This is a genomic window from Leifsonia sp. 10N434 (genome assembly GCF_056394405.1).
This window is the reverse complement of the sequence record NZ_JBFTHV010000003.1, coordinates 1-56,130: the sequence shown is the minus strand read 5'-3', so window position 1 is coordinate 56,130 and position 56,130 is coordinate 1. Positions and strand designations below refer to the sequence as shown.

The following is a 56,130-nucleotide window of genomic DNA, read 5'->3' as shown; positions in this document are numbered from 1 at the left end:
CGGCTCAGCACGGCAGCGGCGAAGAAGCACGCGGCGCCGAGGAACGTTCCGGCGTTCGCCCAGAACAGACTGACGAGATCGTCGGTCGACGGCAGCACGAACGCCCCGATCGCGGAGAGGCCGAAGAGCACCGAACCGAGCATGTTCAGCCACGTGCACCGCCACGTGCGTGCCCGGGGATCCCACAGCCTGTCCCGCTCCGTGGTCGCGACGACGGCGAAGGCGCTCGAGACGAGGAAGCAGATGGACCCGAAGGCATCCGGACGCCAGCCGCTGCTCAGCCGTGTCTGGCTGTTGATGGCGGTGATCAGGGCATCCGTCGTGCTGATGTTGAAGAACAGGGTCCCCACGAACTGCACGGCCGCCGACCACCAGTCGAAGCGGTCTGGACGGTTGCCGCCGTGCCGCGGCGGGCGGCGTCCGCTCAGCGCGAGCTGGATGAACCCCGCCGCCGTGAAGAAGAGCGCGCCTACGAAGAAGGTCAGGTCGGCCACGACGGTGCCGACGGCCTCCTGGTAGAACGGGACGGCGCCGACCATGAAGAACAGCGAGCCCACCGCGAAACCCCAGGCTTCACGCCTGAGACGGATGGCTCGCTCTGCCGGCATGGTCAGAGCCTAGGGCTCAGCGCATCAGGCCGTCAGTACCCTGCCGTCGACGAGTTCCGGGAAGGCGAGCAGCACCATGTCGACCAGCCGGTCGAGCGGGCGGGTCAGCGGGTCGGTGGCGGGAAGACCGAGCTCGAGCTCGTGCTCGTCGATGGACCGGCCGATCTCGGTGTCGGTCATCCCCTCGTGGTTGATCGTGACGCCGATCACCGTCGTCTCCGCGAATGCTTCGATCAGGGTGATCTCGCTCGCCGCCGTCGGGGTCGGCATCATCGGGAAGTCCCCGAGCATGGTGCGCGCCGGCGCATGCTGCACGATGACGCCCTGCGGCCGACTCCCGCGGAGGATGGCGCCGGAGCTGAGGTAGGCGGGGTGGCTCAGGGCGCCCTGGCCCTCGACGATGATCACGTCCGGGTCCTCGTTCTCCCACGCGGAGACGACCTGCGCCTCCACCTCGCCCGAGCAGAACTGGGGGATGGTCGCGTCGAGCGCGACCGCATAACGCGCGCCCTGGATCAGCGCCGTCTGGCCGGTGCCGATCATCACGGCGCGGATGCCCTGAGCGTTCAGAGCCTGCGTGAGCAGGGTGGCCGTCGTGCGCTTGCCCACCGAACCGTCGGTGCCGAGCACCGCGATGCGCGGGCAGGTGACATCGAAGATGCGACCGGTGAACAGCTTCAGGTCCTTCATCTCCTTCGGGCGACGGACGTCGGTGATCATCACGCCGGCGAGCAGAGCAGCCGCGACGAACTCTGCGTCGTCGTTGAGGAACTCGTGCAGGCCGTTCACCAGGTTCATGCCGCGGTCGATCCCGTCGAGCAGCACCGCCCGCTGGCTCTCGGTGAGCAGGCCGTCAGCCGGCGCCATCCCGAAGATCAGCGTGTCGGGCACGCCGCCGGCGTGCGCGATCGACTCGGCGAGGCTGGCGAGCACCGGGATGCCGTTGCGCACCCCGTCCAGGATGAGTCCCGCATCCTCGCCGGCGTGCGTGCTGTCCACGACGCTCAGGATCTCGTACTTCTCGGAATGACGGACGAGACCGTTGGCGGTCTTTCCGTCCTGCTCTCCGAAGAGCCCCTCGCAGTAGACGACGGCTTTCACGGACGCGGACATGGCGCTCCTCTGATAGGCACAGAGGAGGCGACGGGATCGTGGCCGGATCGGATGATCCATTCGGTCAACGAGGCATCTTCCCTGAAGTCGGCGCACTGCCGACTCCCGAACCGTAGCAGGGGTTCCTGTGGACGGCCCCGCCGGAGTGCGGCGTCAGTGTTGCGGGAGGTCGCCGGGGACGAGCACCGTGATGCCGGTCGGCGGCTCGACCTCCATCCGTTCCAGCAGGGGTCCGCCCTGTTCGAGCGCGACGACGTCGCCCAGCAGGTCCTGCGGGCGGAGCGCTCCGTCGGCGACGAGGGCGAGCATCCCCGGATAGTCGGCCGCCGCCATGCCGTGACTGCCGAGGAGGTCGAGCTCCCAGGCGATCACGCGATCGAGGGGCAGCACGGGCAGCTGATCGTGGGCGAGCAGCCCGATCTGCACGTGCCGCCCGCGACGCCGGAGCGAGAGCACGGCATCCGCGCTGGTCGTCGCCGACCCGACGGCGTCGACGCTGACGTGCGCGCCACCGCCGGTGAGATCGTGCACCTCGGCGACGGTCGAGGGGCCCGCGACGACAGTCTGCTCAGCCCCCGCCTGCCGGGCGAGTTCGAGCGCCGCGGGATTGCGGTCCACCGCGACGACGCGTGCTCCGAGTGCCGCCGCGATCATGACCGCACTCAGGCCGACGCCGCCGGCGCCGTACACGACGACCCATTCGCCGCGCTGCACGGCCGCTCGCACCCGCACCGCACGGTAGGCCGTGGCGAACCGGCAGCCGAGGCTCGCGGCGGCCTCATCCGTCAGGGCGTCGGGAACCGCGACCAGGTTGAGATCGGCGGCCCGGATGCTCACCAGCTCGGCGTGCGATCCCCAGTGCGTGAACCCGGGCTGCGTCTGATCCGGGCACACCTGCGCCTCGCCGCGGGCGCACCATTCGCAGCGGCCGCATCCGTTGACGAAGGGGGCCGTCACGCGGTCGCCGACGCGCCAGTCGCGAACGCCGGATCCGACGGCCGCAACGGTTCCCACGAACTCGTGACCGGGCACGTGGGGGAGGTGCACGCTGTCGTCGTGCCCGGCCCAGGCGTGCCAGTCGCTACGGCAGAGCCCGGAGGCGGCAACGCGGATGACGGCGCCGCCATCGGGCGCTACAGGGTCGGGTACCTCGCGCAGGGTGATCGGGCCGCCGAACCGGTCGTAGACGAGTGCCCTCATGCCTGTGCTCCGACCATGTCGTTCATGCTAGCCGGGGCCGGCCGGGCTCAGCCCCTGGCGAGGAGGCGCTGCACCGCGGGCAGGTCGGGCGACGCCCAGTCCAGCGCCGCCAGCTCCGGGATGCGCACCCACTCCATGCGATCGTGGTCCGTGCTCGCCTCGGGCCGGGCATCCACGAGCTCGGCGTCGTAGCAGCTCAACGCGATCAGCCGTGTGCCGACGGCGGTGACGCTGCGGTCGAGCAGTGCGCCGACCCGGATGCCGACCCCCAGCTCTTCGCGGATCTCGCGCACCAGCGCGTCCTGCGGGCTCTCGCCGGTCTCGACTTTGCCGCCGGGGAACTCCCACGTGCCTGCCGCATCCTTGCCCGGAGCGCGGCGACAGGCGAGCACACGGCCGGACGACGCGATCACGGCGCCGACGACCTCGAGCGGGCGTTCGGACGGAGCCGCAGACTGCGGGGCGGCACGATCCGATCGGGGGCTCACGCGCCCATCTTGCCCTGTCAGGGCCGTTCCGGCCGTTCGCCGGCTCGGTAGGTTCGCAATCGCCCGCCCGCAGACCGGCGCACCACGCCTGAGAAGGCGGACGCCTCACCGTAGGCTCGCGATGCCGTTCGGGGGGAGGGCAGCGGTGAAGCTCAAGATCACGCTCGCGTCGCGCGCGACCGCGGACCGCGATGTTCTGGTGACGGCCGACGTGACCGCGACGATCGGCGATCTCGCCCGGCACCTGGCGGCGCCCGCCGAGGGTGCGATGACGCTCCGGGTCGAGTCGCCGGCAGCACGCCGGCCCCGGGTGCTGAACCCCGCCGCCCACCTGCACGAATCCAGCCTGCGCTCGGGATGCCGCGTGGAGGTCGTTCCCGTCGGCGAGCTCCGGGCCGGCGACGAACGGGATGACGCGCCGGTGGCGCTGGTCCGGGTGCTCACCGGGCCGGAGGCCGGCCGCTCGTTCCCGCTCGCCTCGGGCGCCCACCTCGTCGGACGGGATGCGGCCGAGGACGTCCACCTCGCTGCCGACCCCGAGGTGTCCCGTCGTCACGCGACGATCGTCGCCGGCGACACGATCACGGTCACCGATCTCAACTCCGCCAACGGGGTGCTCGTCGATGGTGCCCTGGTGCAGCGTGCGATCGTGACGCCGTCGACGCGGCTGCAGATCGGCGCCGGTGTGCTGACGGTGCTGCCGTTGACCGTGCCGCAGCCGTCGTCACACGTCGAGCCACCGTTCTTCCGGTCTCCGCGCGTCGAACCCGCCTACCGCGGCGTCTCGTTCACCCTCCCGGAGATCCCCGTTCCTCCCGACCCGCCTCGGCTGCCGTTGCTCGTGCTGCTCAGTCCGCTGCTTCTCGGGGCCGTCCTCTTCGCTCTGACACAGCAGGTCACCACCCTCGCCTTCGTCGCACTCTCACCGCTGATCATGCTCGGCACCTGGCTCGACAACCGGCGCCAGGGCCGACGGAGACGACGGGCGGGTCGCAGCGCCTTCGAGGCGGGGATGGCGGATGCGCGTGCGCGGTCGGAGGCCGAGCGCGACACGGAGGTGCGTGCACGGTGCACGGAGTCGCCCGGCACGTCAGAGGTGGCCTCGGCGATCGGCCGGCGCGACCCGCTGCTCTGGACGCGCCGGCCGGAGCACGCGACCTTCCTCGAGGTGCGGTTCGGAGTGGGGCGGCAGGCGTCGCGGTCGAGCATCCGGCTGCCGTCGACGAACGCGGGGGACGCCGCCGATTGGGCCGCAGCGCTCGCGCTGGTCGAGGAGTTTGCGGAAGTGGGTCGGGTGCCCGTCGTCGAGACCTTCGAGCGAGCCGGCGCGATCGGTGTCGCCGGCGTCGGCGCGATCGCCCGCGAAGCCGCTTGTGCCCTGGTGGTGCAGCTCGCCGGCCTGCACTCGCCGGCCGACCTGGTGATCGCGGCGTTCGCCGGCGGGGATGCCGTGAATGCGTGGTCGTGGCTGAAATGGCTTCCACATGTCGACTCACCGCACAGCCCGCTGCACGCGAACGGCCTGGTGAGCGACTACGCGGCCGGCACGGCGCTGCTCTCGGAGCTCGAGGGACTCGTCGCCGCCCGTCGCGCTGCGGGCTCTGGTCGAGCCGCGGGGGTGCGCTCCCGCCTCGATGAGGCGGCTCCGCTCGATAACGCACACGGCACCGGGGTCGACCAGCTGCCCGCCGTGCCGGCGATCGTCGTGGTCGTGAACCAGGAGGCGCCTGCCGACCGCGCGCGACTGGTGGCACTGGCGGACGAGGGGCCGGATTGCGGCGTCTTCGTGCTCTGGCTGGCGGCGGCGATCGAGGCGCTCCCCGCCGTGTGCCGCACGACCCTGGTGATCGATCCGGCGACGGCGCGGGCCGAGGTGCGTTTCGTGAGGGCCGGACGCACCATCGCGCTCCAGACCATCGAGTCGATAGACGATCTCGCCGCCGAGACCGCGGCCCGCAGTCTGGCGCCGGTCGCAGACACGGGCGCCCGCGTGCTCGACGAGTCGGATCTTCCGCGGAGCGTGTCGTTCGCCGAACTCTACGGGGGCGACGTGACGGGCGATCCGGCGGCGATCATCCAGCGCTGGGTGAAGAACGACAGCCTCACCCGCGGGTGGATCACGGGTGTCTCGCGCGAGGCCGGACCGCTGCGTGCCGTGGTCGGCCAGGGCGCCGCCGAGGCCTTCGCTCCCGATCTGCGCGCGCACGGGCCGCACGCCCTGGTCGGGGGAACGACGGGATCGGGCAAGAGCGAATTCCTGCAGAGCTGGATCATGGGGCTCGCGACCGAGTACTCGCCGGATCGCCTCACGTTCCTGCTCGTCGACTACAAGGGCGGCGCCGCATTCGCCGAATGCGTCGGTCTGCCGCACACGGTGGGTCTGGTCACCGACCTCACCCCGCACCTCGTGAGGCGGGCGCTCACGTCGCTCCGCGCCGAGCTGCGGCACCGGGAGCTGCTGCTGAACCGTGCAGGGGCCAAAGACCTGCTGACGCTGGAGAAGCGCAGCGATCCGGATGCCCCTCCCGTGCTCGTCATCGTCATCGACGAGTTCGCGGCTCTCGCCACCGACGTTCCGGAGTTCGTCGACGGCGTGATCGACGTGGCGCAGCGGGGGCGCTCGCTCGGTCTTCACCTGGTGATGGCCACGCAGCGGCCATCCGGCGTCATCAAGGACAGCCTGCGCGCCAACACCAACCTCAGGGTCGCCCTCCGGGTCGCCGACGAGGCGGACAGCGTGGATGTGCTGGGCGTCGCCGACGCCGCGGCGTTCGATTCCGCGGCGCCGGGGCGCGGCGCGGCCAAGCTGGGACCGGGCCGGATCGTGGACTTCCAGACCGCGTACCTCGGCGGTCGCAGCGCCGCGGCGGCCCCGGCGGCGGAGGTGCACGTTCAGGAGCTGCCGTTCGGCCCGGGTCGTCCCTGGGTCTCACCGGATGATCTCGTCCCAGCCGTCGCCGGGGACCGCGACATCGAACGTCTCGCCGATTCGATCGCCCGCGCGGCGGATGCTCGGCGGATCGAGGTACCGCGGCGTCCGTGGCTCGATCAACTGCCCGCGACCGTGGACCTCCGCTCGATTCGCTCCGCCGAGGACGGCCGGATCGGGGTGGGGATCGTGGATGAGCCGGAGACGCAGAGTCAGAGCCCCTTCGTGCTCGACCTCGATGTCGTCGGGACGGTGGCCGTGATCGGAGCAGGCGGCTCCGGCAAGAGCGCACTGCTGCGAACCGTGGCCGTCGCGGCTTCGACCGCCGCCGCCGCGCATCCGGTGGAGCTGTACGTCATCGACGCCGCGGGCGGCGCCCTCGGGATGCTCGAGGCCCTTCCGACCGTCGGTTCCGTCATCGACGGCGCGGATGTCGAGCGGATCACGCGGCTGCTCGCGCGCCTCGACGCTCTGGTCACGGAGCGCTCGGCGGCCCTGGCCGCGGCGCGGGCGGCCTCGCTCGCCGACTACCGGCAGACGACGGGACAGCCGGCCCCGCGCGTCATCCTGCTGCTCGACGGATTCGGCGCCTTTCGTGGCGACTACGAGTTCCGCGACGGCGGCCGGATCTTCGACCGCCTGCTCGCGCTGGCGTCGTCCGGTCGTCGGTGCGGTGTCCATCTCATCGTGACCGCTGACCGTGCCGGTGCATTCCCGACCGCGCTCGCCGCGACCATCGGGGAACGGCTGGTGCTCCGGCTGGCCGGCGAGACCGAGTACAGCGTGGCCGGGGTGCCCGGTGATGTGCTGACCGACGCGCCCGCCGGGCGTCTCATCGCCGGCACGCACGAGGTGCAGATCGCCGTTCCGGGCGGGAGTGGCGACCTGGCCGCTCAGTCGGTCGCGGTCGAGGCGATCGCTGAGCGGCTGCGGGCGCTGCCCGTTGCCGCGGTGCCGCCGATCGAGCGTCTGGGAACGCACATCCCGGCCGGCAGTCTGCCGACGACTGTCGACGGTCGGCCGACGTTCGGGGTCGCGGACGAGACGCTGGAGCCGATCGGGCTTCCGCTGGGTGGCCTCTTCGTCGTCACAGGCCCATTCGGCTCCGGACGCACCACAGCCGTGAAGGCTGCGGTGGGAGCGATCCGCGAGGCACGGCCGGGCATCCCGGCCTATCTGATCACCGCCAGGCGAAGCGCCCTCGTCGATGCGGCCGACTGGACCGAGTGGTCGGGCGACGGCGACCGCGACGGCGCTGGCGACCGCGACGCTGGCGACCGCGACGGGGCGGAGCGACTTGCCGCCCGACTGACGGAGGAGCTCGAGCGGGCCGCAGGGGAGACGGGCCCCTGGCCGCTGATCGTGATCGAGAACGTCGGGGACTTCGACGGCCACGCCGCCGAGGGACAGGTCGCCCGGCTGATCGCAGCAGCCCGCCGCGCGGGTGTGACAGTGCTGGCCGAAGCCGACACCGTCACCGCTGCTGGGGCCTGGCAGATCTACTCCGAGCTGAAGACCGCTCGCGCCGGGATCGTGCTGCAGCCGGAGGAGTCCGACGGCGTCGCGTTGTTCCGTGTTCCGTTTCCCCGGGTCTCCCGCAGCGAGTTCCCCGTGGGGCGCGGGATCCTCGTGGACGGCGGGCGACTGACCCGGGTGCAGGTGGCGTTTCCCGACGTCCATGCGGAAATGCATGCGAAGGCCGGTCATCGGCTGCGGCGCCGGAGAGCGCATCAATAGGCTGGGACTCGCGCCGGGGGGCGCGTCATTCTCACTCGGGGAGGGAATGCGGATGTCAGATCTGAATGTCGATGCGGCACGCCTGTCAGAGGTGTCAGCGGTCATCACGAGCCGGGCGGCGCGGGTGCGGCCCGACCCATCGATGACCGAGCGAGCCGACGGAGTCCTCGGTTCGCGCGAGGTGGCAGCCGCCCTGCGCGACGGGTCTGCGCAGCAGGCTGTGCGCGCCCGGGTGACGGCCGACAGCCTGGTCCGGGCCAGCGCGGCGCCGGCATCGGCGGCCCGCACGTTCCTCGCCGCTGACGCGGGTCTGGCGCGCGCCTTCTGACGAGCACCAATGCCAGGATGAGTGGGTGACCGACTCTCAGGCCCCCTCCGCTCTGCTCGTCATCGATCTGCAGCGGGGAGTGCTCGTCGACTGCTTCGACGCCGACGGCGTCGTGCGCCGCACGGCTGCTCTCGTCGACCGCGCACGCGCATCCGGTGTGCCGGTGGTGTGGGTGCAGGACGGCGTGGACTTCCCGCCCGGCACCGACGGCTGGCAGCTCGCGGCAGGGCTCGAACGGGCCGACGACGAGCCCCTGATCCACAAGAGCTACCGGGACGCCTTCGTGGAGACGGAGCTCGACGAGGTGCTCGAGGCGGCCGACATCGCCCGGCTCGTGATCGCGGGTGCTCAGTCGGACTACTGCGTGCGCACGACGGCCCAGAGCGCGGCCGTGCGGGGCTACGACGTGACCCTGGTGAGCGACGCGCACACCACGGCCGATGCCGAGTGGGACGGCGTGACGATCAGCGCAGAGCAGATCGTCGCCCACACCAACCGGTACTTCTCCGGCCTGCGGTATCCCGGCCAGCTCTTCGGCGTCGCTGCCCACGACGTCGTGCCCCTCTGAGCCGGCGCGGCGAGCCCAGCGGCTAGAGCAGCGGCTAGAGCAGGGTCTCGATCCCGATCCGCACGACATCGCCGAGGCCGACGCCCTCCGCACGGCGCACCGATCCCTTGATGGCCACGGTGTACGCACCGTCGGCCGACTCGGGGAAGATCGAGGTCGACCATCGCGAGCTCCCGAGCGTCACCATCACCTTGACGGAGCCGAACCCGGCCGGCGGGTGCGGCTGGTCCCGGATCTCCTGAGAGATGTCGAGTGGGAGACGCGCGAAGACCCAGAGGTCTCTGCGCGCCTCCCAGCGCCACAGGTCTGCTTCGAACTCGTACCGGATGCCCGCCATACGCCCACTCTGCCGCAGACCTCCGACCTCGTACAGGCTGCGTCAGCGCGTGTAGACGCCCTTCGGCGTGACGAAGAGCGAGACCGTCGCGGTGCTGTTCGCGTCACCGACCCGCGTCGTGTCGATCACGAGGTACTCGCCGTCGTCCTGCTGCCCGTTCGGGAGCACCTTCGCGTGGAGCTGCCACGGCGCGGCGGCATTGGAGACACCGTCGATGCCGAAGTCGTTGTCGTTGCTGACGACCAGCGTCTTTCCGCCGTCCGTCGTCGCCACGCCCTCGACCTTGTCGTGACCGAAGAATCCACCGGTGGGGTCGAGCTTCGTGACCAGGGCTCCCAGGTCGACGCCGGTCTTCTTGGCGACCGGAGTGATGGCGACCGACGCGAGGGCAGCCGTCGCACCCGCGGTGTCCGCATCTCCGACGAACGCGTCGATGCTCCGGCTCGACGCGCCGACGAGCAGCCCGCCCTTCGCCGCGTCGTAGTGGGCGCCGCTGACCGTGGAGGCCGGGCCGACATCCGTCGCCTTCGCGATGTCGATCGCGTACAGCTGCTTGAAGGCGTTCGGCTCGAACGTGCCGTCGCGCTCGTCGACGATGAAGCGTGTGTTCGAGAGCGCCGTGATCTCGCTGACCGCGCCGGCGTTCTTCTTCGGGTCGGTGAGCAGGTACAGGTATTCGTGGGTCCGGTGGTCCTTCAGACCGTACGTGACGATCCGCAGTGTCGTGACGGTGGCGGGCTTGGCCGTCAGATCGGGTGTCTGCAGGGCGGACTGCATCATCCCGACCAGCGTCGAGCCGTCCGGAGTGATCGTCAGGCCCTCCATGCCCTTGTTCGGCACGCGCATGGCCAGCTCCGCGGGCAGACCCTGGCCGAACGGCGACAGCCGCTCGAGCTGCCGGCCGTTGCGGTCGAAGTGCGTGATGAACGGTCCGTACTCGTCCGACACCCAGAACGTGCCGTCCTTGAGTGCGACAAGGCCTTCCGAGTCGTAGCCGTTGGGGCTCGCCGCCAGCGGTGCGCCGTCGAGCCCGACGATCGACTCGCCGGTGTTCGCCTGCGTGTTGACCCGGCCGTTGTACGGCGAGCCGTCGCCGGCGCGCAGCGGGATGGTGCGCTCCAGCCGGGCCTGGCCGTCGACGAGGCGGAACCGACCGATGGCGGGGTCGAAGGCCGGGAGCGGCTCGATCTTGGTGACGCCGTCGGGAGCGGTCACGTTCGGACCGCGGTCGGTCAGGCCGTAGAACTCGTCCGCCGAGCCGGGCACGGGAGCCAGCGACGACCCGTACGCGCCACCGGTGATGGCGACGCCGCCGATCGTGGCGAGGGAGGGGAGATGCGTCGTGTAGAGCTTCACTGCGTCATTGACGGTGTAGCTGAACGAGTCGACGCCGGTGAACCCGGCCTGCGGAACGTAGCGGAAGGTGCCGTCCGCAGTGAGAGCGAGGGAACCGTGGGCGGGGGAGGTGTGCGACACGATCGTGGCAGACGAGCCGCGGTCATTGCGCAGGATGCTCGTGCGAGCGTCGAACGTGCGTCCGGCGGTCAGCAGGTACGCGTCGTCGACGGCGGCAGCCGGGGACGATCCGTGGCCCGCTGACGCGCCGACGGCGGGGGACGCCGGGGCCGCGAAGGCGGCGCCGCCGGCGAACAGCGACAGGGCGACACCGCCCGCCACGACGGCGCCGACGGTGGAGGTGACGGAACGGTTCATCCGAGGTTCCTTTCGACTCACTGGTCCCAGCGGTCGCCGAGCCAGCGGGAGTCTGCTCGCCGGCGGTGGCCGGCGGAGGTACGCACGGTGTCCGTTACGCGCTTGTCCCCTGAACGCGGGGTGAAGTGATGGCGCGCGGCACCCAGCGCCGTGCGCACCCACGCCGCGCGGCGGACGGAACGGCCGCATCTCGGACAGAATGGTCTCAGGGCGGCGCAGTCCTCGCCGCCGCGAGAAGGAGACGGATGCGCTGGCCGAACTGGTTCCGCAAGCGGGCGGCGACGCCCCGCGTGCGCCCGTTCGACGAGGATGCGCTCACGGAGACCGCTCCACCGACCCTCGAGCAATCCGTCGAGGAGGGCATGCTCCTCGCCGACTACGCGACGAGGATGGCCGTCAAGAATCACATCGTCGTCGACACCATCCAGCAGGGCAACCCGTTCGAGCCGTCCCGGCACACGAAGCAGGCTGCTGAAATGCTCGAGGAGCTCGCCGACGAGCAGGACCAGGCCGCCGAGCGTGCGGCCGAGGCGCGACGCGCGGTCACCGGCCTGCTCGGCGACGCCATGCATCCTCACGACTATCGAGACGTCGATGTCGCCAATCTGCGGCTGCGCGAAGAGGCCGCCCGCGCTCTCGCCGACGCGTTGCGCGCGCGAGCCTCCTCGGAGTCCGAGTTGCTGTCCATCGTGGAGCGCGCGCGTGCCGACGCGTGGCACGAGGTCGGCCAGGCGATCGAGGCATCGCTCGACGCCTTCTCCGGGGCAGAAGCGCTCAAGGCGAACTACGAGGAGGAGCGCCCGGGGCGCCTCCGGCTGCTCATCGCGCGCGACCTGGCCAAGCTCGAGGAGCAGCGCGGCGGATACTGAGCTGCCCGCTCAGCCGTTCAGCGCGACCGGCGCGACCAGCAGCCCCACCTCGGAACGCACCCACCGATCCCCGGTCGCCCGTTTCTCGGCACGCGTGGTGAAGCGGTAGAGGAACATGCGGGCCCGCACGGCCCGCGGCGGCTCCCGGCCGAAGGGGGATGCGCGCAGCAGCCGGAGCGTGCGGGCATCCGCCTCGAGCAGCCGGAGCAGGAAGACCTCGAACCAGCGTGTGTCCCGTGAGCCGAGCGCGAGGAACCACATCAGCCAATCCAGTCGCAGATGGTAGGGCGCGAACTGGCGCGGGATGCGCCGCGGGTCGCCCGGTTTGCCCTTGAACGCGTACTCACGCCATTCGGCCGTCGTGTCGTCGGGATCGTCGAGCGTGCCCTCGACGATCACCTCGTACCGCTCCTTCGTGACGCTGCCGAACGCGCCGTAGGCGTTGACCAGGTGCCAGCGGTTGAAGCTGGCGTTCATCAGCTGATGGCGCGAGAACAGGTTGCGCAGGGGCTGCCAGCTCAGCACGACCAGGAAGACCGTGACCGCTGCGGCCACGATCGCATACCAGAGCGGCACGGTCGCCGACCCGATGCCGGCAGCGTGCGCTCCGCCCGCGACGAACCCGAAGACCGGATCGCTGACCGCGCTGAAGGCCAGCACGATCGTGATGACGTTGAGCCACGCGAAGTTGCCGGTCGCCACGAGCCACAGCTGCGTGAGGATGACCACCCCCGCCGCGATGCTCGCGACAGGCTGCGGTGCGAACAGCAGCCAGGGGACGACGAGCTGTGCGAAGTGGTTGCCCAGCACCTCCACGCGGTGCCACCAGCGCGGCAGCAGGTGCGCGGTGCGGCTCAGCGGATTCGGCATCGGCTGGGTCTCGTGGTGGTAGTACAGGGCCGTGAGGTCGCGCCACGACCGGTCGCCGCGCATCTTGATCATTCCCGCGCCGAACTCGAGGCGGAAGACGAGCCAGCGCACCAGGAACACGATGGTGATCGGGGGAGCCGTGTCGTGCGCCCCGAGGAAGCCAACGGTGAAGCCTGCTTCGAGCAGCAGGCTCTCCCAGCCGAAACCGTAGAAGGTCTGGCCGACGTTGGCGATCGACAGATAGAGCAGCCACACGACGAGGAAGACCGGGACGAAGACGTAGGACGGGGCGAGCTGCGGGATGCCGAGCAGGATCAGCAGGGAGAGCGCGGCGCCGGTCCAGGCGACCGCGAGCAGCAGGCGGTCGGAGTACCTCCAGCGGAACAGCGTTGGCTGCTTCGCGCCGTAGAGGCTCTGCAGGAAACGCGGAACGGGCAGGAGGCCGTGTTCACCGAGGAGGGCGGGGAACTGATTCGCGGCGGACACGAAGGCGATGAGGAAGATCGCGGCGACCCCGCGCTGGAGGATCTCGCGCGCGATCGTGTAGTCAGACGCCGAAAACCACCCGAGAACGTCCATCGCGCACCGCCCCGCCTACGAACGCGTCCACCATACGCCCGGGTGGAGAAGGAGTCAGGCGGCGAGCTTGGTGTCCAGGCTGATCGCGCGGTGATCGGATGCGCCGGCGGGCAGAACGTCGACGCGATCGATCTCCATACCGGTCGAGGTGACGAAGTCGAAGTAGCCCGTGAAGAACTTGTAGCGCAGGTAGGTCGGCTCGGTGGTGCGCATCAGTGCGTACCCGGTGGTGATCAGGCGGCGCTCGAGTCCGCGGATGAACCACGGGTAGTTGAAGTCGCCCACCATCACGGCGGGCACGTCTTCGGCGAGCGAGCGCATTCCCGCGTGCGCGGCAGCGATCTGCTTCCGGCGGAGCGAGTTGGATGCCGTCAACGGCGCCGCGTGGAACGAGCCGATGAGCACGTCCTGACCGGTCTCCCTGTCGCGCAGGTGAGCCGCGAGCAGGCGCTCGTGCGCCGGGGCGAGAACGCGGTCGTGCACCGACTTCTGCACGGCGAAGACGCGGGTCTCGACCACGTCGTAGCGGTCTTCACGCACATAGATCGCGAGGCCGAGACGGTTCGTCTTGGTGGCGTCGGCGAGCTTCAGGTGGTGCAGGCGCTCGGGAAGGGCTTCGCTGTCGCATTCCTGCAGGCACAGTGCGTCGACGTCGTGCGCCGCTGCGATATCGGCCAGTTCGTGGCCGGCGGCGTGCTTCCGCAGGTTGTAGCTGACGATTCTCAGTGGGATCCCTCTTCTCATAACGCTCGCCGTCGGTGGACGACGCGACAACATTCTGGCCCACATCGTGCCGGATGGAAGTGGGCACCACGGTTCGCACACGGAATTCACACGAGAGTCATCGCGGCGTCATGGGCGAGTACGGTGGTCGCATGGCGAGCGAAGCGGTTGTCATCACTGTCCCTGGTCCGAACGGCGACCGCGAGGTGCGCATCTCCAGCCCGAGCCGGGTGCTCTGGCCGGAGCCCGGCATCACCAAGCTCGATCTGGCGAACTACATGATTGCTGTCGGCGAGGCGTTCGTACGAGCGAACGGCGACCGTCCGCTCTCGCTGCAGCGGTTCCCCGACGGCATCGACGGCGAGCAGTTCTTCTCGAAGAACCCGCCGAAGGGCGCACCCGACTACGTGCGGTCGGTGATGGTGGTCTACCCGAGCGCCCGGACGCATCCGCAGCTCGTGATCGACGAGCCCGCCGCCGCCGTCTGGGCCGTTCAGATGAACACCGTGGTCTTCCACCCGTGGCCGTCGCGAGCGGAGAACTCCGACAACCCCGATCAGCTGCGCATCGACCTCGACCCGCAGCCGGGCACCGACTTCGACGACGCCATCCCTGCCGCGATCGAGCTCCGGTCGGTGCTCGCGGAGGCGGGTCTCGACGCCTTCATCAAGACCTCGGGGAACCGCGGCCTGCACGTCTTCGCCCCGATCGAACCGACCCACGAGTTCCAGGATGTGCGGCACGCCGTCATCGCGGCCGCACGCGAACTCGAACGCCGGATGCCCGACGACGTCACGACCGCGTGGTGGAAGGAGGAGCGCGGCGAGCGGATCTTCGTCGACTTCAACCAGGCCAACCGCGACCGCACGATGGCGGGGGCGTACAGCCCGCGCGCTCTCGCGCACGCGCCGGTGGCCACGCCGATCACCTGGGACGAGCTCGAGTCGGTCGACCCCAAGAAGTTCACGATCGAGACGGTGCCCGCCCGGCTCGCCGAGGTCGGGGACCCGTGGGAGACCTTCGGGGACGCACCCGGTCGCATCGACCAGCTGCTGGGGTGGTGGCAGCGCGACCTCGACAACGGCCTCGGCGAGCTTCCATTCCCGCCCGACTACCCCAAGATGCCGGGGGAGCCGCCGCGCGTGCAGCCCAGCCGCGCGAAGAAGGCCTGAGCGCGCGAAGAAGGCCTGAGCGCGCTGACGGCGGGGTTTCGGGGCCGCTACAGCGAGGCGGCTTCACGCGCGGTCACCAGGTCGCGCACGAGGGCGTCGAAGGACTCGTCCCAGCCGGCGTCGCCGCGCGTGCGGAGCAGGGCCGACGGGTGAACCGTGATCACGGCCGACGGGATGTCCGGGCCGGGCTGGGCGATCACGTGACCGCGCTCGGCCGTCACCCGCACCGGGCGACCGAGGACGGCGCGGCCGGCCGTCGCCCCGAGGCAGACCACCACGCGTGGTCGCACGGCGGCGAGCTCGGCCTCCAGCCAGGGATGACACGCGACGATGTGGGCCACGGAGGGCTTGTCGTGGATGCGTCGTTTGCCGCGTTCCTCCGTGTGGTGCCGGAAGTGCTTCACGGCATTGGTGAGGTACACGTCGGCACGCCGGATGCCGGCTGCGTCCAGCGCCCCGTCGAGCAGGCGCCCGGCGGGACCGACGAAGGGCTCGCCCGTGCGGTCCTCCCGGTCGCCCGGCTGCTCGCCGACGAGCATCAGCCTGGCGCGCGCCGTGCCCGCCGAGAAAACGACTTGCGTGGAGTCGCGCCAGAGCTCGCAGCCCTCGCAGTCGTGCGCCGCATCGCGCAGCCGAGTGAGGCTGAGCGTGTGGGGCACCCACTCCGCCGCCCCCGGCTGCTCGGCGTCGGTCATGGGAGCAACGCAAGCACGGAGTCGGAGTGGCCGCAAGCCCGCGTCAGCGCAGGACGTCGGCCAGGTCGTAGGCGATGGGGCGGTCGAGCTGCTCGAACGTGCATGAGCGGGCTTCGCGGTCGGGGCGCCACCGCTCGAACTGCGCGGTGTGACGAAAGCGCATGCCCTCCATCTGGTCGTAGCGGACCTCGAGCACGCGCTCCGGGCGCAGCCGGATGAACGTCACGTCTTTTCCGGAGGAGAAGCGGCTGCGTTCGGTCGCGCCCTTCACCGCGTCTCCGGAATCGTCGAGCTCGACCAGAGGCGCGAGCTCGTCGACCAGCTCGAGCCGGCGCGCGTCGCTGAAGGCGGAGACACCGCCGACGTTCCTGAGTTCGCCGTCGTCGTCGTAGAGGCCGACCAGCAGCGAGCCGACGCCCCGGCCGCTCGTGTGCACTCGGTAGCCGAGCGCGACGACGTCCGCTGTGCGGTGGTGTTTGATCTTGAGCATCGTGCGCTTGTTGGGGGCGTACGGCGATGCGAGCGGTTTGGCCACGACGCCGTCGAGTCCTGCCCCTTCGAACTCCACCAGCCATTTCCGGGCGAGTTCGACGTCGGTGGTGGTGCGGGTCAGCTCGATGGGGGCGGGCAAGGCGCCGGCGAATTCCTCGAGCCGCGCCCGGCGTTCACCGAAGGAGTGCTCGAGCAGGGATTCGCCCCCGATGGCGAGCAGATCGAAGGCCACGAACGTCGCGGGGGTCTGCTCCGCGAGCAGTTTCACACGACTGGCGGCCGGGTGGATGCGCTGCGACAACGCCTCCCAGTCCAGTCGCTGCTTTCCCGCGGGCCCGGTCGGCACCACGATCTCGCCGTCGAGCACGCACGGTCCTGGCAGGAGCCGCTGGAACGCGTCGACGAGTTCGGGGAAGTAGCGGGTGAGCATCTTCGACCCGCGGCTTCCGATCTCCACCGTGTCGACGGTCGTGCCGTCACCGTCCGCATAGATCAGTGCACGGAACCCGTCCCACTTGGGTTCGTAACTGAGCCCGCCCTCCACGGACTCGGGAGCCGGAACCTGCGGTACCGCCTTGGCGAGCATCGGAGCGACGGGGTTCTCTGCCGTTGGGAGCATGACACGATCATGCCCCAGGGTGTCGGGTGAGGGAAGGCTGACGTCTCGCTGGGCATCCCCTCGGAGGATCGGGGGTTAGGTAAGGCTCGCCTATACTCGAAAGCGAGATGTACCGACCCGATCACGCGAAGCACACCGCGACCACCGCCCACCACGACGACCGTGTGCAGTTCCTCGTCGTCGGCGATGAGTCGTCCCTTCCCCAGCTCGAGGCGGAGCTGGCGCTCCTGCCGCTCTGCGCTCGCGGGCGCGTCTTCGTCGAGGTCGAGAGTCCCGACGACGTCTCCGTGCTCACAACGCCGCTGCGGATGACGGTCACTTGGCTTCCCCGAGCGCGCCGCAGTGGTCGCCCGGGAACGTCGGAGCCCTGCGCGAAGGGTGTCGCCGCCACGCGGGCCGTGCGCGCGTGGACGGCGGAGATGTTGTGCGACGGAGCCGGCGAGACCCGCGCGATCGTCACGGGCGGTTTCGAGCTCGTCTCCGAGGTTCAGGAGCACCTGCTCGACGAGGTCGGCATGTCCGCCGACGCGGTCATCGCCCCCATCCACTTCTGACGCATCCGCTTCTGACGCATCCGCTTCTGACACATCTGCTTCTGACGCATCCGCCTCTGTCGGGCCCCGTCCAGCGGGTCCACCCCGGCGAGCGGTCAGACCACGCTGCCGACGCCCACCAGTCGTTCGCTGAGCGTCCAGAGGTCGCGGCCGAGTTGAGCGTCGTCGGCCTGTCGCCGTACCTTCCCGTTCGCCTTCAGCCGATCGAAGTACGTGCCGCTCGGGGCGCCGACGGGCGCGTCGGCCGTCAGCATGATCAACGGTGCCGCCCCCTCCTCGACCGGGATTCCGTAGCCGCCGCGCGTGACGGCGCCGCCGAACCGGATGAGCGGCGATGACTGGCCGAAGTTGGTGGCGATCGTGCCCGGGTGGAACGAATAGGCGTCGATCCCGGTGCCGGTCAGGCGCTCGGCCAGCTCGCGGATGAACAGGATCGTCACGAGCTTGGCCGTACCGTAGGCGCGCCAGCCACCGAGCCACGGCCGCTGCTCGAATTCCAGATCGTCGAGCCGCACGTGACCGAAGAGGTTGGCGAGGCTCGCCGTCGAGACCACACGCACGGGGTGACCCTGGGCAGCGGTCTCCCGCAGCCGGGGGAGCAGCAGGTTCGTCAACAGGAACGGCGCCAGATGGTTGGTCTGGATCGTGCGCTCGTGCCCGTCGACCGTGACTTCTCTGGCCGCGTTGAGCCCGCCCGCGTTGTTGGCGAGCACGTCGATCCGCTCGTACCGCGCCGTCACCGCCTCCGCCAGCGCGTGCACGTCGTCGAGCCTCTCGAAGTCGGCCAGGAACGGGGTCGCTCCGATGCGCTCCGCGACAGCGCGGGTGCGCTCCGGGTTGCGCCCGACGACGGCCACCTGGTTGCCCTGCTCCACGAGCTTGCCCGCCGCGACCACCCCGATTCCCGAACTCGCCCCGGTGAGGATGATCGTGCGTTGTCCACCATCGTGTGGCGTGGTCTCGCTCACAGGTAGCCGCCTTTCTCGAGACCGGCTTCGACCTCGAATCGGTTGCGGAGGGGATCGCGCCCCGCCAGCAGGTAGAGGAACGGGAAGAGCATCCCGTAGTGCTGCCACTGCCGTTTGTGGACGGCCTCGTGCTCCAGCACCTCGTCGGTGACGTTCTGGGCCGTGAGGTAGCACCCGCCGACGCACGAGCCACCGCGCCCGAACGTGCGCAGCGGCATGCCACGGAAGACGAAGAGCCCGTTGCGCCGCTCGACGCGGCCCGTGCTCCAGACGAATCCCCAGACGAGGCCGACCGCCGTGGCGTAGAGGTAGCCGAGCCAGCTGATCGGCGAATCGAACAGCAGCCGCTGCACTGCGCGCACCATCACTCCTCCGGGCGTCCGTAGGTCTCGAGGAGGCGGAGCCAGACCTCGCTGAGCGTCGGGTACGACGGCACCGCGTGCCAGAGCCGGTCGAGCGGCACCTCCGCGACCACGGCGATCGTCGCCGAGTGCAGCAGTTCACCCACGTCCTGTCCGACGAAGGTCACGCCCAGGATCACCTGGCGGTCCTCGTCGACGACCATCCGTGCCTGCCCGGTGTAGTCGTCGGACGCGATGGTCGCGCCGGCGACACTGCTGATGGGATAGTCGACGACCCGGATGCGGTAGCCGGCCTCCCGTGCTCCCGCAGCGGTGAGCCCGACGGACGCGACCTCCGGATCGGTGAACGTCACCTGCGGAACGGCCGTGTGGTCGGCCGTCGCCACGTACGTGCCCCACGGCTCCAGGCGGACCGGCGAGCCGTTGCCGCGTGCTGCGATCGCATCACCGGCAGCGCGCGCCTGGTACTTGCCCTGATGCGTGAGCAGAGCGCGGTGGTTCACATCGCCCACCCCGTAGAGCCAGCCGCCGTCCACCGGCTCACCGTCGGCTCCGAGCACGCGCATGGTGTCGTCGACGTCGAGCCAGGCTCCCGCTTCGAGTCCGAACGCCTCGAGCCCGAGATCGATCGTGTTCGGAACGCGTCCGACCGCCACGAGCAGCTCGTCGGCCTCGATCGTGCCACCGCCGCTCAGCTGGATGCGGAACCCGTCGTCATCTGTGCGCTCCACGGAGCTCGGCTCGCTGTCGAGATGCACCGTGACACCCAGTGCGCGCAGCGCGTCGCCGACCAGCTCGCCGGCGAACGGCTCGTTCGCGCGCAGCAGACTGCTGCGCGCGATCAGTTCCACACGCGTGCCGAATCCGGCATACGCCGTGGCCATCTCGACCGCCACCACACCACCGCCGAGGATGGCGAGCGACGCCGGCACCGTCTGGGCGCTGGTCGCGTCTTTGCTCGTCCACGGCTCGCTCTCGCGCAGGCCAGGGATGTCGGGGAGCAGCGCCGCCGATCCGGTGCTGACGGCGACGGCATGGCGGGCCGTGAGCACGGTCACCGTGCCGTCGGCCGCCGTGACCGTCACCTCGCGTGGGGCGGTGATCACCGCGTGGCCGCGAACCAGGTCGATGCCGGCGCCCTCGAGCCACTTCACCTGCCCGTCGTCCTTCCAATGGCTGGTGACGCGGTCGCGTCGATCGAGGACGGCCCGCACGTCGAGCGGCCCGGTGATCGCCTCCGCGACGCCTCCGACGCGCTGTGCGGCGCGCAGCAGCGCACCGCTGCGCAGCAGTGCCTTCGACGGCATGCACGCCCAGTACGAGCACTCCCCGCCGACGAGCTCGGACTCGACGATGACCGTGCTCATCCCGCCCTGCACGGCACGGTCGGCGACGTTCTCGCCGACCGCTCCTGCGCCGATCACGATGACGTCGTACTGGGTGGTTGCCATGGAACTCCTCGTTGTTGATCGTGTGATGTTCGAAGCGCGGGGAGGGTTCGGATTCCATCCCCCGCGAAAAGTCGGGGTAGCTCGGAGAGGACGCCTAGCGTCCGACGAACTGCGCCTCGCTGCGCGTCAGGAACGCCTGCATGCCGATCGCTGCATCTTCGCTCTGGAGAAGGCGCACCAGCGCAGGCTGGAGCTCGCCCTCCGCCGCGGCGTCGCCGTCGCGCACGGCACGCTTGGCGTTGGCGAGCGCAGCCTGCACGGCCAGGGGCGCCTGGGCGGCGATCCGCTCGGCGATGGCCAGCGCGCGATCGAACTGCTCACCGTCGTCGACGACCTCCTGCACCAGGCCGATGCGGTGGGCTTCAGCGGCGTCGAACAGGTCTCCCGTGAGGATCCAGCGCATGGCGTTGCCCCACCCGACCGCCCGGGGGAAGCGCAGGGTCGCTCCGCCGAACGGCAGAATGCCCCTGGCGACTTCGAGCTGCCCGAACCTCGTGGAGCGGGCGGCGACCGCTACGTCGCTCGCCAGCACGAGCTCGATGCCGAGAGTGAGGCAGGTGCCCTGCACAGCGATGACAACGGGCTTCGTGAGCTGCTCGCCCGACACCTGCCACGGGTTGATGCCGCCCTCGCTCGTGAACGACAGACCGTCGGCCCCGATGCGCGGGCCGAGATCGGCGAGGTCGAGGCCCGCGGTGAAGTGGTCGCCGACCGCGTGGACGAGACCGACCCGCAGTTCGGGATCGCGCTCCAACTCGCCGTAGGCAGCGGCGAGCGCGTTGAGCATCTCGAAGTCGGCCGCATTGCGCTTGTCGGGGCGGTTGAAGCCGATGAGCAGGATGTGCCCGCGGCGCTCGGTGATGATCTTGGGTTCGGTCATGGCTCCCAAGCTACCCCGGGCGTCAGGGGGCGTCACCGACGGCCTGCTGATCGGTGGAGAGGTGTCGGCCGGCTCCCGGTGGGGAGGACGGTCCGCTCGCCGGAAGGCGCCCGGTCAGGGCCCCCAGGATGCGCAGGATCACCGGAAGATCGTGCGACGCTTGCTCGGGTGACTCCGGTGCGAATTCGGTGATCGCGGCCCCGGCGAGCTCGAAGCGCGCACGCAGAGCGCGGATCGCCTCGGTCAGCTGTTCCGGTGTCACGCCGAACGGCTCGGGATAGCCGATCCCGTCGATCGAGGCCGGGTCGAGCACATCGAGGTCGATGTGCAGGTAGACGGCCGTAGCGCCCGTCGACTCCACGGCAGCGACCAGATCACGCGGCTCGGCGAGCGAGTCCGGTGCGAGCATCCGGATGCCGTGCTCGGCGATGTAGGCGCTCTCGCCGTCGTCGAGCGCGCGGGTTCCGGCGAGCACCAGAGCCTCGGGGGAGAGGAGCGACGCGCCCTCGGAGGCGAGACCGTCGGGAGCGTCACCGAGCAGGGCACGCACGACCATGCCGTGGAATGCGCTCGACGGCGATGAGCCCACGTCGTTCAGGTCGCCGTGGGCGTCGAACCAGACCAGGGCGACGCTTCCCGGCTCGCGCGACGCGACCACGTGCTGCACGCTGGCGAGGTCGGCTGCGCAGTCACCGCCGATGGTCACCACCGGCGACTCCAGGAGCATCAGCTCGGCGGCTGCGGCATCTCGGATCGTCGCGAGCGCCGAGAAGCGGTGCACGCCGGTGTCGAGGGACTCTCCGGCGGCGGCGGGAACGCTCACGACCGTCGTCGCCGCGACGGGAAGATCGCCCCGGATGGCCTCGGCTCCGTCGATCAGCCGCATCGCGCGGGAGGATCCGGACCCCTGCCACTGCGGCACGACGAGGAAGGACGCCGCGCTCATGCGCGAGCCTTCATCGCATGTCCCGGTAGCGCTTGGCGTCCGCGGCGGCTCGGCGCAGCTCCGGGGCGGTGAGCCGCGGGCCGTATGCCGGGGTTTCGCGCTGCACGCGCCAGCCCTCGGAGAGCGGACCGAGATCGACGGCGTCGAAGCCGAAGTCGTCGAGCAGCGCGGTCACGGCGGCCTTGGCTTCTGCATCGTCACCCGCGATGGCCAGAGCGCGACGCTCGGGATCGCCGGACGGGAGGGCGTCGGTGACGATCGCGGACGAGTAGATGTGGTTGAACGCCTTGACGACGTGCGCATCCGGAAGGTGCCGCTGCAGCAGCTCGGACACGGTGGTCGACTCGTCGTCGAGCTCCGCCACGTGGCCGTCGCGCTGCGGGTAGTAGTTGTTCGTGTCGACCACGACCTTTCCGGCGAAGGCGTCGGCCGGGAGGGACTCGATGCTCCTGAACGGGATGGTGACGACCACGATGTCACCGGCGCGTGCTGCCTCCTCGACGGTGGCCGCTCGTGCCGACGGCCCCAGCTCGGCGACCAGCTCTCCGAGCGTCTCCGGTCCGCGCGAGTTGCTCACCACGACGTCGTACCCTCTGGCGACGCCCAGGCGCGCGATCTGACTTCCGATGTGTCCCGCTCCGACGAGCGCCAATGTTGTCATACGTTCTCCAACTCCTGCATGGTCCTTCGTGTTCCGCACGACACGGCGTGTTCGTGAGAAGGCGGCGGGATGCGCGGCTCGCGCGCATCCCGCGCCATCGTCACTGCCCTGGCGTGTACGGAGCGGACGGCGTCGCCTCAGCGGTGACCGCAGGCTGCGCCGGCGCGCCGCCGGTCTTGAGCGCGGCGAGGCGCGCCTCGACCTCCGTCATCTCCCCGAGGTCGTCCAGCTGGTTGAACTGGGCGTCGAGACTCGAGGCGGCGAGCTCGGAGGCGCCGCGCACCTTGGCCTCTTCGCGCTTGATCTTGTCTTCGAAGCGACCGACCTCGCTGGTCGGGTCGAGGATGTCGACGCTCTTCACCGCATCCATCACCTGCTGCTGGGCCTGTGCGCTCTTCGCGCGGGCGATCAGCTCGCTCCGCTTGCTCTTGAGCTGCTCGAGCTTGCCCTTCATGCCGTTCAGGCCCGACTTGAGCTTGTCGACGACCTCGGTCTGCGAGGCGATCTGCGGCTCCGCCGCCTTGGCCTCGTTCTCCGACGCGATCTGTCGCTGCAGCGCGACCTTGGCGAGGTTGTCGAACTTGTCCGCGTTGGCCGAGTCTCCGCCCGACCGGTAGCTGTCGGCCTGCTTGCTGGCGGCCAGCGCCTTCTGGCCCCATTCGGCCGCCGCCTCGACGTCCTCTTTGTGATCGTCTTCGAGCATCCGGAGGTTGCCGATCGTCTCCGCGATCGCGCTCTCGGCGTCGGCGATGTTGTTCGTGAAATCGCGGACCATCTGGTCCAGCATCTTCTCCGGGTCCTCCGCCTGGTCGATGAGGGCGTTGACGTTCGCCTTCATCAGCTGCGAGATGCGCCCGAAAATGGACTGCTTTGCCATGGTGTTGCTTTCCTTTCGCTTGAGCCGTCGATCCCGGACGGGACCTAGAACCTGCCACCTCCGCGACGGGAGCGTGTGCCGCCCCCGCCGAAGCTTCCCGGGCTGAACCCGCCTCCGCCGCCGCGGCTACCGCTGCGTCCGCCGCCACGGCCACCACCGCCGCCCCCGCTCAGCACCGAATTGATCAGGATGCCGCCGAGGATCGCCCCCATCGCGCCGTTGCCTCCGCCTCCGGAGCCGCCGCCGAACATCCCGCCGAGGCCGCCGGTGCCCGGCTGGAAACCGCCGACGTCCTGCTGCGCGAGCTGGGTCGCCGCGTCGGCCAGCTGGGCGGCGCGCTGCGCCTGACCGAGCGCCGTGACCGGATCGGTGATCGCGGTCGCCTCGGCCTGCACGAGCAGCCGGCCGGCCTCCGCGAGGCGGGTGCGCGCCGCGGCGCCGACCGCGCCGCGCCGTGCCGTGATGAAGTCCTCGCACGCCGAGACCCGGCTCTTGGCGTCGAGCAGCGTCTGCTGCAGCGACGCCTGCGCGCGCTGCGCCTGCTGCCGGGCATCCCGCACGCCGCCGAGCACGGCGTCGATGTTCTGATTAGCCGCTTCGAGGCGCTTGGCGATCTCCAGGGGATTGATCCTGCCGGCCGCGAGCTTGCTGTTCACGTCGGCGACGGTCTGCTCGGTTCCGGCGACCGCGGCCGAGATCGTCCCGTCGGCATCTCCCGCCGCGGCGAGGCTGCGGGCCTCGGCGAGATCGCTCTCCAGCTCGGCGATCGTGCCGTCGATGGTCTGCTGCGCCGCGGCGAGGTCGGCTCCGAGCCGGTCGACCGCGTCGAGAAGGAGCTTGGCCTGGTCGACCGACTCTTCCGCCGCGCGCACGCCGATGGCGGCGGCGCTGGTGTCGCCGGCCGTGCTCTTCTGCGCCGCAGCCGCCAGTGCGGTGGTCACGAAGGCCAGCCGATCGGTCGCCTGCGCGATGTTGTCGTGGATAGTGGTGATCGACGCCTCGGTGTAGCGCTCGGAGAGCGCCGCGTAGCCGGCGTTCGACTGGGCGATGCGGCTCTGCACCGCAGTCGCGGCGGCCTGCACCTCGGCGGTCGCCTGCGGGATGCGCTTCTCGAGCGCGCGCAGTTCGTCGAACGCGTCGGCCTGATTGTCGAGCGCGTCGTTGGCCGCCGCGCAGAGCTGCACGATCTGGATGTTCCAATCGCGCGTCTGCTGTTCAGTGTCCTGCTCGGCATCGTCGAGCTTCTGCTTGAGCGTGAACGCGTCGCGCAACTGCGCCTTGGCGGCGTCGAGCGCCGCCTGGAACGGCACCACCGCGTCCGCTCCATACTGCGCCGTGGCGAAACCGAGTTCCTCTTCGCTCGTGCGCACCGCGTCGTCGGTCTGCACCAGCGCCGACCCGGCCCGTCGCACGAGGTCGGCGATGGGCATGGTCTGAAGCTCGTTCTGGGGCACTGCCGGGCCGCCCGGCGCCGAACGCGCCTTCTTCGCGGCGGACCGCCTGCGCAGCACGAAGAAGACGATCAGTCCGATGACCACGACGGCGATCACGATGAACCAGACGACACCGCTCCCGCCGGCGCTCCCGCCGACCGCGTCGCCCAGCCCGTCGGCCGCCGCGACCGCCGCCCCCGACCAGTCACCCGCCTTGAGCTTCGGCTCGATATCGTTGCGCTCGATCTGGTCCAGCTGGTCGTCGGTGACCGGACCGGCCGAATCCCCCGAGAGGTAATAGGCGCGGCCGTCCGTCGCGACGGCGAGCAGATAGTCGGACGGGCCGAGATTGTTGTTCGCTGCCGTCTGGTTCGCCCAGTCCGCGGCATCCGTCGGGTTGGTGAAGCGGTCGACGTAGACGACGTAGAGGTCGACGCGGTGGTCGGAGTAGAGCTTCTTGGCCGCGTTCTCCACGGTGCTCGTCTGGCCGGCGTCGAGCACACCCGCCTGGTCGACGACGTGTCCGCTGCCGAGGTCGACCGGGTCTTGTGCGCTCGCCATCGTCGCTGTTCCCACGACCAGCCCCAGCGCGAGCAGGACTCCGCCCAGTACCCCTCGTAAACGCATCTACTCACTCTCTCGAGTCGGGTGCCCCTGCTGCGAGTCTATTCGGGGCCCGATCGGGCGCGCCAGAGCGCCCGGGTGGCCGGGTGATCGCTGTGGCGGCGGCGCACGGCTCCGTCGACTGTTTCACCCTGTTACGCCCGGGATGCGCGGTTCGGGGCCGCCCTTCAGAATTGTGGGACGCCGAATCATCGCCAGCCGATACATCGCCATGAGAGGAGCACCGCATGAGCATCCGACGCCCGGTGCGCTCCCTCGCCGTGGTCGAGGCCACCCGCTTCCGCGGGCACGACCCCGAGTACCACGCGTACGTGCAGATCCTCGTGGAGTCGGCCATCGTCGAAGCCGAGCGTCAGGGCTGGACCGTCACGCGCGTCGCCGCCGATCAAGGCGAGGATGCGCTGCTCGCGCGCACGGAGTCGGCGGAGGCCATCCTGATCATGGGCGGTGAGGACATCACTCCCGGGCTCTATGGCGCCGCCGGCGGCTACGAAGGCGAGAGCCGTCATCTCCCCGCGGCCGATCGCGCCCAGATCGCACTCGTGCACCGCGCGCTCGAACTCGGAACGCCGCTCCTCGGCATCTGCCGCGGATTGCAGATCATCAACGTCGCTCTCGGCGGCACGCTGGTTCAGCACCTCGACGACACCGGCGAGCACAAGAACAGCGGCGTGCCCATCCGGGACATCATGGCGACGCACGCCGTGCGCCTGGCCACCGGCAGCCTGGTCGCCGGTCTGCTGGAGAGCCACACCGTCGCAGTGCAGAGCGCTCACCACCAGGCGGTCGACGTCGTCGGGTCGGGGCTGGTCGTCACCGGCCGCGCCACCGACGGGCATGTCGAGGCGATCGAGCACGAGTCGGCGCCGGTGCTCGGAGTCCAGTGGCACCCGGAGGACCCGGGCGCGCCGGAGGGACAACTGGGCGCGCTGCTCTCGTCGCTCGACCGTGCCGCTCTCGGTGAGGCATCGCCGGCTCGTGCGTCATCCCGCGAGGCCGTCGCCGCCTAGGGCCCGGTCACCGAGGGGCTTCGTCGCCGAAGCGTCTCGCGCTTACTTCCCCGGCCAGGCCTGCTCGCCCACCAGCGGCACGAATGAGACCCCGCCCAGATCGACCTCGGTCAGCGTACCGTCGGCGGCGCGCTCGAACGACGACAGGTGCTGGGCGCCACCGGCCCGGCCGACCGGCATCACGACGCGGGCCCCCTCGGCCAGCTGCGCCAGCCACGCGTCCGGAACGCCGGGCCCGGTCGCCGCGGCGATGATCACGTCGTACGGGGCGTCCTCCGGCCAGCCGAGCGAACCGTCGCCCGTGACCACCTTCACGTCGTAACCCAGTGCGTCGAGCGTGCGCTCCGCAGACGCTGCGAGCGACGGATGCCGTTCGACGCTCACCACGCGCGCGGCGAGCTCTGCGGTCACGGCCGCCGCGTAGCCGGACCCGGTCCCGATGTCGAGCACGACGTCGTCAGGACCGATCCGCGCCGCCTCCAGCATCAGCGCGACGATGTACGGCTGGGAGATCGTCTGCCCGTCGCCGATCGGCAGGGGATGGTCCTCGTAGGCGTAGCGGGCGAACGCCGGGTCCACGAACAGGTGTCGCGGCACGCGGCCCATCGCCTCGAGAACGCGGGCGTCCTCGATCCCGCGGTAGGCGAGCTGCTGCTCGACCATCCGCCTGCGCTCCGCGTCGTGATCGGTCTTCGTGATGGCCTCCCGCATCCAGTGAACACCCTGGGGGAGGCTCCCGTCTGCAGGTCAGCCGACCGGGAGAGCCGCCTGGCGTGCGCCCAGTTCGCCGCGCGCCCGTTCGAGCGCGTCGGCGTCGGCGCCGGCCGCTTCGAGCGCGAGCAGCCCTGCCCCCAGGATCGGCGCCGCCGTCACCAGTTCGATGTGCGCCAGCGGGGCCCGGTCGGCCAGGCCCTCTTCGATCGCCTGCATGAGCCGGGCATCCCGTGCGCCGATCACACCGCCGCCCAGCACCACCGGGGTGGGGCGATCCAGCAGCCCAAGGCGCCGCAGCGTCGTGACGGCGAACACCACGATCTCCTCGGCCTGCCGATCGACGAGACCGATGGCGACGCCGTCGCCGGCGCGGGCCGCGTCGAAGACCGCCGGGCTGATCAACGCGAGATCGGAGTTGGGGATGCGCTCGAAGTGCAGCGCCTCGATCACGTCCTGCACGCTCTCCAGGCCGTAGACGGCCGGGATGGCTTGGACGAGTGCGGTCGACGGACCGCGGCCGTCCACGGCGCGTGCCGCGTGCCACAGAGCCTGCTCGCCGAGGTGCCAGCCGCCGCCCCAGTCGCCCGACGACATCCCCAGCGACGGATAGCGCACCACGGCGCCGTCGGACCGCACCCCGACGCAGTTGATGCCCGTACCGCACACCACCGCCACCGCATCCGGTTCGCTGGTGCCGGCCCGCAGTAGCGCGAACAGGTCATTGTCGACGACGGCGCCCGCCCAGGGCAGCCCGGCGATGTGCTCGCCGAACGCCGCCAGCTCGGCCGGCAGGTCGAGACCGGAGAGGTAGATGTTCGTCTGCACGATCGGCCGGTCGCCGGTCTGCTGCACGAGGCTCGCGATGAGCTCGTCCACCAGGTCGGCGGCGGCGCCCATCCCGATGATGTGCGGGCTCGAGGTCGTGCCGCGGGCGCTCGCCAGCACCGTGCCGTCGAGATCGAGCGCGACGGCGTCGGTCTTCGAACCGCCGCCGTCGACCGCGATCACGATGCCCGGTGCCGAGCCGCTCACTGCGCCCATGCCAGGTGATCCCGGTTGCCCGCGATCAGCAGGTCGGTCAGCTTCTCCGCCCGGTCGTACTGGCCGACGAGCGGGTGGGCCATCATCGCGCGCACCACGCGCTCCCGGCCGCCATGCACAGCCGCATCCAGCGCGAGCCGCTCGTAGCCGGCGACGTGCGAGATCAGGCCACGGATGTCGTCGGGAAGCGGATCGATCGGAAGCGCCTCGACACCGGAGGCGCCGACGATCGCGGGCACCTCGATCACATGGTCGTCGGGCAGGAAGGGGAGCGAGCCGTTGTTGCGGAGGTTCACCACCTGGGTATCGCGCCGGTCGCTGCGCAGGGAGGCGATCAGATCGACCGCCGCCTCGGAGTAGAACGCGCCGCCGCGCTTGGCGAGGGCATCGGGCTTGGTGTCGACGCTCGGATCGGCGTAGAGCTCGAGCAGTGCGCGCTCGACCTCCTGCACCGCTTCGGCCCTGGTGGGGGAGCCGAGCTGCTCGCGCAGCACCTCGTCGTGCGCGTAGTAGTACCGCAGGTAGTAGGACGGCACGTTGCCGAGCATCGTGATGAGCGAGGCGGGAAGCTCGATCTCCTCGGCGAGCTCGCCCAGGTGCGTGTCGATGAGTGCGGGCAGCGCGTCGTGCGTGCCGTTCGCATCCGTCACGAACGCCGCGCGTTCCCAGGTGAGGTGGTTGAGACCGACATGGCCGAGGGTGATCGCCGTGTGGTCGACACCGAGCAGGTTGGCGAACCGGCGCTGGAAGCCGATGGCGACGTTGCAGAGGCCGACCGCGCGGTGGCCCTCCTGCAGGAGGGCGCGCGTGACGATGCCGACCGGGTTCGTGAAGTCGACGATCCAGGCATCCGGCTTGGCGTGCGCTCGCACGGTCTCGGCGACGCGGAGGACGACCGGCACGGTGCGCAGGGCCTTGGCGAAGCCGCCGGGGCCGGTGGTCTCCTGGCCGATGCAGCCGCACTCGTGCGGGAAGGTCTCGTCCCCGTGACGGGCGGCCTGGCCGCCGACGCGCAACTGGATGAGCACGGCGTCGGCGTCCGACACCCCGGCGACGAGGTCGCTGGTCGGCACGATGCGGCCGGTGTGGCCGGCGGCCCGGAACATCCGCTCGCTCATGCCCCCGACCAGCCGCAGCCGGTCGGGGTCGGTGTCGACGAGCCACAGCTCCTCGATGGGCAGGATGTCGCGCATGCGCGCGAATCCGTCGATGAGTTCGGGGGTGTAGGTGGACCCACCCCCGACGACAGCGAGTTTCACGTACTATCCCTTCACGCCGGTCAGAGTGATGCCCTCGACGAACACGCGTTGGGCGAAGAAGAAGATCAGGACCACGGGCACGGTGACGAGGATCGTCATCGTCATCGTGAGCCCCCAGTCGGTGCCGTGCACACCGCGGAACGACGCGAGACCGTAGGCCACCGGCCAGTTGTCCGGGTTCTCCGAGGTGTACAGCAGCGGGCCGTAGTAGTCGTTCCACGAGTTGAAGAACATGAAGATCGCGGTCGCCGCGATGCCGGGCTTGGCCATCGGGAGCACGACGCGCCACAGCACGCCGAACTCGCCGTTGCCGTCGATGCGCGCCGCGTCGGCGTACTCGCTCGGGATGGTCAGGAAGAACTGGCGCAGCAAGAAGATCGAGAACGCGTCGCCGAGCAGGTTTGGCAGGATCAGCGGCCACAGGGTGCCGGTCAGATTCAGCTGCGACCACATCACGTAGATCGGGATGGCCGTCACCTGCGGCGGCAGCAGCATCGCGATGATGATCACGGTGAACAGCACGTTCGAGCCGCGGAACTTGATCTTCGCCAGCGCGTAGGCGGCCGGCACGCTCGAGATCAGCATGAACAGCGTGGCGAGCACGGCGTAGATGGCCGAGTTCCCGAACCACTGAAGCAACGGCACGGTGGTGAAGACCGTCGCGTAGTTGCTCCACTCGAACGGCTGGGGCCAGAGCGAGGCCGTCAGGGTCTGGTCGCTCGACATCAGCGACGTGAGGAACACGAAGACGATTGGAGCGATGAACAGCACGGCCAGCACGACGAGCACGACGTGCTCAGCGATCCAGGCCAGCGCGCGCCGCACACGGAGCGACTTCGGGGTGGGCATCCGGCGCTGTCGTTGCGACGACGGCGTCGCCTTCGGCGGGGTCAGGGTTGCGGAGGTCATAGGGCGCCTTCCGGGGTGAACGCCTTGAAGCGGCGCAGCAAGAGGATGAGGATCACGGCGGCGACCACGAAGAGCAGCACGGCCAGCGCGGAGGCGTAGCCGAGCTGGTACGTGCCGAAGCCGCGCACGTAGAGCCATTGCGTGTAGGTGAGCAGCGAGCCGTCGGGGTAGCCGAGGTTGTTGCTGATGCCCTCGCCGATCACCGCCTTGCCGCTGGCGACGCCGGAGGCGACGGCCGCCTCGGTGAAGTACTGGATGGCCGCGATCACGCCGGTCACGACGGAGAACAGCAGCACGGGGGCGATGCTCGGCAGCGTGACGTAGCGCACCTTCTGCAGCCCGTTGGCGCCGTCGAGCGACGCGGCTTCGTACTGCTCCTTCGAGACGTCGAGGAGCGCGGCCAGGAAGATGATCATGATGTCGCCCATCACCCACACGCCGAGGAGCACGAGCGACGGCTTCGACCAGGCCGGGTCGTTGAACCACAGCGGGCCCTGGATGCCGAAGACCTTGAGGATCTGGTTGACCGGTCCGGTGCCCGGGTTGAACAGGAAGACGAAGGCGACGACGCTCGCGACCGGTGGCACCAGGGCGGGCAGGTAGAACACCGTGCGCCAGAATCCGGATGCGCGCCGCGCGCGGGCCAGCAGGCCGGCGATCAGCAGGGCGAACGCCACCTTCACCGGCACCCAGATCACCACGAACCACAGCGTGTTGAGGGTCGCCTCCCACACGTTCGGGTCCTGCGTGAACAGGTACTGGTAGTTGCGCAGCCCGATCCATTGGGGAGCGGAGACGAGATCGAACCGGGTGAACGAGTAGTACACGGATGCCACGAGCGGGTACACGAAGAAGATCACGAGTCCCAGCAGGGCCGGCGCGAGCAGCGCCAGCGTCACGAGGTTCCGCTTGGTGCGGGCCCGCGAGGGACGGACGGCGGTGGCCGCCCGCCCCTCGCGCAGTGCAGTCGACGTCATCGTCACGGACCGGTGGTCAGTGCGAGCGCGTCGTCGATCTGCTTGTCGACACTCTTCAGGCCGGCCTGCAGGTCGCCGCCCTGGCTCTGGTACTTGTTCCAGTAGTCCTGGAACGACTGCTGGTAGCCGGCGCCGAGCGGGCTGGCCGGCGTGGTGGCGACGTTCTTGTCCGCCGCGACGTCGAGGAACGTCTTGTACTGGTCGGAGACCTCGAGCTTCGGCGAGTTGAGCGCGTCGGACGTGGTCGGCACGTTCTTCAGGCCGTTGGCGAGCTTGACCACGGCATCCGTGTCGGTCGTGAGGTACTTCAGGAGTGCCCACGCGAGCTCCGGGTTCTTCGAGCCCTTCGAGATGCCGATGATGTTGCCGGTCATGTAGCCGCCGCCGTACAGCTCGGTGTGGTCGTCGGCCGTCGGGAACGGAGCGGTGCCGTAGTTCAGGTCCTTCGCCTGGTCGGCGATGAACGCGGTGCGGTACTCGCCGTCCATGTTCATGGCGACCTTGCCCTTCTGGAAGGCGTTGTCGGCCGAGAACTCCTGGCCGAGGCCCGAGGTGAACTTGTTCAGCTTGTCCCAGCCGATCTTGTCCACGAACGCCTTCTGCCAGGTCATCAGCTCGGTCCAGCCGGGGCTGGAGCTGATCGCGCTGGTGCCGTCGGCCTTCAGCCAGTCGGCACCGGCTGCGGGGCCGTAGTGCGCGGCCGCGTTCTCGTACCAGCCCATGGTCGGGTTGAAGCCGAGGGTCTTGATCGAGCCGTCCGCGTTGTACGTGGTCAGCTTGGTCGCCATCGCCTCGAGCTCGGAGAGGGTCTTGGGCGCGGCGCTGTAGCCGGCGGCGCTGAGCAGGTCCTTGTTGTAGTACAGCCCGTAGACGTCGGCGAGCATCGGCATCGCGCACCGCACACCCTTGAACTCGGTGTACGACTTCACGGTGGGCGAGAACTGGCTCATGTCGACGCCGTCGCGCTTGATGACGGTGTTGAGGTTGCGGAAGGCGCCGTTCGAGCAGAAGTTGCCGACGATGTCGGTCGAGTACGAGAGGCCGACGTCGACCTTGCTGCCGGTGGCGATCGCCTTCTGCAGCTTCTCGTCGTCCTGGCCGGCGTGCACGGTGACCTTCACCTTGGGGTTCTTCTTCTCGAAGTCGTCGACGACCGACTGGATGACCTTGGCCTCGCGATCGGAGAAGAAGTGCCAGAACGACACGCTTCCCGACAGCTCCTTGGGGCTGGTCGAGTCGAAGCCGCTGCTGCTGCCTCCGCCGGAGCATCCGGCGAGGGTCAGGGCCGCGGCCGCGCTGATCGCGACGGCGGCGATGATGTGACGTGGACGATGTTTCACGGTTGGTTCCTCACTGATTCCGTTTCGTGATTGCTGTGGGTGATCGGGTTCTGTTGTGGTCGTTCTGACTGGTCGTTCTGTTGGGACGGGTCGTGCGATGGAGCCGGTGGAACGGCCTCAGGCCCGCTAGGCGGAGATCCTGGACACTTCGGCGAAGAGCGCGGTGCGCACCTCCGTGAGCAGATGTTCGCGTGCGCCGCGGAGTACCGGATGCTCGGCGACGCCGGTCGCGACGACGGTGGCCGAGCCCCAGGCCCGGCGCACGTGCTTGCCGACGAGCTCGGCGAGGCGGGTGCCTCCGGCTCGTCCGGTGGGCCCTCCGAGCACGACCAGCTCCGGGTCGAGCAGGGCGAGCACCGGGATGACGCCCACCGCGATCCGCGGGGCGAGTACGGCGAGGAGCTCGTCACGGTGGGGCGAGGTGGCGACGGCGTCGATGACGGCCGAGAAGGTGCGGCCGCGCACACCGAGCCCCCTGGCGAGCTTGGCGACGGTCGGGCCGCCGATCAGGTCTTGCAGATCGTTTGCGTCGGGGTCGAGCTCGGAGGCATTGCGGGGGATGGGGAGGTACCCGATCTCGCCGGCGCCACCGGACGCCCCTCGGTGCACCGAGCCGCCCTGATCCACGGACAGGCCGAGGCCGTCGCCCATCCAGAGCAGCGCGAAGCCGGCGGTGTCGCGCCCGGCGCCGTCGGTGCGTTCGGCGATCGCCGCGAGATTCACGTCGTTGTCGAGGTGCACGGAGATGCCGAGCACGTCTTCGAGGTGCTTGCGGATGCCCTTTTTCGGCCAGCCGGGGAGGGTCTCGATGAAGCTCAGTTCGTCGGTGCGCGGGTCGAGAGCTCCCTGCACGCCGATGCTGACGGCGGAGACCGTCGCACTGGCGATGCCCGCGACCTCGCAGGCGGCGTCGATCGCGGCGCGCATGTCGGTCTCGGGGGAGCGGTCGCGGGCGGCGCGGGCCAGTGGCGTCGTGGCGATGGGATGCTCGTGCCCGCTCGCGTCGACGACGGTGGAGCGCATCTCGTGATAGTCGATGTCGACGGCGACGCCGAGCATCCGGTCGGTGCGGACCGCGTAGCTGGCCGCGTTGGGTCCGCGGCCGCCGGAGACCTCGCCGACGGCGTGGATGAGACCGGCGGTCTCGAGCCGGGAGACCATCTGGGCGGCGGTCGGCTTGGAGAGGCCGCTGAGCTCGCCGATGCGGCTGCGCGTCAGGACGCCGTGCTCCAGCAGCAGTGAGAGGGCCGTGCGGTCGTTGGTCTCACGCAGCCAGGAGGGTGTTCCTGGTACCGGCTGAGGCGCCATCTGGCCATCCCTTCGTTGGAACGATCGTTGCGCCTGAATGTATCAGGAAAGTTTCTTAATAGTAAAGCCTTTGTTTCGCCCAGCCCCGTCCCGACCCCGCCGGCAGACGTTGAAGGGCGGCTGACGCATCCGACACGCCGGTCGATGGATGCGTCAGCCGCCCTTCAACGGAGACGGACGATGGCGCCTCAGGCGCCGAATGAGCGGGCGCGGTCGGCCAGGTGGTCGAACGCGGCGTCCAGGTCGCGGTCGACGTGCTGCCGCGACGGGTCCGCGAGGTACCAGTCCACGATCTCGCCCGCTCCGTGGGCGAACGGGATGCGCGCCTGGAACTGCGGGACCAGCGTCTTCACCTTGGCGTTGTCGAACACCATCGAGTTCGCCTTGTCCCCGATCAGGCCGGGGCCGAGCTCGGGCACGACGGCCGCGATCGACTCGGAGGAGACATGCACGAGGTCGGCTTCGACCCCGAGCCCCTCGGCGAGGTAACGGTAGATCTGGTCCCAGGTCGGCGCCTCGTCGGAGGTGATGTGGAACGACTCGCCCACAGCCTCCGGACGCCCGAGCAGGCCGACGAAGGCGACCGCGAAGTCGGTGTTGTGCGTGATGGTCCACAGGCTGGAGCCGTCGCCGTGGACGATGACGGGCGCTCCGCGGCGCATCCGGTCGAGATCGGTCCACCCGCCGCTCGTGGGGATCATCGTGCGGTCGTAGGTGTGCGACGGACGGACGATGGTCACCGGGAAGCCGCGCTCGCGGTAGGCCTCGATCAGCAGGTCCTCGCAGGCGATCTTGTCGCGGGAGTACTGCCAGAACGGGTTCCGGAGGGGAGTCGACTCCGTGACGGGAAGCCGGGTGGGCGGCGTCTGATACGCCGAGGCCGAGCTGATGAAGACGAACTGTCCGACGCGGCCCTCGAAGAGATCGAAGTCGGTGCGGATGTGGTCGGGAGTGAACGCGAGGAACTCGGCGGCCACATCGAAGCTGCGCTCTCCGAGCACGGCATGGACACTCTGCGGATCGCGGATGTCGGCGTGCAGCACCTCGACGCCCTCCGGAAGCGGTCGGGTCGACGACGAGCCCCGGTTCACCACCGTGACGTCGTGACCGGCCTCCAGTGCCTGCACGACGCACGCGGAGCTGATGACCCCCGTACCTCCGATGAAGAGTGTCCGTGTCGCTGCCATGCTCGCTCCTTCGCTCGTCCGCCGCGTCTCAGCGTACCGACCGCGGAGGGTCGCCGCACAGCGCGTACACTCCTCGGGACAGACCCGAAGGAGTCCCCACACCGTGTTCGACCTCCGTTCCTGGCCGGGCTTGGCGATCGCGTGCGTGATCGCGATCCTGGCCGCCGTCGTCATCACCGCCGTCGCGAGCGTGATCCTGCGCGCGACCGCCCGCCGTCGGGCGTGGGCGCAACTGCTGATCAAGCGCGCCCGCATCCCGTTCCGCTGCCTCCTGCTGGTCGTCGTGCTGTGGATCGCCGTGACGATCAGCCTTCCTCGAGACGTTTCCGCCGGCTGGCGCGATGCGATCCAGCACACGTTCCTCATCTTCGCGATCGCCTTCGGCGTCTGGTTCGCCGCCGCGCTCGCCGTGTTCGTCGAAGACCTCGGACTCTCGAGGTACCGGCTCGACGTGCCCGACAACAGGTACGCGCGCCGGGTGCGCACGCAGGTGCTGATCGTGCGGCGGCTCACCGTCGTCGCCGCCGTCGTGATCGGGCTGGGGGCGATCCTCCTGACCTTCCCGGCGTTGCAGGCGGCGGGTGCGAGCATCCTGGCGTCGGCGGGGGTGATCGGGATCATCGCCGGTGTCGCGGCGCAGTCGAGCCTGTCGAACCTGTTCGCGGGACTGCAGCTCGCCTTCAGCGACGCCATCCGCATCGATGACGTCGTGGTCGTCGAGCAGCAGTGGGGGACCATCGAGGAGATCACCCTCACCTACGTGGTGGTCCACATCTGGGACGACCGCCGGCTGGTGCTCCCGTCGAACTACTTCACGACCAAACCCTTCGAGAACTGGACCCGCCAGCACAGTGAGCTGCTCGGCTCCGTCGAATTCGACCTGGACTGGCGCGTCTCGCCGGGAGGCATGCGCAGCGAGTTGAACCGGGTGCTCGCGAGCACGGACCTGTGGGACGGCCGCACGGGTGTGCTGCAGGTGACGGATGCCGTTGCCGGGTTCGTGCGGGTGCGCATCCTGGTCACCGCTCGCGATGCGCCGACGCTGTTCGACCTGCGCTGCCTCGTGCGGGAGCGGCTCATCGACTGGATGCAGCGCTACAGCGCGACCTCGCTGCCCCGCACGCGCGTCGAGATGGTCGAGACCCCGGCCCCCGTCTCGCCGCCGGCGCGCGCTCGCAACCAGGACGACGCCAGGCTGTTCAGCGGCACACCCGACGGCGAGCAGCGCGCGGCGCAGTTCACCGAGTCCATCCCGATCGTGCGCGACGACGACGCCGACGAACCGGCGGATGCGGGCGACCTGCCGTAACGGCGGGGCCGCCCGCATCCTGGGAGGGCGGTCAGCCCAGGGAGGCGACTGCGGCGAGGATCGCGTCGACCGCGGCCTGCGGGTGCGACACCATCGACACGTGTGACGCGTCGACCTCGGTAATGGTCGCGCCGGCGCGTTCCGCCATGCTCCGCTGCGTCGCCGGCGGGATCGTCTTGTCGTCCGTCCCGATCACGGCCCAGCTCGGGATGCTCTTCCAGGCGCCGGGACCAGCCGGCGTCGTGTTCGCCGAGAGGGTGATCGGTCGCTGGCTGGCGATGATCAGCTCTCGGTCCGCCTCGGGGAGGTCCTGCGCGAAGGCCGTGTGCACGGTGTTCGGCTTGAGGAACGCCTCGGCGTCTCCCTCGGGGGCGCCGGGGTAGCCGGCGATGTCGAGCACGGTGGTCGGATCGGGGACGTCGAGCGCCGAACCGGATCCGCCGAGGATCGAGAAGACCGTCTCGCCCTCGTCGGGGATGAAGGCGTCGACATAGACCAGTGCCCGCACGTCGCCGCTGGTGCCGGCGCCGCTGATCACGGCCCCGCCGTAGGAGTGGCCGACGAGCACGACGGGTCCTGTCGTGCGCTGGGCGAGATACGAGGCGATGTACGCCGCGTCGCCCGTCAGGCCGCGCAACAGGTTCGGCGGGGTCTGAACGGTGAAGCCCTGCGCCTGCAGCTCGGTGGACACGGCGTTCCAGCTCGAGCCGTCGGCCCATGCTCCGTGGACGAGCACGATGGTGGGTTTGTCTGACATGCGGTTCCTTTCATTCGTCGAGCGAAGGCCGGACAGCCGTCGAACGAAAGCTACTCCGTCGCGCGCGAACCGCGCCAGCGCCGGGTGATGAACAGTTCCTGTGGATGCCCGGCGCGGCATCCGGGTCGCTTGCTGTGGGTTCGCTGAGTGTGGGGAACGAGCGAGGAACTTAAGGGTGGACGCCGGCGTTTCATACGGTGAATGCGTCGCAGCCAGCGGCGCTCACATCCCCCGAGGAGGAGAAGTGACGCAGGACTATCGCAAGGACCAGGAGGCCGTTTCGCGGTTGACCTCCGAGCAGTACGCGGTCACCCAGGAGGCGGCTACGGAGCCGGCTTTCCGCAACGAGTTCTGGAACAACAAGGATGCGGGCATCTACGTGGACATCGTGTCCGGCGAGCCCCTGTTCGCGTCCGTGAACAAGTACGACAGCCGGTCGGGCTGGCCGAGCTTCACCGTGCCGATCGACCCGGCGAACATCGTCGAGAAGAAGGACCGCAGCTGGGGGATGACGCGCGTCGAGGTGCGCTCCGCCCACGGCGACAGCCATCTCGGCCACCTGTTCGACGACGGACCCGCCGAGGCCGGTGGCCTGCGCTACTGCATCAACTCGGCCGCGCTCCGTTTCATCCCGCTCGCCGATCTGGAGAAGGACGGGTACGGCGAGTATCGTCAGCTTTTCGAGGCCGAGGAGGCAACCCGATGACCACCACTGAGAAGGCCGTTCTGGCCGGAGGCTGTTTCTGGGGAGTCGAGGACCTGATCCGCAAGCGCCCTGGGGTGCTCGACACCCGCGTCGGCTACACCGGCGGCGACGTGGCGAATGCCACCTACCGCCACCACGGAACCCACGCCGAGGCGATCGAGATCACCTTCGACCCGGAGAAGATCTCATACCGCGACCTGCTGGAGTTCTTCTTCCAGATCCACGACCCCTCGACGAAGAACCGTCAGGGCAATGACGTGGGCACCAGCTACCGCTCGGCGATCTTCTACGAGAACGACGAGCAGAAGCGCGTCGCCGAGGACACCATCGCCGATGTCGACGCGTCCGGTCTCTGGCCGGGCAAGGTCGTCACCGAGGTGTCGCCGGCCGGCCCGTTCTGGGAGGCAGAGCCTGAGCACCAGGACTACCTGGAGCGCATCCCGTGGGGTTACACGTGCCACTACGTGCGCCCGGGCTGGAAGCTGCCCAAGCGCGAAGAGGTCGCCGGCTAACCGCCGACAGCACGCACCCGGATGGCCGGGCCGGAGGAATCCGGCCCGGCCATCTCGCGTCAGCGCTGGTGGCGGGTGCGTCGCGTTCGACGGAGGAGCACGAGTGCCCCGCCGAGCACCATCGCTCCGGCGGCCGCGGCGGCGACTCCGAGTGCGGTCGCGGTGTCACTGCCCGAGTCGGCGAGGGTGTCGGCCGCCCCGGGAGCCGCGGGAGACGTGCCGCCGTTCGGGTCGAACGAGGGTGTCGGAACGGGGGTGATGGTGGGCGTGACTGTGGGCGTGGGGGTCGGGGTCGGTGTGACGTTGCCCTTCGTGCACGAGACCTCGGCCGAGAAGGGGAAGTTGTGCACCTCGCGCGGCGGCCCGCCCCTCACACCGGGAATGCCATGCGTGAAGCTCGCGGCGATCACGTTGCCCTCGATGTTCTGCGTGACCTGCCAGTTGACGAACGCGCGCGGTGCGTAGATGGTGCCCTCGATGCTGTCCCCGCCGGTGACGGTCACCGTGGTCGCCTGCGGGAAGTTCCAGAGCATGAACGGCGCCTGACCGGAGCCGATGCCCGCCTGATTCGGAATGGAACCTGAGAACGACGTGCCGACCACGTTGACCACCAGGGGTGTCGTCGGGTCGGGCAACGGCGGGACGAAGGTGATCTCGCTGAGGGCCGCGAGATCGGCGGCCGAGATGCTCAGCACGTTCGTCTGGCCGGGCGTCATCGTCAGCCGGCCGCTGGTGCCCGGGGGGATCGGCGACTGGAGGGGATCGCCCTGCGTGTCGGTGAGCTGGACGGTGCGCGCGCAGCCGCCGAGATCGGTCGACAGCTGCCGGTACGCGGGGAACGCGGCGTCGATGTCCACCAGGTTCGTGCCGACCGGGGCAGCGATGGATGCCGGGGTCTGCGTGACCGTGCCCTCGATGCGCGGCGCGGTGTTGTAGGGCGCCCCCGTCGGCACGATCTGGTAGTTGACCAGGGCGTTGTTGTTGTCGTGGTCGTAGGCCGTGTACGTGGAGGTGTCCGCGATCTTGCTCAGGCCGCCGCCGAGCACCTTGAGCACCGGCGTCGTCGGACTGCTCGAGAAGCCGACGCCGCCGCGCACGTAGAGAAAGGTCGGAGCCGTGTCGCCCGGCGCGACGAAGGTGGCGGGCGGCGTTGCGCCTGCGCCGATGTTGTAGCCGGATTCGAACGTGAGATCGCCGCCGACGGCGACCGTCCCCTCCGCCTCGTCGGCGTTCAGGGCGACGTTCCCTTCGGAGAAGATCGTGAAGCCGCTGTTGGCCTGGTGTCCGTTGACCGGGAAGGTGACGGGGTTGACCGGTCCGACGTCACCGGGCGCCGCCACCGCCGCCCCCGACGCCATGCCGATGCCGATCAGCGAGGCGACACCGATGCCGATCGCGATCACGGGTGCTGCTCGAACGGCTGACGATGTTCCCATGGGACATGATTACTGCCGGATACCGTGCCGGTCCAGGGGATAGTTTCGCCCCGATGACCATGATCGCGCTCTCACCCCGACGGGGAGGCGGAACTGGTGACGAGAAGAAAAATGTGCCCCCAGTAGGATTTGAACCTACGGCCTTCTGCTCCGGAGGCAGACGCTCTATCCCCTGAGCTATGGGGGCCAGGAGTGCCCAACCAGGCTAGCATCCCGCGGCGGGTGTTTCGTTCCCGTCAGCTCTTCGGCACGTTGGCCAGCACGCTCTGCATGAGCGGAGCCGGATCGCCCGGCTCGAAGAACGCCGTCGACGTCGCAACGATCCAGTACGGTCCGCGGAAGATCTGAACCTCACCGGCCGTTCCCGGCTTGAAGTACCCCTCGACCTCGGGCGGGACCCCGTAGGTGGGAACCGGCTGGCTGGAGGTCACGGCGGCGTTCTTGAGGTTCTCGAGCTCGCTCGCCGGCGGCTTGGCCACGGCGATCTCGATGACCTCGTTGCTCGTCTGGTTGAGCCAGCCGCAGGCGACGCCTTGCCAGTCGGCGATCTTCTTCTCGAGCGATCCCGCCTTCGGCGCGTAGCCGGGGTCGACGCCGTAGTTCTGGTTGAACGCGTACAGCTGGTCGGCGGTGAGCACCTGGTCGCAGGTGAGACCGACGGGGGTCGGAGTCGGCGTCGGGGTGGGCGTCGGAGTCGGGGTGATCGCGCCGGCCCCGGCCGCTCCCGAGCTGGTCGCCGACGGCGTGTGCGTCGGCGTCGCCGGATTCCCTGCACATGCGCTGAGGCTCAGCACGCCGGCCAGCACCACGACGGCGGCCGCGGCGGAGCGGCGGCGGCGGCGGCGGGGGAAGAAGGAGCGGGAGCGTGTGGAGTGAACCATGCTGGGCGTATTCCTCTGGAGGGATGCGGTCGGATGCGCGGTGCGCGGTGCGCTGCGGCGCGCGTCGCGACGACCTTATCAACGGGTGCCAGGCGAATCCTGCACGTTCGCCCTGATCGTTGCGCAATCGATGCTCCGTGGTCCCCGGTAGAATCGATGATCGTGACTCCCGCTGACCTCTCCGCCGCCCTGCTCGACATCGTGACCGCGGTCGTCGACCGGCGACGAGCCGGCGGCGCTGAGATCGGCGACGTCACCATCACCATCGACGACGTGCCGCTCGAGCGTCCCAAGAACCGTGAGCACGGCGACTGGGCGTCGAACGTGGCCATGCGTCTCGCCAAGCGCGTCGGCGCGAACCCGCGCGAGCTGGCCGCCGAGATCGCCGAGGCCGCCGCCTCCATCGAGGGCGTCGCCTCCGCCGAGGTCGCCGGCCCCGGATTCATCAACTTCCGGCTCGACGCCGCAGCCGCAGGCAGCCTGGCCAAGACCATCGTCGAGGCCGGCGAGCAGTACGGTCGCGGTCACCTCTACGACGGTCTCACCGTGAACCTGGAGTTCGTCTCGGCGAACCCCACCGGCCCGATCCACATGGGCGGCGTGCGCTGGGCCGCCGTCGGCGACAGCCTGGCCCGTATCCTGCAGGCCGAGGGCGCCGAGGTGACCCGCGAGTACTACTTCAACGACCACGGATCGCAGATCGACCGGTTCGCCCGCAGCCTGCTCGCCGCCTACCTGGGCGAGCCGACGCCGGAGGACGGCTACGGCGGCGCCTATATCGGCGAGATCGCCGATCAGGTCGTCGCCCGCTACGACGGCGACCTCGCCGACCTGCCGCGCGCGGAGCAGGAAGAGGTGTTCCGCTCCATCGGCACCGAGCTGATGTTCGCCGAGATCAAGGAGAAGCTGCACGGCTTCGGGGTCGATTTCGACGTCTACTTCCACGAGGACTCGCTGCACGAGTCCGGTGCTGTCGAGCGTGCGATCGAACGGCTCCGTGAGCAGGGGCACATCTTCGAGGAGGACGGCGCGGTCTGGCTGCGCACGACGACCTTCGGCGACGACCGCGACCGGGTGATCATCCGGAGCAACGGCGAGCCGGCCTACATCTCGGGCGATCTCGGCTACTACCTCAACAAGCGCGAGCGCGGCTTCGAGCAGAACCTGATCATGCTCGGCGCCGACCACCACGGCTACGTCGGCAGGCTGATGGCGGCGGTCGAGGCGTTCGGCGACGTCCCGAACGTCAACCTGCAGATCCTCATCGGCCAGATGGTCAACCTCGTGCGCGACGGCGAGCCCGTCAAGATGTCGAAGCGCGCCGGCACCATCGTCACGCTCGACGACCTGGTCGACGCCGTCGGCGTCGATGCGGGCCGCTACGCCCTCGTGCGGTCGTCGAGCGACTCGCAGCTCGACATCGACCTCGACCTGCTGAGCAAGCGCAGCAACGAGAATCCCGTCTACTACGTGCAGTACGCGCACGCCCGCACCCGTTCGGTCGAGGCGCGCGCCGCGGCTAGCGGCGTCGACCGCAGCGGCTTCGCGCCCGAACTGCTGACCGACGAGAGCGAATCGGCCCTCCTCGGCGCACTGCAGGAGTTCCCGCGCATCGTCGCCCTCGCCGCCGAACTCCGCGAGCCGCACCGCGTCGCCCGCTACCTCGAGGAGCTCGCCGGGCTCTACCACACCTGGTACGCGGCGAGCCGCGTGAACCCGCTCGGCGATGAAGCCGTGACCGACCTGCACCGCACCCGCCTGTGGCTGAACGACGCCACCGGCCAGGTCATCCGCACCGGCCTCGGCTTGCTCGGGGTCTCTGCGCCCGATCGCATGTAGAGGAGTCCGCCATGAGCGACGCCCAGCCCACCCAGATCCTGACGCCCCAGCCCGCACCCGCGGACAAGCGCCCCCGGCGGCGCTGGCTGCGCATCCTGCTCTGGATCCTCATCCCGATCGTCGTGATCGTGGCGGTCTTCTTCATCGCCGACGCCGTCCTGCGCTCCTATGCCGAGAACCGGGTGGCGGCGGAGATCGAGAAGAACCTGCCCGACAACGTGCAGGGCGATGTCGCCGTGCACATCGGGGGAGTGTCCGTCATCCAGCAGTACCTCAGCGGCACCTTCGACCGCGTCGAACTCGACGCACCGTCGCTGACCGTGCAGGATGCCCCGCTCAGCGCGAAGATCGTCGCGACCGGCGTACCGTCCGACTTCACGCAGCCGGTGGCAGCGGTGAACGGCAGCCTCACGATCTCGCAGACGTCGCTCAACAAGCTCGTCTCGATCCCGGGGGTGACCGGCGACCTGGCGCTCGGCACGGGCACCCTCGCGTACGACGGCAAGGCCGAGCTGCTCGGGCTCCCCATCGGCTACAAACTGACGGTCAAACCGGAGGCCGCGGGCAAGACCGTGCTCCTTCACCCCGTCGACGCCAAGGTCACCACGGGGGCAGGAGCACTCGACCTGTCGACGCTGCTCTCCGCGATCACCTCCCGCGGACCGATCCCGGTCTGCGTCGCCCAGTACCTGCCCAAGGGCGTCGAAGTGAACCAGATCGACATCGTGCCGGGCACGGCGACCGTTCACCTCGACGCGCAGAACATGGTGCTCGACGAGGCGACCCTACGCAGCAAGGGCAGCTGCTAGCGTCCGTCGCGCTCCGACGTAACACGGTCGATGGCGTGCATCCGGCCTCGGTAGACTGCCAATACATCAGTGGCTTCAGGGACCAAGCCGGGTCCGCTCGCCCGAGAGACCCCCACTCGTCACCACCCGTGAGGTTATCCCCGTGGCTTCGTATCCGTTCGCAGCAGCGAACCCTCTCGCTCCGGAATGGCTCGCCGTTCCGAGCGATCCCGACTCCCTCGCGCCCGGACTCTGGTCGCGCACCGTCACCCGTGACGACGGCGAGCTGACCGTCGGCGGGGTGCGCGCGACCGAACTCGCCGCCCGCTACGGAACCCCGATCTACGTCGTCGACGAGACGGATGCCCGCGAGCGCGCCTCGGAGGTGCGAGCCGCCTTCACCGATGCCTTCGAGCGGGTCGGGACGACGGCCAAGGTCTACTACGCCGGCAAGGCGTTCCTCAGCGTGGAGGTCGCGCGCTGGATGGGCGACGCCAGCCTCAACATCGACGTGTGCAGCGGCGGGGAACTCGCGGTGGCGCTCGCCGCCGGCGTCGATCCCGCACGACTGGGCTTCCACGGGAACAACAAGTCGCTCGCCGAGATCGACCGGGCCGTGTCCGTGGGCGTCGGGGCCATCATCCTCGACAGCATGCAGGAGATCGACAGGGTGGCCGACGCCGCTGCCAGGCACGGCCGCACCCAGCGGGTGCGTCTGCGGGTGAACAGCGGTGTGCACGCGCACACCCACGCCTTCCTCGCCACCTCCCACGAGGATCAGAAATTCGGCATCGGTCTCGCCGATGCTCCGGATGCCGTGGCGCGCATCCGCTCGCACAGCGGTCTCGAGTTCCTCGGCCTGCACTGCCACATCGGCTCCCAGATCTTCGGCGCCGACGGGTTCGCCGAGTCGGCGGCGCGGCTGCTCGCCGTGCATCGGCTGCTCCTCGACGGAGGCGACGTGCCCGAGCTGAACCTCGGCGGCGGCTTCGGCATCGCGTACACCTCGGTCGACGACCCCTCGCCGATCGGCGAGCTCGCCGACCGCATCGCGCAGACTGTGGCGGCGGGCTGCGCCGAGCTCGGCATCCCGGTGCCGGTCGTCGCGTTCGAGCCCGGCCGGTCGATCATCGGCACCGCCGGACTCACGCTCTACACGGCCGGCACCATCAAAGACGTGCAGGTGTCGTATCAGGACGACGGCGAGACGGCCGTGCGCCGGTACGTCAGCGTCGACGGCGGGATGAGCGATAACGCGCGCCCCGCCCTCTACGGCGCCGACTACTCGGTGCGCATCGCCAACCGGGTGAGCGTCGCGCCACCCGCGCTCGTGCGCATCGCGGGCAAGCACTGCGAGAGCGGCGACATCGTCGTCGACGCCGACTATCTGCCGGCGGACGTCTCCGTGGGCGACCTGCTCGCCGTTCCGGCCACCGGCGCCTACTGCTGGTCGCTCGCCAGCAACTACAACTACCTCGGACGTCCGGCCGTGATCGCGGTGCGCGACGGCGTCTCCCGCGTGATCGTGCGCGGCGAGACCGAGGCCGACCTACTCGCGCGGGATGCCGGCTACGACGCCGACGCCGCCGGCGCTCACAAGGGAGTCAGTGAATGATCGAATACCGCAGTCTCCGCGTCGCGCTTCTCGGCGCCGGCTCCGTCGGCTCCCAGGTCGCCCGTCTGCTCCTCGAGCAGGGTGACGAGCTCGCCTCCCGCGTGGGAGCCGGCCTCGAGCTCGTCGGCATCGCCGTGCGCGACGTCGACGCCCAGCGCGACGTCGACCTGCCGCGCGAGCTCTTCACCACCGACGCCTCGTCGCTCATCCTCGGCGCCGACATCGTCATCGAGCTCATGGGCGGGATCGAACCCGCCCGCGGCTATGTGCTCCAGGCGCTCAACTCCGGAGCGGATGTGATCACCGGCAACAAGGCGCTCCTCGCCACCCACGGTCCCGAGCTGTTCGAGGCCGCGGAGCAGGTCGGTGCGCAGCTCTACTACGAGGCGGCCGTCGGCGGCGCCATCCCGATCATCCGGCCGCTGCGCGACAGCCTCGCCGGCGACCGGGTCAACCGCATCCTGGCGATCGTCAACGGAACCACCAACTTCGTGCTCGACCGGATGGACGTGCACGGGGAGACGCTCGCAGACGCGCTGGCGATCGCGACCGAACGCGGCTACGCCGAGGCCGACCCGACCGCCGACATCGGCGGTTACGACGCCGCCCAGAAGGCCGCAATCCTCGCCAGCCTCGCCTTCCACACCACCGTGCCGCTCGAGTCCGTGTACCGCGAGGGCATCACCGGAGTCAGCAAGGTGCAGGTCGACGCCGCGCGCGAGAACGGCTCGGTCATCAAGCTCCTCGCGATCTGCGAGCGCCTGACCGACCCGGAGACCGGCGAAGAAGGGGTTTCCGCGCGCGTCTATCCGGCCCTGATCTCGCGCGAGCATCCGCTCGCCGCCGTGCACGGCGCGCACAACGCCGTGTTCGTGCAGGCAGCCGCGGCAGGCGACCTCATGTTCTACGGCGCGGGCGCGGGCGGAGTCGAGACGGCCTCCGCGGTCCTCGGCGACGTCGTCTCGGCCGCACGCCGCCACGTGGTCGGCGGCCCCGGCGTCGCGGAGTCGACGCACGCCAAGCTGCCGGTGCTCGACATCGGCCGCGTCGTCACCCGCTACCAGATCACCCTCGAGGTCGCCGACCAGCCGGGAGTGCTCGCCACGGTCGCGCGCATCCTCAGCGACGGCGATGTCAGCGTCGAGACCGTCCAGCAGTCGATCCCGACGACCACCGGCATCCTCACCGTGCCGTCGGCCGCCGTCATCTCCGGTAATGCGCCGGTTCACGGCCACGCCGCCCCCACCGCTACCCTGGTAATCGGCACGCACGAGGCCGAGGAGGCCGCACTCGCGGCCACCGTCGAGGCGCTGGCGGCGAGCGACGTCGTCACAGCAATCTCATCCGTACTCCGAGTCGAAGGATCGTAATGCCGGAAAAAGCGAACAGTCGTCAGTGGCGCGGTGTGCTGCGTGAATACGCAGACCGCCTGAACATCAGCGACGCCACTCCGATCGTGACGCTCGGGGAGGGCGGCACGCCGCTCCTGCCGGCTCCGGCGCTCTCCGCGCGCACCGGTGCCAACGTGTTCGTCAAGTTCGAGGGGATGAACCCCACCGGTTCGTTCAAGGACCGCGGCATGACCATGGCGATCTCCAAGGCCGTCGAGCACGGCGCCAAGGCCGTCATCTGCGCGTCCACCGGCAACACCTCCGCCTCGGCCGCCGCGTACGCGACGCACGCGGGCATCCAGGCCGTCGTGCTCGTCCCGGAGGGCAAGATCGCCCTCGGCAAGCTCAGCCAGGCCATCGCGCACAACGCCCAGCTGCTGCAGGTGCAGGGCAACTTCGACGACTGCCTCGAGATCGCACGCGAGCTCGCCACCCACTACCCGGTGCACCTCGTCAACTCGGTGAACCCCGACCGCATCGAAGGCCAGAAGACCGCCGCGTTCGAGGTCGTCGAGGTCCTCGGCGACGCCCCGGACTTCCACATCGTCCCCGTGGGCAACGCCGGCAACTACACCGCGTATCACCGCGGCTACACCGAGGAGCTCCAGCGCGGCGAGGCCACCCGGCTGCCGCGGATGTTCGGCTTCCAGGCAGCAGGCAGCGCCCCGATCGTGCTCGGTCACCCGGTCAAAGACCCCGAGACCGTCGCGTCGGCCATCCGCATCGGCAACCCCGCCTCGTGGGAGCTCGCCCTGAACGCCCGCGACGACAGCGACGGCTACTTCGGCGCCATCGACGACGCGGCCATCCTCGCGGCACAGCGCATCCTGTCGGCCGAGGTCGGCATCTTCGTGGAGCCCGCGTCGGCGATCAGCGTCGCCGGCCTGCTCGAGCGCTCGGAAGCCGGCATCATCCCCGCCGGAGCCACCGTCGTGCTGACCGTCACCGGACACGGCCTCAAGGACCCGCAGTGGGCGCTGCGCACCGCGGACGGCTCCGATGTGCAGCCGACCGTCGTGCCGGTGGACACCCGGTCGATCGCCGACGTGCTCGGACTGGTTCCGAACCCCGAGACCGTCGAGGCCGGCGCGTGACCTTCTCGACCGACGACCTGCGCGGACGCGTGGTCACGGTCAAGGTCCCCGCCACGAGCGCCAACCTCGGGCCCGGTTTCGACACGCTCGGACTCGCCCTCGCGCTGTACGACGAGCTGCAGGTCTCGGTTCGCGACGAGCCCGGTGCGACCGTCGAGGTGATCGGCGTCGGCGCCGGGGAAGTGCCGACCGACGAGTCCAACCTCGTCGTGCGGGCGATCGCCCACACCTTCGAGGCCGTCGGCCATCCGCTGCCGGGGCTCGAGCTGGTCGCCCGCAACAACATCCCGCACGGGCGCGGCATGGGATCGTCGGGTGCCGCGATCGTGTCGGGCATCATGGCGGCCAAGGGACTGCTCGACGGCATCGTCGAATTCGACGCGCAGCGACTCCTGGCCCTCGCCAACGACATGGAGGGGCACCCCGACAACGTCGCGCCCGCTCTGTTCGGTGGCCTGACCATCGCCTGGGTCACCCCGGAGGGCCCCCGTTTCAAGAAGCTCATCGTGCACCGCGGCGTCTCACCGCTGGTGCTGGTGCCCGAGCACGTCATGTCGACCGCACTCGCCAGAAGCCTGCAGCCGCAGTCCGTTCCGCACGAAGACGCCGTCTTCAACGTGTCGCGGTCGGCCCTGCTCGTCGCCGCTCTCATCCAGAGCCCCGAGCTGCTGCACGCCGCCACCGAGGACAAGCTCCACCAGAGCTACCGTGCCTCGGCGATGCCCGAGACGGATCGGCTGATCACCCTGCTGCGCGAGAACGGCTTCGCGGCCGTCGTCTCCGGGGCGGGACCATCGATCCTCGTGCTCTGCAGCGACCCGAGCCAGCGGCTCGCGGCCGCGGAGCTCGTCGCACAGAAGTCCGAGACGCGATGGCAGCCCCTGATGCTCGCCGTCGACTTCAAGGGCGCGACGGTGACGGCGACCGCCGAACGGCACGCGGACACGCCCGCCGCCTAGCGTCAAGTGCGTGCCATCAAAGGTGGTAAACTGTGCCTGCACCCGTAAGAACCGCGTCACGAGCGAATCTGATCTTCGGGTGATTTCAGCAAACATGCCGTCACTCCTACCTGTGTACCCGAGTTCCTATCGGGGAGCGACATCGAGCGGATCAGAACGCATCGCGTCGACTCCATCGATCATCGCAGGTGGTTCATGTGACGAGCGCTCCATAAACGACTGCGAAAGTCGCACGTCGGGGGAAAGGAATCCTCTTCAGTGACTGATGTCAATCTCCACGCCGGGGGCGTGGACACCCGTGATCTGGCGTCCCTCAAAGTGGCCGAGCTTCAGGCTCTCGCCGCCGAGCTGGGTCTTCAGGGCGCCAACAAACTTCGAAAGGGCGAACTCGTGCAGGCCATCTCGGCTGCACGTGCGGCCGACGGCGGCGATGTCGCCGCTGCCGGTGCCGGTGACTCCGTCGCCGAGCCGGTGACGGAGCATGCGACCGCCGCGTCGCAGATCCTCATCGAGCCGCTCATCGCCGAGCCCGCTTCGGCCGAGCCGCACGTCGGCGACGCCGTGCTGCCCGACGCTGCGCCGGTTCAGGATGCCGCACCGGCTCAGGATGCTGCGCCGGTTCAGGCCGACAGCGCCGCGCCGGCTCAGGCCGACACCACCGCGCCGCGTCGTCGCGGCGGGCGTCGTGCCACCAGCGCCGACGCCGTCGGCGTGCCCGCGGCCACCCACGTCAACACTGGCAGCACCGGTGTCGACAGCCTCATCCCGGATGTGGATGCGCTGCTCGACTCCGCGCTCGCCTCCCGCGAGTCGGCCCAGTCGGGTCAGTCGGCCCCGTCGCAGACCACCGAGTCCGCCGACGAGAAGCCGGCAGAGCAGGGCCAGCGCGGGGGTCGCCGTCGCGGCGGCCGCGGCCAGAACGCGCAGAACGCATCCGAGCAGGGCGGTCAGCAGGACGACGCGGGCGACAGCTCCGACGGTGCCGACGACTCCGGCGACGCACAGGGCGAGCAGAACGGCGAGGGCGGCGACCAGAACCAGCAGCCGCGCCAGGGCCGCAACCGCAACCGCAACCGCAACAAGAACGCCGGCCAGAACGGTGAGCAGGGCCAGCCCCAGCAGAACCAGCAGAACCAGCAGGGCCAGCAGAACCAGAACCAGGGCCAGCAGAACCAGAACGACCGCGATCGTGACCGCGACCGCGACCGCGACCGTGACGATTCGGGTCGTGGCCAGAACGGTCAGAACCGCAACGGCCAGCAGAACCGCAACAACGGTCCGCAGGCGGACGCCCAGGTCGACGGCTCCGGCCGTAACCGTTACCGCGACCGCAAGCGCCGCGGCGGCGTCGGAAACGACGACCTCGACCCCGAGATCTCCGATGACGACGTGCTGATCCCCGTCGCGGGCATCCTCGACGTGCTCGACAACTACGCCTTCGTGCGCACCTCGGGCTACCTGCCGGGTGCGAGCGACGTGTACGTCTCGCTCGGCCAGGTCAAGAAGTACAACCTGCGCAAGGGCGACGCCGTCGTCGGCGCCATCCGCCAGCCGCGTGAGGGCGAGAACAACAGCCGGCAGAAGTACAACGCCATCGTCAAGGTCGACTCGGTCAACGGGCAGACCATCGAGGAGGCGGCCGGTCGTGTCGAGTTCGGCAAGCTCACCCCGCTCTACCCGCAGGAGCGCCTGCGGCTCGAGACCGAGTCCACCAAGATCACGCAGCGGATCATCGACCTCGTCGCCCCGATCGGCAAGGGACAGCGCGGTCTGATCGTCGCGCCGCCCAAGGCCGGCAAGACGATCGTCATGCAGCAGATCGCCAACGCCATCACCACGAACAACCCCGAGGTGCACCTCATGGTCGTTCTGGTCGACGAGCGTCCCGAAGAGGTCACCGACATGCAGCGCACGGTGAAGGGTGAGGTCATCGCCTCCACCTTCGACCGTCCGGCAGAGGACCACACCACGGTCGCCGAGCTCGCCATCGAGCGTGCCAAGCGTCTCGTGGAGCTCGGTCACGACGTCGTCGTGCTGCTCGACTCGATCACCCGCCTGGGCCGTGCGTACAACCTGGCTGCTCCGGCATCCGGTCGCATCCTCTCCGGTGGTGTCGACGCCTCGGCGCTCTACCCGCCCAAGCGCTTCTTCGGCGCCGCCCGCAACATCGAGCACGGCGGGTCGCTCACGATCCTCGCCTCGGCTCTCGTCGAGACCGGTTCCAAGATGGACGAGGTCATCTTCGAGGAGTTCAAGGGCACCGGCAACATGGAGCTCCGCCTGTCGCGCCAGCTTGCCGACAAGCGCATCTTCCCCGCGGTGGACGTCAACGCGTCCGGAACGCGTCGCGAAGAGATGCTCATGGGCGCCGACGAGGTCAAGATCACCTGGAAGCTGCGCCGCGCCCTCGCCGGGCTCGACCAGCAGCAGGCGCTCGAGATCGTGCTCGGCCGTCTCAAGGAGACCACGAGCAACGTCGAGTTCCTCATGCAGGTGCAGAAGTCGATGCCCGCGCCGACCAACGGCCACGGCACCGCCCACTCGCACAGCAACGAGCACGACCACCGCTAGCGCGGACAGTGCCCGTCCACCCCGGTTCAGCCGGGGCGGGCGGGCACTTTTCCTTGCCCGGACGACGCAGAAGCCCGGATCACGTAGAAGCAGAGAGAAGACGCCATGTTCGAATCGGTGAACGGCCTGATCGCCGAGCACGAGGACCTGCAGAACCAGCTCGCCGACCCGGAGCTGCACAGCGACCCCGTGCGGTCGAAGCGCGTCAACCGTCGCTACGCCGAGCTGAGCCGGATCGTCGCCTCGTACAACCAGTGGAAGCAGATCGACGACGATCTCGCCGCCGCGCGTGAGCTCGCTGCAGAGGACGAGGCCTTCGCCGAAGAGATCCCCGGTCTCGAGGCCAGCCTCGAGGAGTCCGGTGAGAAGCTGCGGCGTCTGCTCATCCCGCGCGACCCCAACGACAGCCGCGACGTGATCATGGAGATCAAGATGGGGGAGGGGGGCGCCGAGTCCGCACTATTCGCCGCCGACCTGCTGCGCATGTACCTGCACTACGCCGAGTCGAAGCGCTGGAAGACCGAGATCCTCGAGCAGACCTCCAGCGACCTCGGCGGCATCAAAGACGTGCAGCTCGCGATCAAGGGCAACTCCTCGGATCCCGCGGAGGGCGTCTGGGCGCACCTCAAGTACGAGGGTGGCGTGCACCGCGTGCAGCGCGTTCCCGCAACCGAGTCGCAGGGCCGCATCCACACCTCCGCCGCCGGCGTGCTCGTCTTCCCCGAGGTCGACGAGCCCGAAGAGGTCGAGATCAACCAGAACGACCTCAAGATCGACGTCTACCGGTCGAGCGGCCCCGGCGGTCAGTCCGTGAACACCACCGACTCGGCCGTGCGCATCACCCACCTTCCGACCGGCATCGTCGTCGCCATGCAGAACGAGAAGAGCCAGTTGCAGAACCGCGAGGCCGGCATGCGCGTTCTGCGTGCCCGGGTGCTCGCGCGCCAGCAGGAGGAACTGGACGCCGAGGCCGCCGCCGTGCGCAAGAGCCAGATCCGCACCATGGACCGCTCCGAGCGCATCCGCACGTACAACTTCCCCGAGAACCGGATCGCCGACCACCGCACCGGGTACAAGGCCTACAACCTCGACGCCGTCATGAACGGGGCGCTCGAGCCCGTCATCGAGTCGTGCATCCTGGCCGACGAAGAGGCGCGCCTCGCCGACCTCGGCACCGAGTAGCCGGCTAGCGGGTAGCTAGATGTAGATCGCGGGGTCGATCCACTCGTCGCCCGCGATCGCCTCATGCCCTGAGCGCGGACGCGCCCGTGCGGGCACGCCGGTCAGCACCGAGTCCGCCGGTGCGTCGTGCACTACCACCGCGTTCGCACCGATCACCGTGCGCGTCCCGATCGTGATCGCTCCGAGCACCTTCGCGCCCGCGCCGATCGTCACCCCGCTCTCGATCGTCGGATGCCGCTTGCCGTGCCCGCTGCCACGTCCGCCGAGCGTCACCCCGTGATAGAGCAGCACATCGTCGCCGACCCAGGCCGTCTCTCCGATCACCACGCCCATCCCGTGATCGATGAAGAACCGGCGTCCGATCGTCGCGCCGGGGTGGATCTCGATGCCCGTCAGGAACCGGGTGAACTGGGAGAGGAAGCGGGCCGGCGTCTTGAGGCCGGCCCGCCACATCCGGTGTGCCACGCGGTACGACCACACGGCGTGCAGTCCCGAGTACGCGACAGACACCTCGAAGGCGCTGCGCGCCGCCGGGTCGTGCTTGCGCGCATTCGCGATGTCTTCGCGCGTGCGGGAGAAGAACGCCATGTGGATCGTCGGTGCGAGGCGTCAGTCGAGCAGGTCGGCCCAGAGGGGCGTCGAGATGTAACGCTCGCCCGTGTCGCAGATCACCGCGACGATCGTCTTGCCCGCATTCTCCGGACGCTTCGCCAGTTCGAGCGCTGCCCAGACGATCGCGCCCGACGAGATGCCCGCGAGAATGCCCTCCTGGCTCGCGAGCTTCTTCGCCACCGCGATCGCGTCGTCGAACGACACGTCCACGACCTCGTCGTAGACCGTGGTGTCGAGGATCTCCGGAACGAAGTTGGCTCCGATGCCCTGGATCTTGTGCGGCCCCGGCTTTCCGCCGTTCAGGATGGGGGAGTCCAGCGGCTCGACCGCGACCACCTGGACGCCCGGCTTGCGCTCCTTGAGCACCTGACCGACACCCGTGATCGTTCCACCCGTTCCGACACCGGAGACGAAGATGTCGACACCGCCGTCGGTGTCGGCCCAGATCTCCTCGGCCGTCGTCGCGCGGTGGACGGCCGGGTTGGCCTCATTGGCGAACTGCTGCGCCCAGATCGCGTTGTCGGTGCTCGCGACGATCTCCTTCGCCTTCTCGACCGCGCCGCGCATGCCCTCCGGGCCCGGCGTCAGCACGATCTCGGCGCCGAACGCGCGCAGGAGCACGCGGCGCTCCTTGCTCATCGTCTCCGGCATCGTGAGGATCACCTTGTATCCGCGGGCCGCGCCGACCATCGCCAGCGCAATGCCCGTGTTACCGCTCGTGCCCTCGACGATCGTTCCGCCCGGACGCAGTGCGCCGGACTTCTCCGCAGCGTCGATGATCGCCACGCCGATCCGGTCTTTCACGCTGCCGGCGGGATTGTAGAACTCCAGCTTGCCGAGCACCGTCGCATCGACGCCCTCGGTGATGCGGTTCAGCTTGACGAGCGGCGTCTTTCCGACGGCTTCGGCGATGTTGTCGTACACGTGACCTGTCATGGCCTCTTCCTCGTGGATTCCAGGTGGTGCGGATAAAGGTGGCGGTGCAAGAAGACAGTGGGAACGCTTCCAACTCTATTCTCCGGATGCCCGTGCCCGTGCTGTGTGACGTCGGCTGACGCCGGTCCGGCTTGCCGCTAGGCTCGACGGGCGATGACCCCACCCGATGACTCCTCCCCTCTTCTCAGTGCCCTCCGTGAAGAGGTGTCCGCCGTGCTCGCGCGCGCCGGCGTTCCCGATCCCGAGGTCGATGCCGAACTGCTGATCGGACACGTTCTCGGCGAGGGCCGCGGGCGGGTGCAGGCGCTCGCGCACATGGGATCGCAGCTGAGTGCCGACGACGCCGCAACCGTGCGCGAGCTGGCCGAGCGTCGTGCCGCGCGCGAGCCTCTTCAGCACATCACCGGCAAGGCGCCCTTCCGGTCGCTCGAACTGTCCGTCGGACCCGGTGTCTTCGTCCCCCGTCCCGAGACCGAGCAGGTCGCACAGTTCGCCATCGACGCGCTTCGCGCCGTACCGAGCCCCGAACCTATCGGCGTCGACCTCGGCACCGGCAGCGGCGCGATCGCCCTCGCCATGGCGACCGAGGTTCCGCACGCGCGCATCCTTGCTGTCGAGAACTCGCCTGAGGCGTTCATCTGGGCGCGGCGCAACGTCGAGGAGACCGGCGCCACGAACGCGCGCGTCGTCTTCGTCGATCTCGCCGACGCCCTGCCCGAGCTCGACGGCACCGTCGACGTCGTCATCTCGAACCCCCCGTACATTCCGGCCGAAGCCATTCCGCGCGATCCCGAAGTGCGGCTCTACGATCCGCCCGCCGCCCTGTACGGCGGTGCCGATGGGCTGGATGTCGTGCGCATCATCTCCCGGGTCGCTCAGCGTCTGCTGCACCCCGGCGGGACCCTCGTGCTCGAGCACGGCGAGCTGCAGGGGCAGGAGATCCGCGACCTGCTCACCGCCGACGGCTGGCGTGCCACCGCGACCCACCGCGACCTCACCACCAGGGATCGGACGACCACGGCCGTGCGCTAGCAGCGTGGGCGAGCAGCCTGTGCTAAATGCGTGCGCCGGCAGCGTGGGCCAGCAGCGCCTGCGCCGGCCGTCCCGTCAGACCGCATCCGGTCGACGAGCGTCCGCGGTGATCTGCTGCAGCGCCCACGAATTGCCGTCAGGATCGCTGAAGTACGCGTAGAGCACTCCGCCCATGTCGGCCACGCTCGAGACATCGACTCCGTTCGCGACGAGTTCGCCTCGCACCGCCTCGACATCGTCGACCACCAGGTGAAGGTTCGCGACACGGGGTGCGCCCGGATCGCCGAACCCAGTGCCAAAGGCGATCGAGCACGCTGAGCCCGGCGGCGTCAGCTGCACCACCCGCATCCCGTTACCCGGCTCCACATCGTGATCGAGCCGGAATCCCACTCGGTCGACGTAGAACGCCTTCGTGCGGTTGACATCCGTCGTTGGCAGCGGGACCAGTTCCAGTCGCATGTCCATGGGTACGGTTTCTCCTTCTTGTGTGTGGTGCTTGGTTCTCTGGGGTGGTGGTTTGTTCTCTGAGGTGATGCTGGGCTGGCGGCGGTTCGGGCGGGAGGACCTCGGCTTTGCGCAGTCCCTGCTGTCGCCGAGGGTACAGCGCGTGAATATTCGCGGCACCACTCGAAGCATTCAGCACGAGCGAGAGCGCGTTGAGATGTCGAGCATCGTGTGCGCGTGCGCCAACGTCGACCCGCCCGCGTGATCGAGGCGTGCGTCATGCGGCGTGTTCGCTCGGGTCGGTGAGCGTGGTGGTGGGGCGTCCGCCGGGGCGGGGTCGGCGGTGGGGGTCGATGTGTGGTGGCGGGATGAAGTAGGGGACGTGGTCGCGGATGTCGATGTCCCAGCCGTCGTCGTGGACGCGGTGGTGGTGGCTGGTGCAGAGCAGGATGCCGTTGTCGAGGTCGGTGGTGCCGTGGTGGGCGTTCCACCAGCGGATGTGGTGGGCTTCGGTGTAGGAGGGTG

General features: G+C 69.6%; 52 protein-coding genes and 1 tRNA gene (1 of these 53 only partly in view). 19 read left to right on the top strand and 34 right to left on the bottom strand.

Annotated elements, in window-relative coordinates; all coding sequences use genetic code 11:
- From AC1DB1_RS09585 to AC1DB1_RS09570, 4 genes are all read right to left on the bottom strand, one after another.
- Positions 1-608, bottom strand: partial view of a hypothetical protein gene (locus tag AC1DB1_RS09585; protein ID WP_477200598.1) — the 5' portion only. 34 nt of this gene lie to the left of the window's left edge; 608 of the gene's 642 nt are visible here — the first part of the coding sequence; the start codon lies at positions 606-608; the stop codon falls past the left edge of the window.
- A 24-nt stretch (positions 609-632) separates the two neighbouring features.
- Positions 633-1,721 (bottom strand): N-acetyltransferase DgcN family protein, encoded by a 1,089-nt coding sequence (locus AC1DB1_RS09580; protein ID WP_271177885.1) that lies wholly within the window; start codon positions 1,719-1,721, stop codon positions 633-635.
- A gap of 153 nt (positions 1,722-1,874) precedes the next feature.
- Complete coding sequence (locus AC1DB1_RS09575) at positions 1,875-2,921, bottom strand: zinc-binding dehydrogenase (protein WP_477200597.1); 1,047 nt, start codon at positions 2,919-2,921, stop codon at positions 1,875-1,877.
- Between the two features lie 47 nt (positions 2,922-2,968).
- Positions 2,969-3,409 carry a (deoxy)nucleoside triphosphate pyrophosphohydrolase gene (locus tag AC1DB1_RS09570; RefSeq protein WP_271177887.1) on the bottom strand — a complete coding sequence of 147 codons (441 nt, stop codon included), beginning with the start codon at positions 3,407-3,409 and terminating at the stop codon, positions 2,969-2,971.
- Positions 3,410-3,554: 145 nt separating this feature from the next.
- Between AC1DB1_RS09570 and AC1DB1_RS09565 the strand changes: the two genes are divergently transcribed.
- Genes AC1DB1_RS09565 through AC1DB1_RS09555 form a run of 3 tightly spaced genes read left to right on the top strand, consistent with a single transcriptional unit; the run spans position 3,555 to position 8,971 of the window.
- The gene (locus AC1DB1_RS09565; protein WP_477200596.1) at positions 3,555-8,075 is read left to right on the top strand and encodes an FtsK/SpoIIIE domain-containing protein; all 4,521 of its coding nucleotides are present in this window, start codon (positions 3,555-3,557) and stop codon (positions 8,073-8,075) included.
- A 52-nt stretch (positions 8,076-8,127) separates the two neighbouring features.
- Positions 8,128-8,403, top strand: a complete 276-nt coding sequence (locus AC1DB1_RS09560; RefSeq protein WP_477200595.1) for a hypothetical protein — start codon at positions 8,128-8,130, stop codon at positions 8,401-8,403.
- A gap of 25 nt (positions 8,404-8,428) precedes the next feature.
- Entirely contained in the window at positions 8,429-8,971 is a 543-nt protein-coding gene (locus tag AC1DB1_RS09555) for a cysteine hydrolase family protein (RefSeq protein WP_477200594.1), read from the top strand.
- Between the two features lie 34 nt (positions 8,972-9,005).
- Here the strand turns inward: AC1DB1_RS09555 and AC1DB1_RS09550 are convergent, their stop codons facing one another.
- Complete coding sequence (locus AC1DB1_RS09550) at positions 9,006-9,308, bottom strand: DUF1905 domain-containing protein (protein WP_477200593.1); 303 nt, start codon at positions 9,306-9,308, stop codon at positions 9,006-9,008.
- A 42-nt stretch (positions 9,309-9,350) separates the two neighbouring features.
- On the bottom strand, positions 9,351-11,021 hold the full coding sequence (locus AC1DB1_RS09545) for an esterase-like activity of phytase family protein (protein WP_477200592.1): 1,671 nt from the start codon (positions 11,019-11,021) through the stop codon (positions 9,351-9,353).
- A 245-nt stretch (positions 11,022-11,266) separates the two neighbouring features.
- On the opposite strand from AC1DB1_RS09545, the gene AC1DB1_RS09540 reads away from it, so the two are divergent.
- Positions 11,267-11,890, top strand: a complete 624-nt coding sequence (locus AC1DB1_RS09540; protein WP_477200591.1) for a hypothetical protein — start codon at positions 11,267-11,269, stop codon at positions 11,888-11,890.
- 9 nt (positions 11,891-11,899) lie between these two features.
- Here AC1DB1_RS09540 and AC1DB1_RS09535 read toward each other — a convergent pair whose 3' ends face one another.
- Positions 11,900-13,339 (bottom strand): lipase maturation factor family protein, encoded by a 1,440-nt coding sequence (locus tag AC1DB1_RS09535; protein WP_477200590.1) that lies wholly within the window; start codon positions 13,337-13,339, stop codon positions 11,900-11,902.
- 54 nt (positions 13,340-13,393) lie between these two features.
- Entirely contained in the window at positions 13,394-14,083 is a 690-nt protein-coding gene (locus AC1DB1_RS09530; RefSeq protein ID WP_271177895.1) for an endonuclease/exonuclease/phosphatase family protein, read from the bottom strand.
- Between the two features lie 131 nt (positions 14,084-14,214).
- Between AC1DB1_RS09530 and ligD the strand changes: the two genes are divergently transcribed.
- Positions 14,215-15,234 carry a non-homologous end-joining DNA ligase gene (ligD, locus tag AC1DB1_RS09525; protein WP_477200589.1) on the top strand — a complete coding sequence of 340 codons (1,020 nt, stop codon included), beginning with the start codon at positions 14,215-14,217 and terminating at the stop codon, positions 15,232-15,234.
- Positions 15,235-15,281: 47 nt separating this feature from the next.
- Here ligD and AC1DB1_RS09520 read toward each other — a convergent pair whose 3' ends face one another.
- Complete coding sequence (locus tag AC1DB1_RS09520) at positions 15,282-15,929, bottom strand: UdgX family uracil-DNA binding protein (RefSeq protein ID WP_477200588.1); 648 nt, start codon at positions 15,927-15,929, stop codon at positions 15,282-15,284.
- Positions 15,930-15,972: 43 nt separating this feature from the next.
- Positions 15,973-17,040, bottom strand: coding sequence for an ATP-dependent DNA ligase (locus AC1DB1_RS09515; protein ID WP_477200587.1), 1,068 nt, complete (start codon positions 17,038-17,040; stop codon positions 15,973-15,975).
- Between the two features lie 107 nt (positions 17,041-17,147).
- Between AC1DB1_RS09515 and AC1DB1_RS09510 the strand changes: the two genes are divergently transcribed.
- Positions 17,148-17,594, top strand: a complete 447-nt coding sequence (locus AC1DB1_RS09510; RefSeq protein WP_477200586.1) for an SIP domain-containing protein — start codon at positions 17,148-17,150, stop codon at positions 17,592-17,594.
- 95 nt (positions 17,595-17,689) lie between these two features.
- On the opposite strand, the gene AC1DB1_RS09505 is transcribed toward AC1DB1_RS09510, so the two are convergent.
- The 8 genes from AC1DB1_RS09505 to AC1DB1_RS09470 all read right to left on the bottom strand — a co-directional run bounded on the left by AC1DB1_RS09505 (position 17,690) and on the right by AC1DB1_RS09470 (position 25,799).
- The gene (locus AC1DB1_RS09505) at positions 17,690-18,562 is read right to left on the bottom strand and encodes an SDR family NAD(P)-dependent oxidoreductase (RefSeq protein ID WP_477200585.1); all 873 of its coding nucleotides are present in this window, start codon (positions 18,560-18,562) and stop codon (positions 17,690-17,692) included.
- Entirely contained in the window at positions 18,559-18,927 is a 369-nt protein-coding gene (locus tag AC1DB1_RS09500) for a Fe-S oxidoreductase (RefSeq protein WP_477200584.1), read from the bottom strand. The genes AC1DB1_RS09505 and AC1DB1_RS09500 overlap by 4 nt, the downstream gene beginning before the upstream one ends.
- A complete protein-coding gene (locus AC1DB1_RS09495; RefSeq protein ID WP_477200583.1) occupies positions 18,927-20,375 on the bottom strand; it encodes a dihydrolipoyl dehydrogenase family protein in 1,449 nt (482 codons plus the stop codon). Before AC1DB1_RS09495 ends, AC1DB1_RS09500 begins: the two co-directional genes overlap by 1 nt.
- Positions 20,376-20,469: 94 nt before the next feature.
- Positions 20,470-21,255: a crotonase/enoyl-CoA hydratase family protein gene (locus tag AC1DB1_RS09490; RefSeq protein WP_477200582.1), complete on the bottom strand. Its 786-nt coding sequence runs from the start codon at positions 21,253-21,255 to the stop codon at positions 20,470-20,472.
- A 22-nt stretch (positions 21,256-21,277) separates the two neighbouring features.
- Complete coding sequence (locus tag AC1DB1_RS09485; protein ID WP_477200581.1) at positions 21,278-22,201, bottom strand: arginase family protein; 924 nt, start codon at positions 22,199-22,201, stop codon at positions 21,278-21,280.
- Between the two features lie 10 nt (positions 22,202-22,211).
- Positions 22,212-22,901 (bottom strand): NADPH-dependent F420 reductase, encoded by a 690-nt coding sequence (locus AC1DB1_RS09480; protein ID WP_477200580.1) that lies wholly within the window; start codon positions 22,899-22,901, stop codon positions 22,212-22,214.
- 61 nt (positions 22,902-22,962) lie between these two features.
- Positions 22,963-23,739, bottom strand: a complete 777-nt coding sequence (locus AC1DB1_RS09475) for a PspA/IM30 family protein (RefSeq protein WP_271177906.1) — start codon at positions 23,737-23,739, stop codon at positions 22,963-22,965.
- A gap of 44 nt (positions 23,740-23,783) precedes the next feature.
- Complete coding sequence (locus tag AC1DB1_RS09470) at positions 23,784-25,799, bottom strand: TPM domain-containing protein (protein ID WP_477200579.1); 2,016 nt, start codon at positions 25,797-25,799, stop codon at positions 23,784-23,786.
- Between the two features lie 224 nt (positions 25,800-26,023).
- Here AC1DB1_RS09470 and AC1DB1_RS09465 point away from each other — a divergent pair, with 224 nt between their 5' ends.
- The gene (locus AC1DB1_RS09465; protein WP_477200578.1) at positions 26,024-26,806 is read left to right on the top strand and encodes a gamma-glutamyl-gamma-aminobutyrate hydrolase family protein; all 783 of its coding nucleotides are present in this window, start codon (positions 26,024-26,026) and stop codon (positions 26,804-26,806) included.
- A 42-nt stretch (positions 26,807-26,848) separates the two neighbouring features.
- Here the strand turns inward: AC1DB1_RS09465 and AC1DB1_RS09460 are convergent, their stop codons facing one another.
- The 8 genes from AC1DB1_RS09460 to AC1DB1_RS09425 form a co-directional block, all read right to left on the bottom strand.
- Positions 26,849-27,517 (bottom strand): protein-L-isoaspartate(D-aspartate) O-methyltransferase, encoded by a 669-nt coding sequence (locus tag AC1DB1_RS09460; RefSeq protein ID WP_477200577.1) that lies wholly within the window; start codon positions 27,515-27,517, stop codon positions 26,849-26,851.
- A 36-nt stretch (positions 27,518-27,553) separates the two neighbouring features.
- Entirely contained in the window at positions 27,554-28,561 is a 1,008-nt protein-coding gene (locus AC1DB1_RS09455) for an N-acetylglucosamine kinase (protein ID WP_271177910.1), read from the bottom strand.
- A complete protein-coding gene (locus AC1DB1_RS09450) occupies positions 28,549-29,820 on the bottom strand; it encodes a 6-phospho-beta-glucosidase (RefSeq protein WP_271177911.1) in 1,272 nt (423 codons plus the stop codon). The genes AC1DB1_RS09455 and AC1DB1_RS09450 overlap by 13 nt, the downstream gene beginning before the upstream one ends.
- A 3-nt stretch (positions 29,821-29,823) precedes the next feature.
- Positions 29,824-30,729: a carbohydrate ABC transporter permease gene (locus tag AC1DB1_RS09445; RefSeq protein WP_477200576.1), complete on the bottom strand. Its 906-nt coding sequence runs from the start codon at positions 30,727-30,729 to the stop codon at positions 29,824-29,826.
- The gene (locus AC1DB1_RS09440) at positions 30,726-31,706 is read right to left on the bottom strand and encodes a carbohydrate ABC transporter permease (protein ID WP_271177913.1); all 981 of its coding nucleotides are present in this window, start codon (positions 31,704-31,706) and stop codon (positions 30,726-30,728) included. Before AC1DB1_RS09440 ends, AC1DB1_RS09445 begins: the two co-directional genes overlap by 4 nt.
- A gap of 2 nt (positions 31,707-31,708) precedes the next feature.
- On the bottom strand, positions 31,709-33,046 hold the full coding sequence (locus AC1DB1_RS09435; RefSeq protein WP_477200575.1) for an ABC transporter substrate-binding protein: 1,338 nt from the start codon (positions 33,044-33,046) through the stop codon (positions 31,709-31,711).
- Positions 33,047-33,172: 126 nt separating this feature from the next.
- Positions 33,173-34,354, bottom strand: a complete 1,182-nt coding sequence (locus tag AC1DB1_RS09430) for an ROK family transcriptional regulator (protein ID WP_477200574.1) — start codon at positions 34,352-34,354, stop codon at positions 33,173-33,175.
- A 188-nt stretch (positions 34,355-34,542) separates the two neighbouring features.
- On the bottom strand, positions 34,543-35,541 hold the full coding sequence (locus tag AC1DB1_RS09425; protein WP_477200573.1) for an SDR family oxidoreductase: 999 nt from the start codon (positions 35,539-35,541) through the stop codon (positions 34,543-34,545).
- Positions 35,542-35,644: 103 nt separating this feature from the next.
- Here AC1DB1_RS09425 and AC1DB1_RS09420 point away from each other — a divergent pair, with 103 nt between their 5' ends.
- Positions 35,645-36,850, top strand: a complete 1,206-nt coding sequence (locus AC1DB1_RS09420; RefSeq protein ID WP_271177917.1) for a mechanosensitive ion channel family protein — start codon at positions 35,645-35,647, stop codon at positions 36,848-36,850.
- Positions 36,851-36,881: 31 nt separating this feature from the next.
- Here AC1DB1_RS09420 and AC1DB1_RS09415 read toward each other — a convergent pair whose 3' ends face one another.
- Positions 36,882-37,607 carry an alpha/beta fold hydrolase gene (locus AC1DB1_RS09415; protein WP_271177918.1) on the bottom strand — a complete coding sequence of 242 codons (726 nt, stop codon included), beginning with the start codon at positions 37,605-37,607 and terminating at the stop codon, positions 36,882-36,884.
- Positions 37,608-37,851: 244 nt separating this feature from the next.
- Between AC1DB1_RS09415 and msrB the strand changes: the two genes are divergently transcribed.
- On the top strand, positions 37,852-38,313 hold the full coding sequence (gene msrB / locus AC1DB1_RS09410; protein WP_271177919.1) for a peptide-methionine (R)-S-oxide reductase MsrB: 462 nt from the start codon (positions 37,852-37,854) through the stop codon (positions 38,311-38,313).
- On the top strand, positions 38,310-38,825 hold the full coding sequence (gene msrA, locus AC1DB1_RS09405; protein ID WP_271177920.1) for a peptide-methionine (S)-S-oxide reductase MsrA: 516 nt from the start codon (positions 38,310-38,312) through the stop codon (positions 38,823-38,825). The genes msrB and msrA overlap by 4 nt, the downstream gene beginning before the upstream one ends.
- A 59-nt stretch (positions 38,826-38,884) precedes the next feature.
- On the opposite strand, the gene AC1DB1_RS09400 is transcribed toward msrA, so the two are convergent.
- The 3 genes from AC1DB1_RS09400 to AC1DB1_RS09390 form a co-directional block, all read right to left on the bottom strand.
- On the bottom strand, positions 38,885-40,261 hold the full coding sequence (locus AC1DB1_RS09400) for a collagen-binding domain-containing protein (RefSeq protein ID WP_477200572.1): 1,377 nt from the start codon (positions 40,259-40,261) through the stop codon (positions 38,885-38,887).
- A gap of 114 nt (positions 40,262-40,375) precedes the next feature.
- Positions 40,376-40,448, bottom strand: a tRNA-Arg gene (locus AC1DB1_RS09395).
- A 49-nt stretch (positions 40,449-40,497) separates the two neighbouring features.
- The gene (locus AC1DB1_RS09390; RefSeq protein ID WP_477200571.1) at positions 40,498-41,142 is read right to left on the bottom strand and encodes an iron ABC transporter ATP-binding protein; all 645 of its coding nucleotides are present in this window, start codon (positions 41,140-41,142) and stop codon (positions 40,498-40,500) included.
- A gap of 162 nt (positions 41,143-41,304) precedes the next feature.
- Here AC1DB1_RS09390 and argS point away from each other — a divergent pair, with 162 nt between their 5' ends.
- The 8 genes from argS (at position 41,305) to prfA (ending at position 52,581) form a co-directional block, all read left to right on the top strand.
- Positions 41,305-42,981: an arginine--tRNA ligase gene (argS, locus tag AC1DB1_RS09385; protein WP_477200570.1), complete on the top strand. Its 1,677-nt coding sequence runs from the start codon at positions 41,305-41,307 to the stop codon at positions 42,979-42,981.
- Positions 42,982-42,992: 11 nt separating this feature from the next.
- Positions 42,993-43,790, top strand: a complete 798-nt coding sequence (locus tag AC1DB1_RS09380; protein WP_477200569.1) for an LmeA family phospholipid-binding protein — start codon at positions 42,993-42,995, stop codon at positions 43,788-43,790.
- A 142-nt stretch (positions 43,791-43,932) separates the two neighbouring features.
- Positions 43,933-45,384 (top strand): diaminopimelate decarboxylase, encoded by a 1,452-nt coding sequence (lysA, locus tag AC1DB1_RS09375; RefSeq protein WP_477200568.1) that lies wholly within the window; start codon positions 43,933-43,935, stop codon positions 45,382-45,384.
- Positions 45,381-46,754, top strand: a complete 1,374-nt coding sequence (locus AC1DB1_RS09370; RefSeq protein WP_477200567.1) for a homoserine dehydrogenase — start codon at positions 45,381-45,383, stop codon at positions 46,752-46,754. The genes lysA and AC1DB1_RS09370 overlap by 4 nt, the downstream gene beginning before the upstream one ends.
- Positions 46,754-47,869, top strand: a complete 1,116-nt coding sequence (gene thrC, locus AC1DB1_RS09365; RefSeq protein ID WP_271177928.1) for a threonine synthase — start codon at positions 46,754-46,756, stop codon at positions 47,867-47,869. The genes AC1DB1_RS09370 and thrC overlap by 1 nt, the downstream gene beginning before the upstream one ends.
- Positions 47,866-48,828 (top strand): homoserine kinase, encoded by a 963-nt coding sequence (gene thrB / locus AC1DB1_RS09360; protein WP_477200566.1) that lies wholly within the window; start codon positions 47,866-47,868, stop codon positions 48,826-48,828. Before thrC ends, thrB begins: the two co-directional genes overlap by 4 nt.
- Positions 48,829-49,086: 258 nt before the next feature.
- Positions 49,087-51,399 (top strand): transcription termination factor Rho, encoded by a 2,313-nt coding sequence (gene rho, locus AC1DB1_RS09355; RefSeq protein WP_477200565.1) that lies wholly within the window; start codon positions 49,087-49,089, stop codon positions 51,397-51,399.
- Positions 51,400-51,504: 105 nt separating this feature from the next.
- Positions 51,505-52,581 (top strand): peptide chain release factor 1, encoded by a 1,077-nt coding sequence (gene prfA, locus AC1DB1_RS09350; protein ID WP_271177931.1) that lies wholly within the window; start codon positions 51,505-51,507, stop codon positions 52,579-52,581.
- A gap of 15 nt (positions 52,582-52,596) precedes the next feature.
- Here the strand turns inward: prfA and epsC are convergent, their stop codons facing one another.
- Both epsC and cysK read right to left on the bottom strand, forming a co-directional pair.
- Positions 52,597-53,169: a serine O-acetyltransferase EpsC gene (gene epsC, locus AC1DB1_RS09345; protein ID WP_271177932.1), complete on the bottom strand. Its 573-nt coding sequence runs from the start codon at positions 53,167-53,169 to the stop codon at positions 52,597-52,599.
- 21 nt (positions 53,170-53,190) lie between these two features.
- On the bottom strand, positions 53,191-54,129 hold the full coding sequence (gene cysK / locus AC1DB1_RS09340) for a cysteine synthase A (RefSeq protein ID WP_477200564.1): 939 nt from the start codon (positions 54,127-54,129) through the stop codon (positions 53,191-53,193).
- 153 nt (positions 54,130-54,282) lie between these two features.
- On the opposite strand from cysK, the gene prmC reads away from it, so the two are divergent.
- Complete coding sequence (gene prmC, locus AC1DB1_RS09335; protein WP_477200563.1) at positions 54,283-55,161, top strand: peptide chain release factor N(5)-glutamine methyltransferase; 879 nt, start codon at positions 54,283-54,285, stop codon at positions 55,159-55,161.
- 75 nt (positions 55,162-55,236) lie between these two features.
- Here prmC and AC1DB1_RS09330 read toward each other — a convergent pair whose 3' ends face one another.
- Complete coding sequence (locus tag AC1DB1_RS09330) at positions 55,237-55,626, bottom strand: VOC family protein (RefSeq protein WP_477200562.1); 390 nt, start codon at positions 55,624-55,626, stop codon at positions 55,237-55,239.
- Between the two features lie 256 nt (positions 55,627-55,882).
- The coding region (locus AC1DB1_RS09325) for an HNH endonuclease (protein ID WP_477200561.1) at positions 55,883-56,130 on the bottom strand (248 nt) is incomplete at its 5' end.

Excerpts from the sequence above, each read along its gene's own strand:
- AC1DB1_RS09580 (WP_271177885.1), bottom strand. The coding sequence starts at position 1,721 with ATGTCCGCGTCCGTGAAAGCCGTCGTCTACTGCGAGGGGCTCTTCGGA.
- AC1DB1_RS09575 (WP_477200597.1), bottom strand. The coding sequence starts at position 2,921 with ATGAGGGCACTCGTCTACGACCGGTTCGGCGGCCCGATCACCCTGCGC.
- AC1DB1_RS09560 (WP_477200595.1), top strand. The coding sequence starts at position 8,128 with ATGTCAGATCTGAATGTCGATGCGGCACGCCTGTCAGAGGTGTCAGCG.
- AC1DB1_RS09550 (WP_477200593.1), bottom strand. The coding sequence starts at position 9,308 with ATGGCGGGCATCCGGTACGAGTTCGAAGCAGACCTGTGGCGCTGGGAG.
- AC1DB1_RS09545 (WP_477200592.1), bottom strand. The coding sequence starts at position 11,021 with ATGAACCGTTCCGTCACCTCCACCGTCGGCGCCGTCGTGGCGGGCGGT.
- AC1DB1_RS09540 (WP_477200591.1), top strand. The coding sequence starts at position 11,267 with ATGCGCTGGCCGAACTGGTTCCGCAAGCGGGCGGCGACGCCCCGCGTG.
- AC1DB1_RS09535 (WP_477200590.1), bottom strand. The coding sequence starts at position 13,339 with ATGGACGTTCTCGGGTGGTTTTCGGCGTCTGACTACACGATCGCGCGC.
- AC1DB1_RS09530 (WP_271177895.1), bottom strand. The coding sequence starts at position 14,083 with ATGAGAAGAGGGATCCCACTGAGAATCGTCAGCTACAACCTGCGGAAG.
- ligD (WP_477200589.1), top strand. The coding sequence starts at position 14,215 with ATGGCGAGCGAAGCGGTTGTCATCACTGTCCCTGGTCCGAACGGCGAC.
- AC1DB1_RS09520 (WP_477200588.1), bottom strand. The coding sequence starts at position 15,929 with ATGACCGACGCCGAGCAGCCGGGGGCGGCGGAGTGGGTGCCCCACACG.
- AC1DB1_RS09515 (WP_477200587.1), bottom strand. The coding sequence starts at position 17,040 with ATGCTCCCAACGGCAGAGAACCCCGTCGCTCCGATGCTCGCCAAGGCG.
- AC1DB1_RS09510 (WP_477200586.1), top strand. The coding sequence starts at position 17,148 with ATGTACCGACCCGATCACGCGAAGCACACCGCGACCACCGCCCACCAC.
- AC1DB1_RS09500 (WP_477200584.1), bottom strand. The coding sequence starts at position 18,927 with ATGGTGCGCGCAGTGCAGCGGCTGCTGTTCGATTCGCCGATCAGCTGG.
- AC1DB1_RS09495 (WP_477200583.1), bottom strand. The coding sequence starts at position 20,375 with ATGGCAACCACCCAGTACGACGTCATCGTGATCGGCGCAGGAGCGGTC.
- AC1DB1_RS09490 (WP_477200582.1), bottom strand. The coding sequence starts at position 21,255 with ATGACCGAACCCAAGATCATCACCGAGCGCCGCGGGCACATCCTGCTC.
- AC1DB1_RS09485 (WP_477200581.1), bottom strand. The coding sequence starts at position 22,201 with ATGAGCGCGGCGTCCTTCCTCGTCGTGCCGCAGTGGCAGGGGTCCGGA.
- AC1DB1_RS09475 (WP_271177906.1), bottom strand. The coding sequence starts at position 23,739 with ATGGCAAAGCAGTCCATTTTCGGGCGCATCTCGCAGCTGATGAAGGCG.
- AC1DB1_RS09470 (WP_477200579.1), bottom strand. The coding sequence starts at position 25,799 with ATGCGTTTACGAGGGGTACTGGGCGGAGTCCTGCTCGCGCTGGGGCTG.
- AC1DB1_RS09465 (WP_477200578.1), top strand. The coding sequence starts at position 26,024 with ATGAGCATCCGACGCCCGGTGCGCTCCCTCGCCGTGGTCGAGGCCACC.
- AC1DB1_RS09460 (WP_477200577.1), bottom strand. The coding sequence starts at position 27,517 with ATGCGGGAGGCCATCACGAAGACCGATCACGACGCGGAGCGCAGGCGG.
- AC1DB1_RS09455 (WP_271177910.1), bottom strand. The coding sequence starts at position 28,561 with ATGGGCGCAGTGAGCGGCTCGGCACCGGGCATCGTGATCGCGGTCGAC.
- AC1DB1_RS09445 (WP_477200576.1), bottom strand. The coding sequence starts at position 30,729 with ATGACCTCCGCAACCCTGACCCCGCCGAAGGCGACGCCGTCGTCGCAA.
- AC1DB1_RS09440 (WP_271177913.1), bottom strand. The coding sequence starts at position 31,706 with ATGACGTCGACTGCACTGCGCGAGGGGCGGGCGGCCACCGCCGTCCGT.
- AC1DB1_RS09430 (WP_477200574.1), bottom strand. The coding sequence starts at position 34,354 with ATGGCGCCTCAGCCGGTACCAGGAACACCCTCCTGGCTGCGTGAGACC.
- AC1DB1_RS09425 (WP_477200573.1), bottom strand. The coding sequence starts at position 35,541 with ATGGCAGCGACACGGACACTCTTCATCGGAGGTACGGGGGTCATCAGC.
- AC1DB1_RS09415 (WP_271177918.1), bottom strand. The coding sequence starts at position 37,607 with ATGTCAGACAAACCCACCATCGTGCTCGTCCACGGAGCATGGGCCGAC.
- msrA (WP_271177920.1), top strand. The coding sequence starts at position 38,310 with ATGACCACCACTGAGAAGGCCGTTCTGGCCGGAGGCTGTTTCTGGGGA.
- AC1DB1_RS09400 (WP_477200572.1), bottom strand. The coding sequence starts at position 40,261 with ATGGGAACATCGTCAGCCGTTCGAGCAGCACCCGTGATCGCGATCGGC.
- AC1DB1_RS09390 (WP_477200571.1), bottom strand. The coding sequence starts at position 41,142 with ATGGTTCACTCCACACGCTCCCGCTCCTTCTTCCCCCGCCGCCGCCGC.
- AC1DB1_RS09380 (WP_477200569.1), top strand. The coding sequence starts at position 42,993 with ATGAGCGACGCCCAGCCCACCCAGATCCTGACGCCCCAGCCCGCACCC.
- AC1DB1_RS09370 (WP_477200567.1), top strand. The coding sequence starts at position 45,381 with ATGATCGAATACCGCAGTCTCCGCGTCGCGCTTCTCGGCGCCGGCTCC.
- thrC (WP_271177928.1), top strand. The coding sequence starts at position 46,754 with ATGCCGGAAAAAGCGAACAGTCGTCAGTGGCGCGGTGTGCTGCGTGAA.
- prfA (WP_271177931.1), top strand. The coding sequence starts at position 51,505 with ATGTTCGAATCGGTGAACGGCCTGATCGCCGAGCACGAGGACCTGCAG.
- epsC (WP_271177932.1), bottom strand. The coding sequence starts at position 53,169 with ATGGCGTTCTTCTCCCGCACGCGCGAAGACATCGCGAATGCGCGCAAG.
- cysK (WP_477200564.1), bottom strand. The coding sequence starts at position 54,129 with ATGACAGGTCACGTGTACGACAACATCGCCGAAGCCGTCGGAAAGACG.
- prmC (WP_477200563.1), top strand. The coding sequence starts at position 54,283 with ATGACCCCACCCGATGACTCCTCCCCTCTTCTCAGTGCCCTCCGTGAA.
- AC1DB1_RS09330 (WP_477200562.1), bottom strand. The coding sequence starts at position 55,626 with ATGGACATGCGACTGGAACTGGTCCCGCTGCCAACGACGGATGTCAAC.